At 68.0% G+C, this 42,206-nt stretch carries 29 protein-coding genes and 6 pseudogenes (1 of these 35 cut by a window edge); 18 read left to right on the forward strand and 17 right to left on the reverse strand.

Translation table 11 applies throughout. From position 1 onward, the window contains the following. Both AB0953_RS29740 and AB0953_RS29745 read left to right on the forward strand, forming a co-directional pair. On the forward strand, positions 1-820 hold the 3' portion of the coding sequence (locus AB0953_RS29740) for a carbohydrate ABC transporter permease (protein WP_366862665.1). Its footprint begins 23 nt before the window's first position; only the last 820 of its 843 coding nucleotides appear in the window; its start codon lies beyond the left edge, outside the window; the stop codon is at positions 818-820. A gap of 64 nt (positions 821-884) precedes the next feature. Beyond that, positions 885-1,871, forward strand: a complete 987-nt coding sequence (locus tag AB0953_RS29745) for a carbohydrate kinase (protein WP_366862666.1) — start codon at positions 885-887, stop codon at positions 1,869-1,871. Positions 1,872-2,348: 477 nt separating this feature from the next. Here the strand turns inward: AB0953_RS29745 and AB0953_RS29750 are convergent, their stop codons facing one another. The 3 genes from AB0953_RS29750 to AB0953_RS29760 form a co-directional block, all read right to left on the reverse strand. Continuing rightward, positions 2,349-2,684: an ATP-binding protein gene (locus tag AB0953_RS29750; RefSeq protein ID WP_366862667.1), complete on the reverse strand. Its 336-nt coding sequence runs from the start codon at positions 2,682-2,684 to the stop codon at positions 2,349-2,351. Between the two features lie 402 nt (positions 2,685-3,086). After that, on the reverse strand, positions 3,087-3,344 hold the full coding sequence (locus AB0953_RS29755) for a hypothetical protein (protein WP_366862668.1): 258 nt from the start codon (positions 3,342-3,344) through the stop codon (positions 3,087-3,089). A gap of 235 nt (positions 3,345-3,579) precedes the next feature. Then, on the reverse strand, positions 3,580-6,645 hold the full coding sequence (locus AB0953_RS29760) for a DNRLRE domain-containing protein (RefSeq protein ID WP_366862669.1): 3,066 nt from the start codon (positions 6,643-6,645) through the stop codon (positions 3,580-3,582). A gap of 844 nt (positions 6,646-7,489) precedes the next feature. Between AB0953_RS29760 and AB0953_RS29765 the strand changes: the two genes are divergently transcribed. The 4 genes from AB0953_RS29765 (at position 7,490) to AB0953_RS29780 (ending at position 16,447) form a co-directional block, all read left to right on the forward strand. Continuing rightward, positions 7,490-14,692: a ricin-type beta-trefoil lectin domain protein gene (locus tag AB0953_RS29765; RefSeq protein WP_366862670.1), complete on the forward strand. Its 7,203-nt coding sequence runs from the start codon at positions 7,490-7,492 to the stop codon at positions 14,690-14,692. Further along, complete coding sequence (locus tag AB0953_RS29770; protein WP_366862671.1) at positions 14,689-14,949, forward strand: hypothetical protein; 261 nt, start codon at positions 14,689-14,691, stop codon at positions 14,947-14,949. The genes AB0953_RS29765 and AB0953_RS29770 overlap by 4 nt, the downstream gene beginning before the upstream one ends. Before the next feature lie 260 nt (positions 14,950-15,209). Further along, positions 15,210-15,959 (forward strand): protein kinase, encoded by a 750-nt coding sequence (locus AB0953_RS29775; RefSeq protein ID WP_366862672.1) that lies wholly within the window; start codon positions 15,210-15,212, stop codon positions 15,957-15,959. Further along, positions 15,953-16,447, forward strand: coding sequence for a GNAT family N-acetyltransferase (locus tag AB0953_RS29780; RefSeq protein WP_366862673.1), 495 nt, complete (start codon positions 15,953-15,955; stop codon positions 16,445-16,447). The genes AB0953_RS29775 and AB0953_RS29780 overlap by 7 nt, the downstream gene beginning before the upstream one ends. An 86-nt stretch (positions 16,448-16,533) precedes the next feature. Here the strand turns inward: AB0953_RS29780 and AB0953_RS29785 are convergent, their stop codons facing one another. Continuing rightward, positions 16,534-16,956 (reverse strand): hypothetical protein, encoded by a 423-nt coding sequence (locus AB0953_RS29785; protein WP_366862674.1) that lies wholly within the window; start codon positions 16,954-16,956, stop codon positions 16,534-16,536. A gap of 130 nt (positions 16,957-17,086) precedes the next feature. Further along, positions 17,087-17,642: pseudogene (locus tag AB0953_RS29790) on the reverse strand (helicase associated domain-containing protein); the annotation flags it as partial. Positions 17,643-17,926: 284 nt separating this feature from the next. Here AB0953_RS29790 and AB0953_RS29795 point away from each other — a divergent pair. The 3 genes from AB0953_RS29795 to AB0953_RS29805 are packed head-to-tail and all read left to right on the forward strand — an operon-like array spanning position 17,927 to position 21,437. Beyond that, a complete protein-coding gene (locus AB0953_RS29795) occupies positions 17,927-18,868 on the forward strand; it encodes a serine/threonine protein kinase (protein WP_366862675.1) in 942 nt (313 codons plus the stop codon). After that, entirely contained in the window at positions 18,847-19,452 is a 606-nt protein-coding gene (locus AB0953_RS29800) for an ABC-three component system middle component 2 (RefSeq protein WP_366862676.1), read from the forward strand. The genes AB0953_RS29795 and AB0953_RS29800 overlap by 22 nt, the downstream gene beginning before the upstream one ends. Next, the gene (locus AB0953_RS29805; protein WP_366862677.1) at positions 19,449-21,437 is read left to right on the forward strand and encodes a DNA recombination protein RecN; all 1,989 of its coding nucleotides are present in this window, start codon (positions 19,449-19,451) and stop codon (positions 21,435-21,437) included. Before AB0953_RS29800 ends, AB0953_RS29805 begins: the two co-directional genes overlap by 4 nt. A 59-nt stretch (positions 21,438-21,496) precedes the next feature. On the opposite strand, the pseudogene AB0953_RS29810 reads toward AB0953_RS29805, so the two are convergent. After that, positions 21,497-24,042 (reverse strand): annotated as a pseudogene (locus AB0953_RS29810) (Helicase associated domain protein). Between the two features lie 456 nt (positions 24,043-24,498). After that, complete coding sequence (locus AB0953_RS29815; RefSeq protein ID WP_366862678.1) at positions 24,499-24,651, reverse strand: hypothetical protein; 153 nt, start codon at positions 24,649-24,651, stop codon at positions 24,499-24,501. 161 nt (positions 24,652-24,812) lie between these two features. Between AB0953_RS29815 and AB0953_RS29820 the strand changes: the two genes are divergently transcribed. Continuing rightward, a complete protein-coding gene (locus AB0953_RS29820) occupies positions 24,813-26,525 on the forward strand; it encodes a hypothetical protein (protein ID WP_366862679.1) in 1,713 nt (570 codons plus the stop codon). 180 nt (positions 26,526-26,705) lie between these two features. Further along, positions 26,706-27,263 (forward strand): hypothetical protein, encoded by a 558-nt coding sequence (locus AB0953_RS29825; RefSeq protein WP_366862680.1) that lies wholly within the window; start codon positions 26,706-26,708, stop codon positions 27,261-27,263. 69 nt (positions 27,264-27,332) lie between these two features. Here AB0953_RS29825 and AB0953_RS29830 read toward each other — a convergent pair whose 3' ends face one another. Both AB0953_RS29830 and AB0953_RS29835 read right to left on the reverse strand, forming a co-directional pair. After that, entirely contained in the window at positions 27,333-27,557 is a 225-nt protein-coding gene (locus tag AB0953_RS29830) for a hypothetical protein (RefSeq protein ID WP_366862681.1), read from the reverse strand. A gap of 46 nt (positions 27,558-27,603) precedes the next feature. Beyond that, a pseudogene (locus AB0953_RS29835) lies at positions 27,604-28,110 on the reverse strand (DUF6233 domain-containing protein); the annotation flags it as partial. Positions 28,111-28,124: 14 nt separating this feature from the next. Between AB0953_RS29835 and AB0953_RS29840 the strand changes: the two are divergent. The 3 genes from AB0953_RS29840 to AB0953_RS29850 all read left to right on the forward strand — a co-directional run bounded on the left by AB0953_RS29840 (position 28,125) and on the right by AB0953_RS29850 (position 30,532). Continuing rightward, entirely contained in the window at positions 28,125-29,300 is a 1,176-nt protein-coding gene (locus AB0953_RS29840) for a hypothetical protein (protein ID WP_366862682.1), read from the forward strand. Positions 29,301-29,556: 256 nt separating this feature from the next. Next, the gene (locus tag AB0953_RS29845; RefSeq protein ID WP_366862683.1) at positions 29,557-29,799 is read left to right on the forward strand and encodes a hypothetical protein; all 243 of its coding nucleotides are present in this window, start codon (positions 29,557-29,559) and stop codon (positions 29,797-29,799) included. 82 nt (positions 29,800-29,881) lie between these two features. Next, positions 29,882-30,532: a hypothetical protein gene (locus AB0953_RS29850; protein ID WP_366862684.1), complete on the forward strand. Its 651-nt coding sequence runs from the start codon at positions 29,882-29,884 to the stop codon at positions 30,530-30,532. 941 nt (positions 30,533-31,473) lie between these two features. Here the strand turns inward: AB0953_RS29850 and AB0953_RS29855 are convergent. From AB0953_RS29855 to AB0953_RS29870, 4 genes and pseudogenes are all read right to left on the reverse strand, one after another. Then, positions 31,474-31,989, reverse strand: a complete 516-nt coding sequence (locus AB0953_RS29855; RefSeq protein WP_366862685.1) for a hypothetical protein — start codon at positions 31,987-31,989, stop codon at positions 31,474-31,476. 160 nt (positions 31,990-32,149) lie between these two features. Continuing rightward, positions 32,150-32,410 carry a helicase associated domain-containing protein gene (locus AB0953_RS29860; RefSeq protein ID WP_366862694.1) on the reverse strand — a complete coding sequence of 87 codons (261 nt, stop codon included), beginning with the start codon at positions 32,408-32,410 and terminating at the stop codon, positions 32,150-32,152. Between the two features lie 9 nt (positions 32,411-32,419). Further along, positions 32,420-32,581, reverse strand: a pseudogene (locus tag AB0953_RS29865) (helicase associated domain-containing protein); the annotation flags it as partial. 224 nt (positions 32,582-32,805) lie between these two features. Then, complete coding sequence (locus AB0953_RS29870; protein ID WP_366862686.1) at positions 32,806-33,045, reverse strand: helicase associated domain-containing protein; 240 nt, start codon at positions 33,043-33,045, stop codon at positions 32,806-32,808. A gap of 170 nt (positions 33,046-33,215) precedes the next feature. On the opposite strand from AB0953_RS29870, the gene AB0953_RS29875 reads away from it, so the two are divergent. Both AB0953_RS29875 and AB0953_RS29880 read left to right on the forward strand, forming a co-directional pair. Next, the gene (locus tag AB0953_RS29875) at positions 33,216-34,682 is read left to right on the forward strand and encodes a GAF domain-containing SpoIIE family protein phosphatase (RefSeq protein ID WP_366862687.1); all 1,467 of its coding nucleotides are present in this window, start codon (positions 33,216-33,218) and stop codon (positions 34,680-34,682) included. Continuing rightward, positions 34,679-35,047: an STAS domain-containing protein gene (locus AB0953_RS29880; RefSeq protein WP_366862688.1), complete on the forward strand. Its 369-nt coding sequence runs from the start codon at positions 34,679-34,681 to the stop codon at positions 35,045-35,047. Before AB0953_RS29875 ends, AB0953_RS29880 begins: the two co-directional genes overlap by 4 nt. Before the next feature lie 37 nt (positions 35,048-35,084). Here the strand turns inward: AB0953_RS29880 and AB0953_RS29885 are convergent. Together AB0953_RS29885 and AB0953_RS29890 are read right to left on the reverse strand one after the other, a co-directional pair. Next, positions 35,085-35,300: pseudogene (locus AB0953_RS29885) on the reverse strand (IS630 family transposase); the annotation flags it as partial. Positions 35,301-35,578: 278 nt separating this feature from the next. Beyond that, positions 35,579-36,868 (reverse strand): annotated as a pseudogene (locus AB0953_RS29890) (helicase associated domain-containing protein); the annotation flags it as partial. Here AB0953_RS29890 and AB0953_RS29895 point away from each other — a divergent pair. Then, entirely contained in the window at positions 36,864-37,805 is a 942-nt protein-coding gene (locus tag AB0953_RS29895) for a hypothetical protein (protein ID WP_366862689.1), read from the forward strand. The pseudogene AB0953_RS29890 and the gene AB0953_RS29895 sit on opposite strands and share 5 nt — an antisense overlap. A gap of 124 nt (positions 37,806-37,929) precedes the next feature. Here the strand turns inward: AB0953_RS29895 and AB0953_RS29900 are convergent, their stop codons facing one another. Then, a complete protein-coding gene (locus tag AB0953_RS29900; protein ID WP_366862690.1) occupies positions 37,930-38,499 on the reverse strand; it encodes a DUF6233 domain-containing protein in 570 nt (189 codons plus the stop codon). 131 nt (positions 38,500-38,630) lie between these two features. On the opposite strand from AB0953_RS29900, the gene AB0953_RS29905 reads away from it, so the two are divergent. Then, complete coding sequence (locus AB0953_RS29905; RefSeq protein WP_366862691.1) at positions 38,631-39,083, forward strand: hypothetical protein; 453 nt, start codon at positions 38,631-38,633, stop codon at positions 39,081-39,083. A gap of 83 nt (positions 39,084-39,166) precedes the next feature. Here AB0953_RS29905 and AB0953_RS29910 read toward each other — a convergent pair whose 3' ends face one another. After that, entirely contained in the window at positions 39,167-41,596 is a 2,430-nt protein-coding gene (locus tag AB0953_RS29910) for a Helicase associated domain protein (protein WP_366862692.1), read from the reverse strand. Between the last annotated feature and the right edge of the window lie 610 nt (positions 41,597-42,206).

Consider the following 42,206-nt stretch of genomic DNA (forward strand, 5'->3'; position numbering starts at 1 on the left):
GCGCCGCTTCCTCGACTACGCCGTCCTGAGCGTGCTGTCCTTCATCTTCGTCCTGCCCGTCCTCTACCTGATCCTCGGCAGCTTCAAGCCCTCCGACGAAGTCCTCAGCGGCCTCACCGGCTTCCTGCCCACCCACCTCTCCTTCGACAACTACAGCGCCGTCCTGGACAGCTTCGACTCGGACGCCACCGGCTACTTCTGGCGCTTCATGGGCATCTCCCTGCTGCTGTCCACCGTCGTCGTCCTCGGCGGCCTGATCGTCAACTCCATGGCCGCCTATGGGCTGACCCGCCTGCGCTGGAAAGGTCAGGGCGTCGTCTTCGCCCTCATCCTGCTGCTGATGCTGGTCCCGTTCGAAGCGGTGGCCGTGCCGCTGTTCTACCTGTTCAACAACCAGCGCAACACCATCTACATGCAGGCGATCCCCTTCATCGCCAACGCCTTCTCCATCTACCAGTTCGCCACCTTCTTCCGTGCCATCCCGCCCAGCATCGAAGAAGCAGCCCGCATCGACGGCGCCGGCCCCTGGCGCACCTTCTTCGCGATCATCGTCCCGATGTCGAAGCCGGTCTTCGCCTCGGTCGCCATCCTGACCTTCCTCACCCAGTGGGGCTCGTTCCTCTGGCCCGTCCTCATGGTCTCCGATCCCTCGGTTCGCCCCCTGCCGCTGGAAATGAGCGTCTTCCAGGGACAGACGCCCGTCGACTGGGGCCAGGTCCTCGCCTTCGGCGTCCTGCTCGTCCTGCCCGTCCTGATCGTCTTCGCGTTCTTCCAGCGGTGGTTCGTCCAGAGCGTCGCCAGCTCCGCCGTCAAGGGCTGACCCACCGACCGAGCACCCGCACCTGCGTGCGCACCCCACGTCCATCCCCGCAGAGAGACACTTCATGAGCACGGCCCCCTGCGGCATCACCGTCATCGGCGAATGCGTCGCCGACGCCTTCACCGACGCTTCCCACTCGGTCCCCGCTCAACTCGCCTTGAACGTCCTCCCCGGCGGCGGCCCCGCCAACACGGCCGTCGCCCTCGCCCGGCTCGGCACCCCCACCCGCTTCCTTGCCCGCATCTCCCACGACGTCTTCGGCACCCTCTTCCGCAACCACCTCACCGCCTCCGGCGTCGACCTGGCCGACAGCGTGAACGCCCCCGAGCCCAGCACCCTCGCCATCGCCCACCTCGACGAGGCCGGCCAGGCCACCTACTCCTTCTTCGCCGACGGTGCCGCCGACTGGCAGTGGAATCCCGACGAACTGACCACCGCACCGGACGGGCACACCGCCGCCCTGCACACCGGATCCCTGGCACTGATCCGCCAGCCCGGCGGAAGCCACATCGAGGACCACCTCGCCGACGCACGCGAGCACGCCAGCGTTTCCATCGACCCCAATGTCCGCCCCCTGCTCGTGCCGCCCGCCGCCTACCGCAGGAAACTCCACCGCTGGTGCGCCCTCGCCGACATCCTCCGCCTCAGCGAAGACGACCTCGCCCTGCTTCTTCCCGGAGCCACTCCCGAGCAGGCCTGCGACACCTGGCACGAGGCCGGAGCCCGCCTCGTCGTCATCACCCTCGGCAGCCGCGGCGCCCTCGCCTCCCTCGACGGCCACCGCGTCACCGTCCCCGCACCGGCCGTCGAAGTCGTCGACACCGTCGGCGCCGGCGACTCCTTCACCGCCGGGCTGCTCCACCGCCTCACCGCACTCGGTCACCTCGGCGGCCGACTCGACACCCTGACCCTCGATGACACCGCCAACGCCTGCTCCTTCGCCGCCCACGTGGCCGCCCTCACCTGCTCCGTCCCCGGCGCCGACCCGCCCTGGGCAGCACGCTTGACATCCCTCGCCACCGACGACGACCACCTGCATCGGCAAGCATGAGGCGCCTTCGCCCCCTCGCCTCAAAGCGAACACACCACCGGCACGCAAGCGGATACGCCTGATCACCGTGACTGATGCACACAGCGGGCGTCGGGGAATTCCTCGAACGGCTCCGAGCCGCCGGGTGACACCGCAACGTGCCCGACCGCCCGAACCGCGTTCACGCGGATTCCGGACGACGGGCAGCCGGCCGGCTGCTTCCTCCTGGTCCGCGACGCGCGGCGGCGGGCGATGACCTGCCGCGGCGCAAGTCGCAGCTGCTTGTTGTAGATCTACCGCGGCGGGGGCGGGGTCGGCGGTGGTGACCGTGGCGGGGGTTTCGGCGGGCCCAGCGGCGGTGGCGGCTCCCAGCTGCGGAGGGGTCGGCTCAGCCGGCGGCGGTTTCTGACCCCGGAGGCCGGTGCGGACGCGGCTGCCGTGGGGGAGGCAGGCTCGACCGTCAGGCCGGTGGCCGTTGCTGCCGAGGCGGCCCCACCGTCACCCGCCCCCTGGCGGTGGCCGGCTGGTGCGGTGACCTCCTTCGGGGGTAGGCCAGGGGGCGGGAGGGCGTGGGGCGGGGACCGGGAGGGCGGCGGTGATGGTCTTGCCGTGGGGGTGGGTGTGGATGTGGGTGGTGGGGGCGAGGGTGGTGATCACGCGCCAGCCGAACCCGCCGGGAGTGTGCACCGACGGTCTGCGGAGCTGGGGTGGGTGGGGGGAGCGGTCGGACACCTCGACGACGACCTGCCCGGGCCGGACGGTGACGTCGAACCTGGTGAGTCCTTGCCCGTGACGGTGGGCGTTGGAGACGAGCTCGCTGACCACGATCAGCACGTCGGCGATCAGGGTGTCGGGCAGGTCGTGCCCGGCCAGGGTCTGAGCCCCGCCCCGAACAGCTCACCACCGAAGGCACCGGGCTGCTCCCCTTCGCCTACATCGAAGGAACCGGCGCCTACCTCTACTGGCTTACCGACGAACACAGCAAGCCCGAGGACTGGACCGTCCTGGCCAACGCCGGCCGCGGACCGGAATGGGAACACCACCCCATGAACAGCACCCGCTTCATCGTCTCGGTCCTTACCGGCGCGACCCGCTCTGGCATCCTCGCCAACCTTCCCGCCGACGAACACACCTTCGACTCCAACGACGACATCCTCGAAGCCTGAGTAATTCGGCTGGACACCTGAGCGACGCCATCCGGTCGGCCGGTCCGAGGAACCGATTTACGGGACAACCTCAGGAGAGCTCGAGGAGTCCGCCGAGAGTCAGGAAGAGGCCCCCGAAGGCCATTGCTGTGGCCAGGAAGCGGTAGACCCCGGCGGACATGACGAGCGGGGCCGGTCCGAGATCGCCTCGGGCGTGCATGGCCCCTTGGCTGTTGGCGGCGGCTCGGCGTGCCAGCGCCTGGGCGCTGCCGCGGATGTTCAGTGCGATGCTGCCTCCGGCGATGATGCATATCGGTCCGGCTGTCAGCAGTGCTGCGGCGAGGCTCATGAAGTACTCCTTGGTGTGGTGGAGTCGGCGAGCGGTCCGTTCGACAAGTTGGGTCTGCGGGTTTCGACACATGTGCGGGCGGCGGCTGGCTCGAAGACCGTGCCGCCCCCCGCATGCTGTTTGTCGGTGCCTGTACCTGTCGTGGTTGTGCCGTTGCCGGGCTCCGTGGTGCCAGTCGGCGTTGGGTGTGTGAGGGTGCGGCTGGGCGTATGCCCAGCCGCACCGTCGTGTGGGGTCAGCCGATGGTGAGGAAGGTATTCCAGCCGTCTTCGTCCCGGCCGCTTGCGCCGCCGATCGCCGTTCGGGACCCCAGGAAGAGGAACTGGCTCGCGTCGGTGCCGGTGGCCCAGACGTCGGGGATGCCGTCGCCGTTGGTGTCCGGTGTTCCGAGGATCATCGGGCGTTCGGCTCTGCTCCAGCCGGTGGTGGCGTAGGTGTAGTCCTGGCCGCCTTCGGCGTTGACGGCGGCCTGCAGGGAGGTGATGTCGACACCGCCGTTGGCTGCGGCTTTGCCCTTGCGCAGGACGAGTCCGCGGCTGGCGTTGGCGTCGTCGCGGTAGAGGAGGTCGGGGATGTTGTCGCCGGAGATGTCGCGGACGCCGACGATGTCGCGGGGGGCCCAGTTGGCCGCGAGCTTCTTGTAGGAGGTGAAGCTTGCGCCGGTCCAGCCGTTGAAGAACCAGAAGCCGCCTGCGGTGTCGAGGGCGAACATGTCGGCCAAGCCGTCTCCGGTGACGTCCTCGGTGGCCACGATCTGCCGGAAGGTTGCAGGGTCGGGTGCGTTCGCGGGGAGGATGATCTCCAGGCGGCGGCCGACGTCGAACTGTCCGGTGCCGGTGCCGGGGTACACGTAGAGCTTGCCGTCATCGGGCATGCGGGCGATGAGGTCGGTGATGCCGTCGCCCGGGTACCAGTCGGTTGAGTGGGCGATCAGGGCCCGCCTGCCGTTGGCGTCCTTCCAGTAGCCGGGTGCGATGGTCATGCCGTCCTTGACGGCGCCGGGGAGGTAGGCGTCGGTGTCGCCGCGCTCGTCACCCGCGTACGTGCGCAGGTTGCCCTGGCTGTCCACGGCCAGGAGGTCGGGATGCCCGTCGCCGGTGACGTCGCCGGGGGTGTCCTGGACCGCGCCGGGGGTGACGTAGAAGAGGTACTCGGTCTGTGGGGAGATGTTGCCCGACTTGGTGACGGTGCGGGCGTAGAGGACGTTGGGGCCCGCCGTGTTGACCTGGAGCTTGAGCTCGGCGGTGCCGTCGGCTGCCGGTAGGGCCTTCTGGTCCCACGCGGGGCGGTTGAGGCTCCACTGGTACTCGCGGATGTCTGCGGCCGCGGCGCCGTTGCCCAGGAGCTTGATCACCTGGTCCTTGGTGCCGGCCGGCTTGATGCTCCACTGCGGCGCGGGATCGTTGTCGCGGTTGGCGCCGGGGAAGTCGGTCGAGCTCACGCCCGGGGCCGGCGGGATGACGTGGTCGACGGTGAAGGTGCACCAGCCGCCGCCACCGGAGTCCAGTGGGCCGCTGCCGGGCGAACCGACGCCGTCCCAGTCGACTGCGCGCGAGAGCCAGTAGTACTTTCTGCCGGACGTGAACTTGGTCAGCGGGACTTCGCTGGTGACGACGCCGTCGCTGTTGACGGCGATCCACGCGCTGTGGATCGACTGCCCACTCTCGGCGTCCCACACCTCGATCTGCAGCTGGTTGAGGTTGGAGAGGCCGTCGCGGTCGTTGCCCTTGACCTGGAAGGTGATGTTCGTCTTGCCGATGCTGGTGCCCGCGCCGGTGGTCACGCAGGGACCACCCGGGTAGGTGCTCATGTTCGCCGCGATCGGGACGTCCGGCGGCGTGGTGTAGGTGATGTCGAGGTAGGGGGCGTACTCACCGTTGGCGAGGAGCTTCTTCCAGTAGTACGAGTCCGACTCGTTCGGGGCGGCGAAGCCGAGGGAGAGTGCGGCCCACCGGTTGTTGGCTGCGTCGGCGACGAGTCCGGTGATGTCGGGGGCGACCCAGTTGTCGGGGCAGGAGCTGTTGTAGCCGTAGCCGGCGGTCTCGGTGGCGACTTTCCGGGTCCAGTAGGAGGTGGTGTTGTTCCAGGTGCTCGACGAGGTGATGTAGGGCGTCGAGTAGATGTCCATCGCCTTGCGGTCACACGACCAGGAGTAGGTCTGCAGCGCGTACACGGCGGCGCGCTTGATCGCAGTGCCGTGGAGTTCGGTACCGAAGTCGAAGTTGAAGATGGACCGGGACGTTCCGCCGGTGGTGGACTCGTACCCCACGCGCGCTTCGTTCGTGCCGCTGGCGTTGTAGTTCTGCCCGTTGTAGAAACTGGAGTTCCCCTCCGTCTTGTAGAGGAGGGTCCAGGCCTGCTTGTGCCCCTTGAACGAGGGGTCGACGAAGACCGGGTACACCGTCTCAGGCGCGTTCAGCAGCGAGCTGTCCGGCGTGAGCGACAGAGTGTTGTCGGTGAGGGCGGCCTTGGCGACCTTCAGGTGGGCGCCCTCCGCACCCCCCAGCCCGGGAAGTCCCAGCGTCGGGTGTTGCCGCGCGGCCTCCGACGGCTTCCAGGCAGGGGCGTTGTCAGTGGTGGCGATCTTGCCGGACGAGTCCCACATCAGCGGCGACGGCGCCCCCGCGACCTCCTCGCCGGCCTCGTTGCGGGCGCTGACCGCCCCGGACTCGCCGTCGAGGCGGAACGCCAGGTCAGGAGAAGAGAGTCGGTACTTGAGTTCACCCAGCAGAGGGTCTGCCGCGGCCTGCTTGTCCTTGATCACCAGGACGTGCGAGTAGCCGCCGTCCTGCGCGGTCAGCACCAGGTCGATGCCGGGCCGGACGTTCTCGTACAGCGCCCGCGACTCGTCGATGACCGGCTCGGGCAGCACTCCGGGCCAGGCGACGACCAGCTCGTGCCCGTCGGTGTTCAACCGCACCAGCTCGGTCCAGGTCTCGGCGGGTGCGTCCTCGGCCAGGGTCAGAGATGCCCGGGACACCGCGCGCGAGGCCCGCTTCGTGCCGGCACTGAACACGACACGCCCGTTGACGGCCTTCGGTGCGAAACCGCCCTCCACCCGCTCCAGCCGGGTGTCGATCGGCTTCCACTGCCCGTCGACCTTTGCCCGGATCGCCGAGGCGTAGACCTTCTTCCGGTACTGGCCGTCAGGCTGTGCCCACGTCGTGCTGTTCGCCGTGCGGGCGGCAGTGACCTCGACGTCCTTGCCGGTGCGTTCGGCCAGGTGACGTGCCTCGGGCGCGGCAACGGGTGTGTCCTGGTCCGGGCGCTTGTGCGGCTTGTCCTCTCCGAGCACATGCACGCCGACAGGCAGCGCGACAGCCAGTGCCAGGCCGGCGGCGAGGCCTGCCCACGTACGGCGGCTCCTGAATCGGCGCCCTGGCAGCACCTCAAGTCCCTTTTTTTCAGCCGCTGTTTGCAGGCTTTCGTCCACGGACGAATCACTGACGGACACGAGCGTAGTTCTCCCCCCTCGGGCGCGCCCATAGAAAGCGGCCTTCGGTGCTCACTGATGCTTTCGGCGTTCTGCCGGGAAAATTTGGGAGGCGCACTCCCCGTCCTTCGCCCCTTGCGTGAAGGAGCGTCAGCAGAGCATGAACCATCCCGCGGACATCTTCACCTGCGCCGCAGTCCGACTGGCATGCCATTTGCGCCCGATTAGCGCTCTTTGTGTGAATGTATTCCGCGCCTAAAGTGACAAAGCCCACACGGAATGCCGGAACCGTAGCTTTTCTGTCATCGCAGCCGCAGAATCAGCTGGCTCATTGTCAGTTTTTCTGCCGACCGTGTGACATCACCACGGCGGCAGCTCGTGGGGGGTCACTATGTCGCCGTTCTCGGCGAACAATTTCTGCCTGCCCGGAAGCAGGAAGGCCCGCGCGAGACGCGCGCGCCTGGCCAGACGCACCGGCGTCGCGTTGGCCGTCCTGTTGGTCACGACTCTGCTTCCGACAGAGGCTTGGGCGGCGCCGCCAGGCAGCCGCATCGCAGTACAGCTGCCCGACCTGCAACCGGACCTCAAGGCCAAGCTGGACCAGGTTGCGGCGGCCAAGCTCCAGGGATGGGACGGCCAGGCAGCACCGCCGCCGGCAGGGTACGAGCCGTCGATGGTGGCACCGCCACCGGCAGGCAGCGCCAGCGTCGCGTTGACGCCGACTTCCGGCGACCTCGTCCAGGCGGGCTCCCTCCCGGTGAGCATCGGCAAGGTCCAGGCTCCGGAGAACAGCCCTGCCCCGCCCGCTCCGTCGGGCACGTGGTCGGTGTCGGTCGAATCCCGTGCCGCGACCGAGGCCGCGAATGTCGACGGCGCTCTGATCAAGGTGACGCCGCCCGCAGAAGGATCGGCTCCCGCCGACGTCCTGCTCGACTACACGAAGTTCAGGGACCTCTACGGCACCGAGTGGGCTACCCGCCTGCAGCTCAAGCAGTACCCGGAGTGCTTCCTCACCACGCCGACACTTCCCGAGTGCTCCGCCTCCAAAGACGTCCCCACCACCAACGACCCGACCACCAATACCGTCCGCGCCACCGTCGACCCGGCCACTGCGCCTACCCAGGGTCTGACCACCATGGCCCTGAGCGCCGCCTCGGGCGGCGGATCCATGGTTCTGGCTGCCTCCGACGGTGCCGTCGGCGCAGTCGGCAGCTACAAAGCCACCCCCCTGACCCCCTCGGGCTCCTGGTCGGCGGGCGGCAGCGGCGGCGGATTCTCCTGGACGTATCCCCTCAGTGTCCCCCCGGCACCAGCCGGTCCCACGCCCGCCATCGCCTTCACCTACGCCTCCCAGGCAGTGGACGGCAAGACATCCGTCTCCAACGGCCAGGCGTCGTGGGTCGGTGACGGCTGGGACTACAACCCCGGGTTCATCGAGCGCCGGTACCGCTCCTGCGCCGACGACCGCGCAGCCAAGCCGAGCGCACCGAACAACGACAACACCACCGACAAGAAGAAGGCGGACCTCTGCTGGGCCGGCGACAGCATGGTCATGTCGCTCGGCGGAGGCACGACCGAACTGGTCCACGACACCGCTTCCGGACAGTGGGTCCCGGCCTCCGACGACGGCTCCAAGGTGGAGCGCCTCACGGGAAGCACCAACGGCGCCCAGGATGGCGAGTACTGGGTCGTTACCACCCGTGACGGCATGCGGTACCACTTCGGCCGCCACAACGTGGGTACCCACGGCGACGGCACCACGCCGGCAGTCGTCACCAACTCCGTCTTCACCGTGCCGGTCTTCGGCAACCACCCCGGCGAGCCCTGCCACAAGACGGCCTTCGCCGACTCCTCCTGCACCCAGGCATGGCGCTGGAACCTCGACTACGTCGAGGACATCCACGGCAACTCCATGATCATCGACTGGGCGCAGGAGAAGAACCGCTACGCCAGGAACCAGAAGTTCCAGGAGAAGGACCCCGCCAAGGTCGAGTACGTCCGCGGCGGCTACCCGACCCGGATCCTCTACGGTCTGCGCGCCGACAACCTCGCGGGCGCTCCCGTCGGACGCGTCGAGTTCGGCGTGAAGGAACGCTGCGTCGAGGAGGGCAGTATCAAATGCGGTGACACCCAGTTCGAGTCCAAGAACTACGGCGACAAGCAGGCCTGGTGGGACACACCGTCCACCCTGCACTGCAAGGCGGACGCCGAGAACTGCTACATCTCCTCGCCCACCTTCTGGACCCGCAAGCGCCTCACCACTGTCACCACCTACGGCCAGCGCACCGAGGGCTCCACAGCTCTGTCCAAGGTGGACCAGTGGACGCTGACCCAGTCCTTCCCCAAGCAGCGCACCTCGACCCACCCGCCCCTGTGGCTTGAGTCGATCACACGCACCGGCTACGGCCCGAAGAACAGCGAGCAGGGCACGTCCCTGCCCGCGGTGTCCTTCATCGCCAACGCCGTCGACATGCCCAACCGCGTGCGCACCCAGACCCAGGACCCCCGACCCGGCTTCGACCGCCTGCGCGTGGAGACGATCCGCACCGAGACGGGTGGCGAGATCCAGGTCGACTACTCCGACCCCTGCCCCATCGGCACCTCGCACCCGGATCCCGACAAGAACACCACCCGCTGCTTCCCCGTCCACTGGTCGCCGGACAGCGATCTGGAGAAGCCCCCGCTGGAGTGGTTCAACAAGTACGTCGTCGACAAGGTCGTCGAGAAGGACCGCGTCGGGCGCCGACCGGATGTCACCACCTCCTACACCTACGAGGGCGACGCCGCCTGGGCCAAGGACGACGACGAGTTCGTCAAGCCGGAACTGCGCACCTACAGCCAGTGGCGCGGCTACGCCAGCGTCGTGACCAAGCACGGCGTCACCGCCAACACGGGCGCTCCCGACGCCACCGAGCAGTCCCAGACCCGCACCCGCTACTTCCGCGGCATGTCAGGCGATGCCGGACGCGCCGAGATCACCGTCAAGGACTCCAGCGGAGCAGAGGTACTCGGGGTCGACTACCCGCAGTTCCAGGGGCAGGCCGCCGAGACCCTCAGCTACGACAAGGCCGGGGGCAGCGTCGTCTCACGCGTCCTGACCTGGCCGTGGCGAAGCGCCAAGACCGCCAGCCGCCCCAGGGACGGCACCACGGCACTCGAGGCATACCGCCGCAGTGTCGAGCGCAGCGAGGAGATCCAGTCCCTCAGCGGCGGAAAGTCCCGGAAGGTGCAGACCCGCACCGCGTACGAGGGCACGTACGGCTTGCCGCAGACCGTGCAGGTCACCGCCATGACCTACGACGGCACCAGCTGGACGACGGCCGAGCAGACCTGCACGGCGACCAGCTACGTCCACAATCCCGACAAGAACCTGATCGGCCTGCCGCAGCGCGTCACCAAGACAGCGGGCGACTGCACGCAGACCCAGACCGGAACCGTCCTCGCCGACGCACGCACCGCCTACGACGCCAAGGACGCCTTCGGCACAGCCCCGGTCAAGGGCCTTGTCGCCCAGGTCGACAGCCGCGACGCGGCCGGCACCGGATGGGTGACGACGGCGCGCGTCGAGTACGACGCGCTCGGCCGGGAGGTCAAGAAGTACGACGCCGCGGGCAACGCCTCGTCCTCCTCCTTCAACCCGCCGACGGGGGCGGTGTTCTCCGTCACCGGAACCAACGCCCTGGGCCACATCACCACGACCAAGGTCGACCCAGCCCGCGGAACCGTGCTCGAGGCAATCGACGCGAACGGCCGCAAGGTCACCACCGCGTACGACGACCTCGGCCGCTCGGTCAAGGTGTGGGCCCCCTCCCAGAACCCGGTCACTGACCAGGCCGCCTACACGTTCGAGTACCAGGTCTCCGAACACAACACACCGACCGTCATCACGAGGGCGCGCAAGGACGACGGCTCCTACAGCACCTCGCTCACGATCTACGACGGTCTGCTGCGCCCCCGCCAGACCCAGTCCGAGGCTCTCGGCGGAGGCCGTATCGTCTCGGACACCCTCTACGGCGCGAACGGCACCGTCAGCCAGACGAACAACGGCTACCACGCCGAGGGCGCTCCGGACACGAAGATCTTCGTGCCGGAGTCTATGACGGCCGTCCGGAGCTCTACCCAGACCGCCTACGACGGCCTCGGCCGGCCCGTGCGCACCACGACCCTCCACGAGGGCGTGCCCCAGCAGTCCAGCACCGTCGAGTACGGCGGTGACTGGACGCGCACCCGCACCGGCATGTCGGCAACGGGCACGGCACCGCTCCCGGGCAGCCGCGCGGTCAAGACCACGACCGACGCCTTCAACCGGACCACCGCGGTCGAGCACTACACCACCACCAACCTCGACCCGGCAGCCAATCCCACCACCAACAAGACGGTCTACACCTACGACGTCCGCGGCAAGCTGGCCAAGGTCACCGACCCAGCAGGCAACAACTGGACGTACACCTACGACGCCCGCGGCCGCATGACGTCCTCCGACGACCCCGACACGGGCAAGTCGACCTTCACCTACGACAACCTCGACCAGCAGGTCTCCGTCACCGATTCACTCGGCCAGGCCCAGTACTCGACGTACGACGCCCTCGGCCGCAAGACCGCAGTGCGCGACAACGCAGCCGACGGCCCCCTCGTCTCGTCCTGGACCTACGACACCCTGCCCGGCGCGAAGGGGCTGCCCGTCGCGTCGACCCAGTACTGGGGTGCGGCCGCGTACAAGAGCGAGGTCACGGCCTACGACGCCGAGTACCGCCCCACGGGATCCAGGATCACCGTCCCGGACACGGCCACGACCAAGGGCCTGGCTGGCACCTACGCGTACAGCACCACCTACACCCCGACGGGCCAGGTGCAGTCCACCACGGTCCCCGCGACACCCGGCGGCCTGGCCGCCGAGAAGCTCATCACCCGCTACGACCGCGACGGCATGCCCCTGACCATGTCGGGCCTTGCCTGGTACACCGCCGACACGGTCTACAGCCCCCTCGGCGAGGTCCTGCGCGCAGCGTCCGGCAGCGCACCCAACCGGGTGTGGTCGACCAACCGCTTCGACCCCCACAACGGACGACTCCTCGAATCCACGAGCGACCGCGAGACGGCCAACCCCAACCGCATCTCGTCCCTCTCCTACACCTACGACGCGGTCGGCAACCCGACCTCCATCACCGACACCCAGGACGGAGGCCGCACCGACCGCCAGTGCTTCCAGTACGACCCCATGGGCCAGCTCACCAAGGCCTGGACCGGCAAGACCAAGGACTGCACGGGCCCCACCCTGAGCGATGTCACCCCCGGTCCCGACGGTGACGGCTACTGGCAGGAATACGAGTTCGACGCGATCGGCAACCGCACCAAACTCGTCAACCGCGACCTGACCAGCACGAGCCTGGACGACACCACCACGTACACCTACGGCGTGAGCGTCACCGGCAACGGCACCCAGCCGCCCACCACCACCCAGCCCCATGCCCTCACCAAGGCGGACACGACCACCAAGAGCGCCGGCTCCACCGTCAACTCCGTCTCCACCTACACCTACGACGCGGTCGGCAACACCAAGACACGGCGCATCGCCGGCGACACCCAGACGCTGAACTGGGACCGGCGAGGCAAGCTCACGTCCGCCACCAGCCCCGGCATCGGAGCGGTGGCCGTCACCGGCCTCTCCGGCAAATGCCTGGACGTCGAAAACGGCCAGACCGCAGACGGCACCCCGGTTCAGCTGCAGTCCTGCAACGAGTCCAGGCCGCAGCAATGGCGCATCAGCGGCAACACCGTCCAGGCCCTCGGCAAGTGCCTCACCGCCGACAGCGGCAAGGCCCGCCTGTCCGCATGCAACACCGCCGATGCCCGCCAGCAGTTCACCTACAAGGCCGCGGACAAGACCCTGGTCAGCCAGACCACGGGCCAGTGCCTCACCGTCCCGAACGCCAACGACGCCGACGGCAACGACCTCGCCATCTCCGACTGCCAGACCGGATCCGCCGCCCAGCAGTGGGCCTTCTCCGACACGACCACCTACCTCTATGACACCTCGGGCAACCGCGTCGTCGAGGCGACCGGCAGCTCCCGTACGCTCCACCTCGGCGAAGCCGAGATCACGGTCGACACGACCGGGCAAGCCATGGACGCCGTCCGCTACTACGCAGGCTCCGGCGGCCTCACCACCGTCCGCCGCACCGGCGGAAAGACCCAGGGCCACAAGCTCTCGGTCCTGCTCTCCGACCACCACAACACCGCCACCACCAGCATCGACCAGACCGCAGGTCAGGCGATCACGCGCCGCAAGTCCGACCCGTACGGCACCCCGCGCGGCAACCAGCCCTCGGACTGGCCCAGCAGCCGCACGTTCCTGGGCACCGGTGTCGACGACAACACCACGGCACTGACTCACATCGGCGCACGTGAGTACGACCCCGCCACGGGCCGCTTCATATCCGTCGACCCGGTCATCGACATCACCGACCCGCTCCAGATGAACGGGTACACCTACGCAGCCGGCAACCCCGTCTCCGGCGCAGACCCGTCGGGCCTGCGCACCGAGGAGTGCGGCACGCTCTACGACTGCCACGGCAACACGGTCATCACCGCATCCAACTCACACGACATCACCTACGTCTCGACGAACCGGCAGATCCGCTACTACGAGACCCACGCCCCGTCACCGGATTACCACGGCGGCCGCGGGGCCCGGGACGAGTCCTGGACCTTCACTCGGTACATCAAGCAGGTCTTCATCAACCAGGGCATGAAGTACCCCACAGGGTTCGACTTCAAGCCGGGCCACTTCCTTGCCGGCATGGTGCAGGGAACGTTCGACCTGGCGGACAAGGCGAATCCCGTCACAGCCCTCAGCGGTGCCTTCGGCGGCCCCACCAACGGCGGCCTCTACCGCTCGGTCATGCAGAAGCTGGGCGTCGACACCAACCGTTACGACTACCAGGTCGGCGAACTCCTGTCGCCGGTCCCGGGTGGCGGTGCTGCCAAGTTCCTAGAGAAGGCAGCAGTCCGCGCCGAAAAGACCGAAGCCCGAATCGCAACGGCCGAAGCACGTATTGCGTCGGACGGATGCAACAGCTTCGCGCCCGGGGCGCTCGTCCTCATGGCCGACGGCTCGTCCAGGCCGATCGAGGATCTCGAACCAGGCGACAAGGTCGTCGCCACCGATCCCGCAACCGGTGAAACCGTCGCCAAGGACGTGACTGCCACGATCCAGGGTGAAGGAACGAAGCACCTGGTCGAGCTCACGATCAATGCCAACGAAGACACCGGCTCCTCCAACACCATCACCGCCACCGACAATCACCCGTTCTGGGTGGCGGACCTCGCCAAGTGGGTCGATGCCACCGACCTCCAGCCTGGGCAGTGGCTCCGAACCAGCGTCGGCACGCTGGTCCAGATCACAGCGGTCAAGCGCCACACCTCTCAGCATGCAACGGTCCACAACCTCACCGTTGCCGACCTCCACACGTACTATGTGCTGGCGGGGGCTACTCCGGTCCTGGTTCATAACTGCGGAGTTACGCGTGGCGGTAACGAAAGCACTTACTCTATCTCGCATGATGCGAGTGGAAGTGGCGTGATTGCCGACCTCGATAGTGACGGCATTCTGACCATGATGATGCACAACAATCCCGGCAAGGGTTCGCCGTTGCGGGGTAAGGCGATGTTCGACGAAGTTATGGGCCACTTCGGGGACCGAGTTCAGGGCGTTCAGGGGATCTGGGTCTATGGAGATAACCTTGGAGGCTTCAATGAAGCTGTCCGTGGAGGTGCGAGCCTCGTGTCGGCAGCCAAGGGAACCTGGACTGGAAGACAGGCAGCCAGATATGGCTTCACTCGCGCGAGGATCGATGAAGCAGTTCCGAGGCTCGACGGGGACTTCCAGCAAGTCCTGGCCACATTCCGAAGATGAGGGAACTGATGGACGAGGAAAATGAACGATTGGCACGCTTGGCCGTCGAGTACCACGAAATTGGGTGCAGCATCGCGGAGATCGCCGATCTCCTAATCGACAAGCATCCGAACTTGAGGTTGGCGCCGTTCCGGCTGGCCCAGGTACTTCGATCGGCCTTCGGTCTTTCGGTTCGTGACCTGCAATACGTCACCGCGTGGGTGCAAGGTGAGATTTCACTGGAAACCCTGGAGGAGCGCCTTCGGGTGACTCGGTAAGTCAGCTTCAGTCCATAACACTGCTGTGGACATTTCGAGAGGCCCCACCGAATGGATATGGTGGGGCCTCTCGGGCGTTTGATGGCACCGCTGACGGCAACGTCAGCGGACGCCTGCCGCGGCGGGTGGGTCGTCTGGGTTGTCGTTGACAGGGCCGAGGGCGCCGTTCAGGGTGTCGATGGCTTGGCGACCTCACCGCCAGTCTCCTGAGCGACTGGCGCGGCTCTCGGGCCTGGAAGATCGAAGGGACTCGGGGAGCGGTGGCCTTGAAGGCGAACAGCCCCGACGAGGCGACCGCCCGGGACAAGGCCGCCGAGATGGCCCAGGAGGACGGACACCTCCTCCGCCTCACCGCAGCTGGGGCCCTTCGCCCCGACTACCGCATCGACGCCGGCCCTTGGGACGGGGGCCGGTGGCTCGCGGTCGGCTGGGTCGACGGCGTTCCGCTGTGGCGGGCGCTCGCCCTGGCCCGCGGCCCCGAAGGCGACCGTCCGTCGGTCCGGCCCTGGCTCCAGCAGATCGCCCGCAGCTGGGCCGAGCACCTGGCCGGCATGCACGCGGCCGGCTGGGCTCACGCCGACGTCCAGCCCACCAACACCCTCATCGCCGCAGGCGGCCGCGCCGAGGTCATCGACTACGCCCTCGCCTGCGGCCCCGAACCGGATGGGCGCTTGCCGTACCGCGGCGCTCTGACCCACACCACCGCCCCGGAGATCGCCGCCGCCGTCCTTGCGACCCCAGACGACGCACACGTTCAGGCGCGGCCTGCCGCCGACGTGTGGAGTCTGGGCGCCTCCATGTTCTGGTGCTGGACCGGCCACCGCCCCGTCCCCTACGACGACAGCCTCGACCGCCCGGACAAGCTGGCCGTCATCGCCCAAGGCCGCACCACCCCGCTGGCCGACGTACGGCCCTGGCCGTTCGCCGACTTCGAGGCCACCATCACCGCCTGCCTGGCCCCCGACCCCGCCGACCGCCCCACGGCCAAGGAACTGACCGCAGCATGGTGACCCTGCGCGCCCTGACCCTCGACGACGCCCCCGCCCTCACCCGCATCTACAGCGGCGCATCCGTCCGCTACACCACCGGCCGCGCGCTCCCCCTCGACCAAGCCCAGGAGAAGATCCGCAGCGCCCTTGCCCGGGCGGCCGAGACGCCGAGGGCACAGTGGAGCTGGGGCATCTTCGCCGCCGACGAGATGATCGGCCTCATCGCTCTGCGCCGCCGCTCGCCCGTCATAGGCACCATCAGCTACATCCTGCGCGAGGACACCTGGGGCCGCGGCCACGCCACCGACGCAGCCCGGCAGGTCGTCGCCTTTGCCTTCACCACCGCCGGCCTGGACCGAGTGGAAGCCATGCACCATCCCGCCAATCCGGCCTCCGGCCGCGTCCTGGCCAAGGCCGGCTTCATCCACACCGGCACCGCCGATCACCCCTCCGCCGACGGCACGGCCGTGCCGTACGAGACGTACGCAATCCGACACCAGAGGAGCTAAGGCACAGGAGAGGGTCGCACCGGGAGGGGCCTGTGAGTGTCCGGGGCTGGCCGCGCCGTCAGGACAGCTTGCCCCGGCTCGGCGGGTCAGCGGCGGCCGACGGTGCCGCGGACGAGGGCGTAGGGCATCACGCAGAAGGCCCCGACGGTGACGGCGACGATCAGGGTGAGGAACAGCCAGTAGGCGAAGCCGTGGCCGTTGGAGGAGGCGAGGAACCACCCGTACGTGAGGCTGGTGAGGATGCCGGTGAGGGCGATACCGGCGGCCCATCCCACCAGGGTGAGTCCGAAGCCGAGACCGATGTACGCCCAGAACAGGGCGGGGCCGGCCACGGCCGCGATGGCCAGGAACACCGGGTAGTCGATGTCCCGGCCGCCGATGTAGTCCGTGAGCTGAGGGACGGAGATGAAGGCCCATAAGCCCATGTAGGCAACGGCGATGGCGACGGCGACGGTCGTGATCACGCGGGCGGGGCGGGTGGTGGGAGGGGTGTTCGCGGCGTCGGTCATGAGGCGGTGGACTCCTTCTCCTACGGCGAGCAGGGCAGTCGGCTCCGCTCCGGTATAGCCGCTCCGGGCCACAGGGGTGCGTGCTTCCCGGTAAGGCCACCCCGGCCGCGAAGAACGCGCCACTCGAAGCGGTGACGATCGCCGCGCTTTCCGCGGCCCGTTCCGGGTCCTTGCCCAAGCCGTTCTTCGCTCCCTTCCTGCGGAGGTTGGCCATGTGCTGTCCGACGGGAACCATCTCGTCGTCCTCGCCCCACGCCGCGTCCTGCCGGGGCGCAAGGGGTCCGGTGGCTCCGCCGGTACGACCGCAGGGCGGCGAGCTTGGCCTCCCACGCCTCCTCGCCCGGTTCCCACACCATCCCGGCCTCCGGCGCGCCCAGCAGGGTCTTGCGCCGGTCCTCAAGCTCCCCGGCCCGCAGAGCCTTGCGCTGCTGGTGCACCCACCGCCCCAGCGGGAACGCCTTCGTGACCCCGACCTCGGTCTTGGTGTCGTACGGGACCGCGTGCAGGCCGGTGATCCCGTTCTCCGCGCGCCACCGCAGCAGTGCCTGGTAGCCCTCCAACCACACCAGTGACTCCGGCTGGTAGACCCTGGTGCGCAGGAACGCGGCGATTGTGGCCGCGTCCCGGGGCGAAGAGAAGTGCAGCAGCGCCGACTCGGCCGCCGCGTCGGAGCCGTCCTCCTGCTCCCCGCGTGGAACGAGGCCGTTTCCGGGGCGGCTGCTGCATCACGTCGCTGGCAGAAGTCCGCACTCATCATCCTCTTGATCGGGAGAGCCGATCGGCGTTAACGTCGCCCTTTACTTTGTGTTACGAGAAGAGCACCACCTGCACGTGTGATGGGGTCTGGTGCTTCCCGGGGGGTGTCGTGCCAGAACGCACTGCGATGGCGGCTGGTCTACCGCCGATCAGTTTCGTGGCTCATCAGATGCGTACGGGTGGGATGGGCGGCGCCCGGGACGACTTTGAGAAAATGATCACCGAGCTCGCGGACGCCACGATGCCCGGTGTCCGCACCATCACCGCCAACCCGGGTGACTGGGGCATCGACGCGTTCGCCGGCGACCTCGGTGGCTCCATCACGGTCTGGCAGTCCAAGTACTTCCATCCCGTCACCGCGGCTACACACCAGCGGACGATCAGGGAGTCCTTGCAGTCGGTGATCAAGCAGGCGGCCGAGCACGGGCACACGGTGAAGATGTGGATCCTGTGCATCCCGTCCAGCATGGATGGACCGACCGCGAAATGGTGGGACAAGTGGAAGAAGACCCAGGAACGTGACCACAACCTGGTCATCGACCTGTGGGACGAGACGCAGCTTACGGTCAGACTGCGGACTCCAGAAGCCGATCATGTGCGCCGCGCTTACTACGAACCATTCACGGCAGCGCCTCCCGATCACGAGGAAGCTCGGACCGTCCTGGAAGTAGACGAGGACAAGGCGGTTGCCTTCGACTCTGCGCTCTTCGTCAGACAGATGAGGGAGGCCGGCCATCTTGAGCTCGATGGCGCCAAGCGCCAGTTCTTCAACGCGGACTTGGTCGCACGCGAGATCGCCCATAAGGGCGTGCCGTCGGAGGTCAACGCCCTGGTGTCCACGGACGCGACCCTCCATGGCGTATGGGAATCCCGCTTCAACGAGTGCTGTGCTGACGACAGCCTGCGCAAGTTGCACAGCCTGGTCTGGGCCGACGTCCGGACAGAGCACCCACAGCTGCCCAAACAACTGAGGCTGGAGGTAGCGCACGCCTGGGGACTGGTTCACCGGCTCGTGGACAACCGAAAGGCCGGCTGGGTCAAGCACTGGCGCACCGTTGCCGCCGCTCACAGCGAAACCGATCAACACAGTCAGCAGCCCCCGCATGAGCCTCCGACCGACGATGAGGAGTCGCCGTGGACATCGACCGCCCGGTAGTCATGCCGGAGGACGAGGTCCAGTTCCGGCTGGCTCAGCTCCTTCTCCTCATGAATGCCATGGCCAACCAGAAGCCGTATGGCGCGAATCTGGAACGCATTGCTTACTACGACTTCCTCTCAGCGAACCCATTCCTGGTGGTGGAACCGGACAGCCGGGAGGCGTCCCTGCTGCGTCTTGCGGGCTTCGACCCGAGGGTGCTCTCATACGCGTCCTCGGGACAGCGATTCACCAGCCGCCGAGAACGCATTCAGCATGACCTGAGCCTGCTGGTGGCCTACGGATGCTGCAGCGTCGTGAATGAGCAGGGCGGACTCGTCTACCGCATCACCTCTGCCGGACGTGATCTGAGCACTCACCTCACCACGATCTACGCCAGATCCTTCACCCCCGCAGCCGAAATGGTTGTTGGAAAGCTCCGTCGCCTTAGCGACGCCCGCCTGCGTAAGGAGACCGCAGGCTGGCTGCGTGTCGACGGCAACAACCGGACCGCCGCAGCTCTCGCCAGCGTTCTTGGAACCGTAGACAACGGCAGGACAGTACTTCAGCCGCTTGACCAGCCCTTCGCGGAGGACGACCGATGACCGAAGCACATGGCATCCGCGTACGACGTCTGCGCCTGGTGGGTATCGCTCGCAACTACGACATCGACTTCACAACAGAGGGCCGCGTCCGAGATCTCTCTGTCATCTCGGGAGCCTTCAGCTCCGGCAAGACAGCCGTCCTCGAGTTCGTCGCCTACTGCCTTGGCGCCAAGAACCACCCCAGACACCCCGAAGTCCTCCGCAAGGTCCGCTCGGCCCTGTTGGAAGTCGAGCTCTCCGGCGACAGCCACATCATCGAACGCGCCGTAGGCGAGCCCTCCACCGTGGCCTTCGTCCGCCAAGGACGACTGGACCAGCCCTCCTTCTCCACCATCGAGAAGAAGATCATCGCGCCGGCTGGCGACCCCCAAAGCCTGTCCTCTCTCCTGCTGAGCCACTGCAAGCTGGAAGGCGTGGAACTGCGGGAAGCGCCAACCAACGCAGAATCACGCACCGACCCGCTCAGCATCCGCGACCTGATGTGGCTGACCTTCCTGCCCAACGAACGAGTCGCTGACAAGAACTTCCTCTTCGAAAACAGCCCCCCGCGCAAGCACAAGCTGCGCCAGGTCGTCGACGTCGTCTTCGGCGTCCACGACGACCGCGCCGTAGAACTCGGATCACGCATCAAACAGCTCGAGGGACGCCTCAACCGTTCGCAGGCCGAGCTAGCCGCAGCCACCGCCTTCGTCGCCGAACAAGACGGTGAAACTGCCACCGACCCGCAGACCCGCCTGACCGCCGAGGCCCAGCTAACGGCGATCACCGCACAGCTCGAAGAACTCGATCAGCAGGCCCATGCAGCCACCAGCTTCGCCGAAGAGCTGCGCCAGACTCACCGGCGCTCCGCAGAGGAGGCCCGCACAGGCTCCGCCGTTCTGCGTGACCGGGAAACACAGCTTGCACGCATGCTTCCCCTGCGCGCTCAATACGCCGACGACCTCCTCAAACTCGGCATGCTGGCTCAAGCGCGGCAGCTGTTCGACCCTCTCCGTGTCCGCACGTGTCCCGCCTGCCTGAACCGGTTGTCTGTCCCGCCCCACGTCCTCGACGGGCACTGCAGCATGTGTGACCACGACCTGCCGGAGATGCCTGGCCTGACCCTCGGGGCTGCGGCCGACAACAGCATCAGCGCACAAGCTGAGCAGCTGGACGTCGCGGCCGAGATCCGTTCGACGAAGGCCCGGCTCAAAGAGATCACTACGTACATCGAGGAACTCGATGCCTCACTCTCCTCTGCCAGACAGCGGGCTCAGACCGCCAGCTTGGAGGAACAACGTGCGGCGAAAGCCCTCGACGAAGCCACCTCACCCACCGTCTCAACCTTCCTCGTGGCCCGAGACGAGCTGCATCGCCGCAGAGAGGCGGTCACCCGCCAGATCGATCAGTTGAACACCGCGTTCAAACTCCAAGAAGGTTTGGCCAAGCGGGCCGGAGTCGTGAACCGCCAAGAGGCGAACCTGAGCCAGCTTCGTGAGGAACTTGCGCAACTGGGTGATGCCACCCAGGACCGAAATGAAGTACTCCGACAGATCAGCACGCGGTTTGGCCGTCTCCTTGCTGAGTGGCACTACCCCAAACTCAGCCAGGCCCACATGGCGAACGACCTGACACCCTTTGTACGTGGCGAGCCCTACCAGGTGGCGTCTTCAGGAGCCAGAACGCTCATCACCCTCGCCTGGCAACTGGCCGTCTTCGAAACCGCCTACGAGAGCGGGGCAGCGCACCCCGGATTCCTCATGATCGACAGCCCTCAGAAGAATCTCGGACACGGCACCGGCCGCGACACCCTCATCGCGGACGCTGTCAGCACCGACGACTTCTACCGACACCTCACACAATGGCTGGCACATCATGGCAACGGGGCGCAGGTCATCGTCGCCGACAACAGCCCCCCCGAGCTGATCGAGGACCGCGTCATCGTCCGCTTCAGCCGCGACGAGACAGAGCCGCCCTACGGCTTGATCGATGACGAGACGGGCTGAAAACAAGACCATCCGAATCAGGTCCTGCCCGGAGACCGGACAGGACCTGAAGTCCAGGGTCACGCCCACCGCATGCCCAGCTCGCGCAGTGCGGCGAGCTGGTCGGCCGTGAGCTTGTCTCGCCTGCTCTTGGTGTTCGAGACCCATACGCCGAGCTTCACGTTCACCGGCTCCGTCTCGCCCTGGATCGCGATCTCCTCCCCGTGGGCCCTCGGGACGGGCCGGTGGGCGCCTTCCCGTTCCACCCACTGGGTGAGGGCTGTCAGGCCGCGCTGGAACGCCTGCTGCGTCTTGCTCGGTCCCTTCGCTCCGCGGCTGGTCGCGGGGGCGGGAGAAGGCGCTTGGTCGGGCCGTACGCCGATCGCGGTCAGCCGTGCCTGTTGCTCGGGCAGCAGCCGGGCCCAGATGGCTGGCTGTTTCTGCTGCTGGAGCCACCGTCCGATGTCGTCGCCGTCGAAGACGACGCCCGGGGCGATGTGGGGCAGGACGCCGTCGGCGTCGACCAGGTCCGCCAGGACGCGGTAGTGGCGTTGCCAGTCGAGTGGCCACGGGCAGTCCCAGTCGGGGTCGATTGCGGTCAGCTGGGCCGCGCGTTCCGCGGCGCGGTCCGGGGCCTTGCCCAGGCCGTTCTTGGCGCCCTTCCTGCGGAGGTTGGCGATGTGCTGTCCGACGGGGACCATCTTGTCGTCCTCGCCCCAGAGGGCGTCTTATCGGGGTGCGAGGTGTCCGGTGGCCTTCCGGTAGGAGCGGAGTACGGCCAGCTTGTTCTCCCACGCCTCCTCGCCGGGCTCCCAGACCATCCCGGCCTCTGGGGCGTCCAGCAGGTTCTTGCGACGGTCTTCGAGCTCCCCGGCGCGCAGGGCTTTGCGCTGTTGGTGGACCCACCGGCCGAGGGGGAACGCCTTGGTGACGCCGACCTCGGTTTCGGTGTCGTATGGGACCGCGTACAGGCCGGTGATGCCGTTCTCGGCGCGCCATCGGATCAGGGCCTGGTAGCCCTCCAGCCAGACCAGGGATTCGGGTCGGTAGACGCGGGTGCGCAGGAACGCGGCGATGGTGGCGGCGTCGCGCGGGCTGGAGAAGTGCAGCAGTGCCGACTCCGCTGCGGTGTCGGCGCCGTCCTCCTGGTCCTTGCCTTCCCCGCCGGGGCCGACGATCTGTCCGTCCTCGTCGCGGTGCAGGTGGACCTTGCGCTGGCCGTGGGTGAGGGCGCGGGAGGCGAGCTGCTCGACCAGTCGCTCGTCATGACTGCGCAGGCCTTGGAGCACGGCAACCAAGCCGGCATACGACGCGGAGGCGACCATGTCGGTGGGGTCCTCGCCTGGCTCCAGGAACACCGGCACGATGATGCGGGCGACCTTGGTGGAGCCGTCGCGGTCGAGTCGGAGGGCGCGGCCGATGTTGTGGACGATTTCGACTTGGGAGCTGCGGGTGTCGGCGAAGCAGATGGCTTCGACCCCCCTCTTGCCGGTGATGTCGACGCCTTCGCCGAGGACGCGTACGGAGGCGAGGAAGGCTCGGTGGACTCGGTGGCCGGTGGCGTCGATGCCGTTGGCGAACTGCCGCAGGACCTCCCGGCGCTCGGTGACGAGGTGGTCTCCGCACAGCCAGGCCGACCAGACCCGGTCCGGGGGTACGTGGCGGCCGGTCTCCAGCTCGTAGAACTCGGCCTCGATGGACGACTTCGGCAGCTTGGCGTCGGCCGCGAGGTCGGCGCCTGTGGCGTCGGTGAGGTACAGCTCGGCCGCCGTCTCGGGCAGCTTCTCGGCGAACGCGGCAGCTTCCTCGACCTTCTGGTGGAAGGTCATGACCGTACGCAGGTTGTACGCCGCGGCGTGCTCCAAGAGGGCTGCCTGCAGCAGCGCCAGGCGCCGGCCCCGCTGCGCTTTCTCGGACTCGCCGAGTACAGGGGAGGGTCGCGGATCTCCAGCACGTCGATCTCGAACCCGGCGAGGATCTCCCGTTCGATCGCCTCCGAGAGGCCCAGCTCGGCGAGCCACCTGCCGTAGGTTCCGTCCGGGTCGTCGGCCATGCTCGCGATCTCGGCCTCTTGGCCGCCGGCCTTCTGCGGGCGGGCCGCAGCCAGGATCCGCGGGGTCGCGGTCAGGTAGAGCCGGAAGTCGCCGGGATCCGGGCGTGGTCGTGGATCGCAGCCCAGGGCCGTCCGAGGTCGCCGACGGTGCCGTGGGCCTCGTCGACGCTGGCGAGGTCGAAGCCCGCCATCTGCTGCCCGTACAGCCGCTCCCCGCCTGCCAGCGCGGCCTCCAGCGGCCCGCGGACCTTCCGCTTGCCCTCGGGTGCGTCGATGTCCTCGCGGTCCATCAGGGAGGCGTACGTGGCGAACACGACGACCGGACTGTACGCGGCCCACAGGGCGAGCTGGATCGGGTTCGTGGTGGTGCGTACCTCGAGCTCGCCCAGGACGGGGGTCGTTCTCCAGGGAGCAGACTGCGATCGTCGGGGATCGGTGGCCCACCGGGCGCCCCGCCTGGGCGGTCTGGGCGAGCAGGTCCAGGGTAGGGACGGTGACGAGGATCCGGCCGTCCTGCCTGAGCAGGCAAGCCGGCCGCGTCCGGCGGACCCGGGGCCGTATCACCGGGCGCATCGGGGACGCGGTGGAGGACCGTCACCGGCCGCCCGCACAGCCGCGCACCGCGGCCTGCCCCGCCCGTCCGCTCCGCAGTTCCCACCGCCGCGAGACGGGCTCGCGGCGTGCTCCGGGGCTCCGGGATGGCTGTGGGGCGCGGGCCAGTGCCCAAGGAGCGGCGGTCGGTCACTGGCCGCGGAGCGGCCGGTCTGTTCGGGCTCAGCTGGTGAGGGTGTGCCCGAGGCCCAGGCGGCGGCGTCTGCTCGGCGCGGGCGCGGATGCCGGCCGGGCGAGGGATGTGGCGACGGCGGCCACGGCGGCGAGACGGTCCCGGCTCTCTGTTGGGGCCGGTGCCGAGGGAGTGGTGGGGACGGGGCCGGTGCCCAGAGGGCGACGCTCGATCATTCCGCCAGTGTGCCCCGGGCGTCGCCGGCGCTCCCTCCAGGGGTTGTTCGGGCCCGGGGCGGTCCGGGGTCAGGTGGTGGTCTGGTCGGTGTTGTCGTTTCGGTTGCGGTTCTTGGTGCGGATCTTCTTGGCTGTGTATCCGGCTCCGGCGACGAGGAGTGTCGCGAGGACGTTGCCGATCAGGTCGTGGCTAAGGAAGGCGTAGAGCGTGGACAGCGTCACCGCGGTCTCCCCGAGGGTGTCGTCGTTGTGTGTCGGGGAGAGGCTGGCCGCCCACCGGCTTGGCGCGGGACGGCGAGTTGGCGTTTTGCCTGGTGGCAGGCGTTTTTCGCATTGGACAGCGCGTGGTCATGGTTGGACATGGGGCTACGAAAGGAGACGGGATGGCGCGGAAGCGGGAGATCCCGGAGGACACGGCCGCTGGTGAGCTGGCCACGTTTCTCGTGGGGCTGGTTCGGCAGGCGACGCTCCGCGAGCTGGCGGAGGAGTTCGGTAAGAGCAGCTCGACGTGGGGGAACTACCTCAACGGCGCGCAGCTGATCCCGAAGGAGTTACTGAGCCGTCTCCTCGAGGCCTATACAGTTCCCGGCCAGGATCGGCGGGTCAAGGAGCGACTAGCGAGCGCGCTGTGGATTGCCGCAGCGCGAGAACGCCGGAGTAATCCGGGTGGGAGGCTGGTGCGTCAGCATCAGCGCCGTGAGGACGCGTTGCACCAGGTGGTGAAGTACCAGGAATTAGCCGCGAACGCGGAGCGGCACTTGGCGGAGCTGCGCCCGATGCTTGCGTACACCCAGGGCCGGCTGGAGAACGTGCAGCTGCAGTTGAAGCAGGCGGGAGAGCGGGAGAAGGCGCGGATCGAGCTGCAGCTGAGCCAGGCCAGGGAACGGCTGAGCCGGGTGCAGCTCCAGCAGGAACGAGCGCGTAGTCGCAGGCTGATGGCGGAGGAGCAGCAGGAGTTCTGGATGAGGGAGGCCCTGGCCGCCCAGGACGAGATCAATCGCCTGGAGCGGGAGGCCCAGGACTTGGCGGTCCCGGAGGGCACCATGGCCGTCAGCCGGCCGGAGCCCGCCGAGGACACCGACAGCGACACCGAAATCGACATCCGGCTCGAGCACATCGAGGCAGAGGGCCTCGAGGACGAGGCGCGCATCAAACTCGACCTCGATGCGGATGACGTCGAGACGACCTCCGCTCCAGGGCAGCAGCCCTGCGACGACAGCGGCACGCCCATGGACACCCGACCGGCGGCGGAGAACGCGAGCGCCCTGGTGGTCGACCAGCGCCCAGAGCCGTCCGATGGACAGGCCGATGTCCAACTCTTGTCCAAGGGCTCGTTGGACAGCCCTTCTGCCAGCGCTTCCACCCGACCTGCATCGGTGGCGACGAGGTCGTCGGAAGCGCGTGGCCGGTCCGAGGCCAGCCTTGGCGCCGTGGTGTTGGCGCTTGGGTTGGCACAGACTTCCCAGGACGTGGCGGTTATGTTCTCTTTGTTGTGTGAGCGCGAACGAGGCCACGTCCGGTTCTTGGAGATGAGGCTGATCTATCGGGCGTTCGGCATCACCGCGACCCGGGCCCAGCGAGCGGCGGTGACCTCCTTGATGCACGGTTACCTTCCGGCCGCCTGGGGTGACCTGCAGAGACTGCTGGAGGTGTTGAAGGCCACACCAGAAGAGATCATTGCCTTCCACCAGGCATACGAACGCGTGCCCCGGACACCCCCGCATGACCACGCGTCGTCTCCGACGCCACGTGAGCCGCTCGGCGTCGTGCGAATGCCCGAGCCGGTCCAGTACCTGGTGGTGCTCGCTGCGCTCTACACCATTGCCGCAGGGCTTATGGCGGGCATCCGTGCTGACCCAGGCCCGGCCATTTGGAAGCTGGCCGTCTACGCCGTCGGTGGCGGGCTGGTTGCGTTGGTGTTGTGGTTCTTCGCCACGGGGTCTGCTCTATATGTCGCTGGCATCCACGGGCGCGGCATGTTTGCCGCGATCGTGAGACCCCTATATGTGGCTGCCCTCCTTCTGGGCCTGGTGGTGTCCGGTGCCGGCGTTGACATACCGGGGCGCTGGATCGCGGATGCCGTGGGACTTCTGTGACCTCCGCTGGCCGGCAGGTGCGCTGACCCGGCGCCTGATTCCAGCCGCCCGCCGGGCGGCTGGCTCCCAACACGCCGCCGCCGGTGCGCCGGTGGTTTGAGATGTGGCTATGCAGTTGCGCGCTACGGTCACCCGCATGGGCAAGACGACGGCACCGAGCCGGCGTGGTACAGCGGGCCCGTGCCCACACCCGGCCCCGAGCCGGCACCGGAGACGGAGACGGACGATACGGCAGAGTCGCCCGCGCCGCGCCGTCGTCTCTGGCTGTACGCCGCAGCCCTCGCGGCTCTGACCATCGCGGCTGCAGGTGTGTGGCAGACCGGTTCCCAAGAGCACCGCCGCGAGGACAGAAAAGAGCAGGCTGCCGCCTACAAGGGCAGCTCCGGGGCCGCGCTGACTATCGACAGAGTCAGTACCGACGTGGTGGCCCGCTGGAACAGCGATAAGAGCAGCGTCACCATCGAACTGCGCGCGTCTTTCGACCGGAACGCTCGATACCTGCAAATGGACGCTGCCGGGGAGAGCGCCCGCAGCGTGGGCGAGGACGGTTGGTTCCCCAAGGCCCCTGAGATCGTGGTGCCGGTGAAGGACCCTGTCGCCGAGGTGACCGTGCGCGTAGCGGTGGGCGGCAAGGACTGGAAGGAAGGGGCGCAGGCGCCCGCCCGGACCGTACGGCTATCGCCGACCGGTATCGCAGTCGACGCCGAGACCGGCCAGAGACTCCCTTTCGACCTGTGACGCCCCGCCACAGCTGATGGCCCGCAACCCCGAGAGCGCTGGGTGCGGGTTATCAGCGCGCGGCCGCGTTCACGATCCGCCAGCGTCCGGGGCCCACACGGCCGGCCCGCCGCCGCGCCACTCGATCAGCAGCGCATCGTCAAGGCCGACGTCGTCAGGGTCCAGGCCGGCCCGCCGCAGGAACTCCAGCAGATCGCCAGGGCCGAGGGCGCGGCCGAGGATCTCGCCGTCGACACGGACACGCCGCCCGCCCTGGGCGTCCGGCGGATACACGACGACACGCAGGCGGCCCATGCCTCCACCCTGGCGGTACCCGGTCACTCCAGCACCCCAGGGCGGTGTCCGGGCGGCAATGGATGCAGGCGGGCACGCCCTCGGCCAGGAGTCGGCGCACCTGTTCCGCGGCCGCGGGTACGCAGCGCTTGCCGGTGGCCCAGCACTCCCCGGTGTGCAGGCGCACCGGGAGCCGGCCGACCCCGATCCCGCGCTCGACCAGCCAAGCCGGGGGCTCGGGCGCCGGCTGCTGCCGGGCGGTGGCGGCCTCGAGCGCCTCGGCGGCCGCAAGCGCCTGTTCGGTGCGGCCGAGCTCCCCGCGCAGATAGGTGACCAGGGTCCGCAGCCGGGGGACGTCGGGCGGCAGGACAGACACGTTCAGCCCCCGTACTGCGCCTGCCGCGCGACCTTGCAGGACGCGCACAGCGGCGAGGCGCCCACCCCGTAGCGGCAGGTGGGGGCGTGGCAGCGCGAACAGGGCCCGGTTTGGCTGGGAGCCCAGGTGACGGGTTCGGGTCTGGCGGGGGGCTCGGAGGTGGCCATGGCTGGACTCCTGGGCGATCGAATGCGTCACTCCTATTAGATCTCATGTTCGAATTCCTCGGCGAGTGCGACGCGACCGCCTCGCCCGGTCGGTTGTGCGGCTGTGCTGTGACAGCGAGTGTTGATCGTTGCCATCGAAGTTTGATGATCAGTACGTTCGCGCCATCGAAGTTTGAGCGGCAGACAGATCGCTTGACCTGCTCCTACGCCGAGTCGCCAAGGGAAGACCGGATGGATCCGAACATTGAGTTCGCCGCGCAGGCTGGCGATCCGGCCGCAATGAGGATGCTGGGCCAGGCCAAGCTCCGTGAGGGGCCTGACCCTGAGCTGGCCAGAGATTGGTTGCTTGCCGCTGCCGAAGCCGGGGACCCAGACGCGATGTATGACCTGGCCAAAACTCCACATGTACTGCGTGGCGCAGACGGCTCGAAGGGTCGTGCCGAGCTTGCCACCTATTGGTTGAGGCGTGCAGCAGAGGCAGGCAGCGTTGCTGCGATGACGTCTATGGCAGAAGGCGCCACTAGCGCGGACGAGCGCGAGTTCTGGCTTCGGCGAGCCATCGAATGTGGCGCTTGGTGGGCGATGTGCGACCTTGGCGAGCTGCTGGAGGCTGAAGGGCGAGAGGCCGAAGCGGAACACTGGTATCGAGCAGGCAACGCTCACCGCAGCCTCGCCGACCTTCTAATCAGCCAGGGCCGTGAGAAAGAAGCCGAGCGATGCCTGACGTCGGCGGCCGAAGCAGGCTCGTGGGAGGCTGCCGACGTGCTGGCCGAAATCTACGCACGGATGGGCTGGCGGGGCGAAGCCAGCTGGTGGCGCAAGGAGAGCGCGAGGATGCGCACCCGTCCCCAATACTGCATGGTGTCAAGGTTTTCAGAGGTCGCGCTCACTGCGGTGGTCACCACCGCCCTCGTGCCGTTCTTGCAGGCCTTGACATCCAAAGTTGCCGAAGACGCTTACGGGCAGGCTCGGCAGATGGTCCTCAGGCTGTTGTGCAGGAACCCGCGGAACGACGAGGTTGCCGAGCCGGGCCTTGCCATCGTCCAGGATCCGGATAAGGGCATCACGCTCTTCCTCTGGTCGAATGCGTCGGATGAGGCACTACGGGCTCTGTCGTCCCTCGACCTGGGTGAGCTGACGCTTCGTAGGCCGTATCAGGGACAGATCCACCTGGTGTGGCACCCGGCATCTGGTACGTGGCGTATCCGCGGCTCTCAATGACGGTTTAGTGACCCATGCCACTCAAGCTTCGATGGCACGGACTCAAGGTTCCTTGTCAGAGGACAGCGGCAGGTCACATCGGCGGGGGTTGCGGGGCTAAGGGGCGGCGGTGTAGCGCATGTGCGAACTCCCCTCGACCGCGCTCTGACCTGCGGATACGTGGGATTTGCGGGGCTAACCCCTCGGCGCTCCACAGTGCGGATCACACCTCCGGCCGGAGGTGTGATCCGAGGTTTCACGTAAGGAGTTGTCTGTCATGAGCACGTCAGAAGTGGGTGGGGAGTCGACGGGCGAGGAATCCGAGCAGGAGCCGGCGCCGCGCCGCCGCCAGCCCCGCGGGCTGGCGGTCCGGGTGGGGGCGGCGCTGGCCGTTGAAGTGGCACAGGCCGCGGTGTCCGCGTGGGCGCCGGAGTGGTCGGATGCGGCACAGGCCCTGACCGCGGCCGCGCGGGTCGCGGTACGGCTCCGCCGGGGTCGGGGCGGGCGGCCGCGCGGCTAGGCGCACCTGCGGGTTCCCGGGCCGCCGGGGCAGCCCGGGAACTGTTCGGAGGTCGCTGTACGGAAAATGTCATTCTCTGTGCTTGAATCCATTTATGGGTCTTGCTGAAAAATTTTACCAATCGGAAGCGCTTTGGCTGGCCGTTGCCGCTCTGGGCGGTCTGATGGTCGGATTTCTCTCAGCCTTCGTAGCCCACAGGGTGGGATTTCCGAAAATGCGATTGCAATATGGCATGCCGCGAATCACGCCGCTCCTGAGTGCACCTTCCGGTGTACGCCCAGATCTTGAATTGCGTCACCGTGTCGAGGACGACAAATGGGAAGCCCTCACACATCCGCAGATTGTCGACGTCTGTCTCGTCAGCCGAGGAGCCAAAGACATCGATACAGAAACGTACGACAATGAGGAGCCGATCACCCTTGATGTAGGTGCCCTCATCGTCCGGCATCTAGACGACCACACGAGCGACGATGCGATCCCGGCGCCGCCTTGGAATCTGAATGGAAAAAAAATCCTGGTCGGCCCAGGGCTGATTAAAAAGCGAGGAACGGTAACTTATACGTTGCTCGTCGATGGCCCCAAGCCCACTCTTAAATGCCAGGCGCGACTGAAGAACGTAGAAACGCGTCGACTTAAACCGCGAAGCGATGCGCTTAGGGGTACGCTTTGGGGCCTAGGCGGAGCGCTAATCACGGCAGCGCTCGGCCTATTCGGCCTTCTAGCCCAACGCTAGCTAAAGATCGCTTTGCGAGGAGCCGGCCGGGCGCGCCGGGAGCCGGCCCCGCGCGGCCGCTGGCCCGGCGGGCGCGGGCTGGCGGTCCCGGTGGCTGTGACGCTCGCCGTTGAGGTGGCGCAGGCTGCGGTGTCCGCGTGGGCACCGGAGTGGTCGGAAGCGGCGCAGGCCCTGACCACGGCCGCGCGAGTCGCGTTACGGCTCCGCCGGGGCCTGGGTGGGCGGCCGCGCGGCTAGCCGTACCCGCGGGTTCCCGGGCTGTCCACACTGGCCTGGGAACCGAGGGTCCCCGGCCGGACCTGATGCTCCGCACATGCTGCCGGCCGCACCTCAACAGCTAGGGGTGCGGGCCAGCAGCGCGCGGCCGCCGTGCCCGCTGTCAACGGCCGCCCGCCGCCGCGCCACTCGATCAGCAGGGCATCGTCCAGGCGGACGTCGTCGGGGCCGAGACCGGCCCACCGCAAGAATCGGTGTCCTGGCTGGCTGCCGAACGTTGCACCGCCTTTACAGCGGAGCCCTTCCAGCGCTCAGCGGGAGGCCTCTCACTGGCCATGTAGACGCGATCTATTTGGCTCCTCGCTTCACTGCGACTCGCTTGCCGGCGACAAATGTGCCAACCATTCCGAGTGCACCAGTGCAGATAATGGCGGCACCTTCTACATGATACCCTTGGTCAAAGGCGTACCATGACAGAATGATCAATAGAACGACGGTTACTAGCGCACAACCATTCCCGACGAGCTGCAGAATGATCCCCAACCGCTGAATGCTTTGCTGCCCAAGGTTCAGCTGGTGTTGACGCTCCATCTGGCGCTCGTCACGTTCTAGAAGAGCTTGAAATACATCGGGAGAGTGGGAAGCAAGAAGAGCGGAGTCATCCGAGAGGGTAGGCGTCCTGACAGTAGCAGTCTTTGCCTCTTTGCTCTGCTTAGCCTTAGCGTTCACACCTGCCCCCCACCCGGACCGCACTTATCCGTTGCGCTGGGTTCCTTCAAGCCCAATGCAACACAAGCGTGGCTCACGTCCTCATAGAACATGCTGCGGATTGTTGCTGCAGGTGTCACTTGACCCCTCTGAGCACTCTCCGAGATAGCGAATACTCCACCGAAGCCGATCAGGAAGTCAGCCCAACCTGCCCCTGCCGGTCCACTTCTTTCGTGAGCGAGTGCATCAGATCTCAGCAAATCGACAAGGGCTGATTCCACAACTGGGTCGACACCGACGAACAGTTCCCTGGAAGGTCGCACGATCTCTTCGTCACCTTGATTGGCGATTTTAACAAGCGACTTAGCTCGGCGTAGGCGCTGCTCTAGGCGCCTATCTAGGTCCTCCTGAATTTCGTCTAGACGGCGATTAAGCCAGCGTCGAAACCATTCCAAGAGCACCGCGAATGCCTTTTTTTCTCGACGGACGCCGCCTTGGACTTTCTCCTGTAATGCATCATGGGTATACGCCATGAAGGCAGTCTCTACTCAGTGAAGAGAAGTGCGCCAGTGACCGGAGCCATACGAGTGACCCTTTAAGGGCCTGCGGTGTAGTGCATGCGCGAGAAGCACCTATTTGCCCTCTGACCTGCGTTGACGCTGGACTTGCGAGGCAAACCCGCGCGTCAGATGCTCAGATCACTCCGAGCTCGTCCAGTACCGCGACGCGGTCCGCTGGCAGACTCGCGCGCCGGCTGCGCGCGTTGGACAGCCACACGCCGAGCTTCACGGCGTGTTCTTGGCCCTCGTGCACGACGTGCTCGACGTGCACGCGGGGGACCCCGCTCAGGGTGCCCTCTCGGGCGAGGTAGCCGCGCGCGGCGGCAACGCTCCGTTCCCATGCCGCGGCCCGGCCGCCGCTCTTGGGTGTGGCGGCCGGCTCGGGCGCGCTCACCCCGAGCTCGGTCAGCCGTGCGCGCTGCTCCGGCGACAGCTCGGTCCAGGTCTCGCGCTGCCGGTGCAGCCACCGGCCGACGTCGGCGCCGTGCGCGGTCACCCCAGGGACGATCTCGTTCACCGCCGCGCCCCCGTCGAACACGAGGGCGCGTACGTCGGCGTAGTGGCGCTGCCAGTGGGTCGGTCAATCCGTGGGGTTCCAGTCGGGGTCGATCTCGGCGAGCTGTGCGGCCCGCTCCGGCGTGAGCGCGCCCCGGGCGGCGGCAAGTATGGACAGCTCCTGTCCGATCGGCCGCTCTAGGGGCCTTGCGGGGCCGTTCAGGGCCCGTTCGGGCTGCCCGCCGCCCTCGGCGATGACCGCGCTGCGCGGGGCCGCCAGCGTCCCCTACCGGCCTATGTACAGCCGGGCGGCCGGGAGATTGTCCTGCCAGTCCGCCTCGGCGGGGTCCCACACCATCCCCAGACGCTCCAGCCGCGCCGCCCGGCGCCCTCCAGCAGCCCGAACGCGTACGCGGGTCCCTGCCGGCGGATCCACCGCCCCAGCGGGTACCCCCACGCCATCTCCGCGCCCAGCGGCACCCGCAGGTGACCATGCAGCGCCGACCCCCTCCGCGCCGCCCAGTAGCCGCGCATCCAGTCCTGCCGTTCGGTGGCCGCGAGCGCGTACGTCCGTGGGTCACGGGCTCTTTGTGGACCGGCAGCTCGGCGGTGCCCCTTGAGCGGTGATGCTGGGGGCGTTCGGTAGGGTTCCGGGGTGCTGGCTGTCTGGTCGGTGCCCCTGGGGGGATGACGAGACGAGGAACATGCCGGAGCAAGCGAGCCCGCCTGTAATAGCCCCGAGCCCGCCAGTGGCCGGGTCGGTCGAGGCGGCGCGGATGGCGGCGGTGCGTCGTTACGACATTCTCGACACTCCACCGGACGGCGCGTACGACAGAGTCGCGGCGCTGGCGGCACGGTTGTTCGAGGTGTCGGTGGCGACGGTGACGATCGTGGACGAGGACCGGATCTGGTTCAAGGCTGCGCACGGCCTGGAAGGTGTCAGCGAGATCGGTCGCGATCCGGGCCTGTGTGCCTCGGCGGTGCTCACCGATGACACCACCGTCATATCCGACACTCTGCTGGACCCGGTCGCCTGCTCCAACCCGCTGGTCGCCGGCCCGATGGGGGTACGGTTCTACGCCGCCGCTCCGATCATCACCGCCGACGGGTACCGGCTGGGCACGGTCAACATCCTCGACACCCGCCCCCGCGAGATCAGCGAGGCCGATGCCTCCACCCTCGGGGACCTGGCCGCGATCGTGCGTGACCAGCTTGAGCTGCGGCTGTCGGCACTGAACGCGGTACGCGCCGAGCAAGAGCGCCGCAGGGTCGAGCAGGAGAGGCGCCAGGCGGAGGAAGAGGGCCGCCGGCGTGCGGAGCGGGACAAGGCGGCCATCGCCGCGTTCGCCTCTACCCTGCAGCGCACCCTGGTGCCCCCGGCACTGCCCGCGGTACCGGGCCTGGAGCTGGCCTGCCATTACAAGACCGCCTCTCCGCAGGACGTGGGCGGTGACTTCTACGACGTCTTCCCCGTGGGCGGCGGCCGGTGGGCGTTCTTCCTGGGCGATGTGTGCGGCAAGGGCGCCGAAGCCGCCTCGATCACCTCACTGACCCGTTACACGCTGCGGGCCGCAGCTCTCGTCGACGCGGACCCCACGGCTGCGCTCAAGGCTTTGAACACCGCGCTGCTGCTGGACGCGGCGGTCGGTACCCGCTTTTGCACCGCAGTCTTCGGCCTGCTCGATCCGGCCCGGGAGGGCGGTTTCACCGTCACGCTGGCCACCGGCGGTCACCCGCCCGCCTACCACCTGAGCCCCGTCGAGGGCAGCGGCGTGCGAGTGGAGGCGGTCCGTGCCAAGGGGGGCATGTTGGTCGGCGCGTTCGCCGAAGCCGCCTTCGCCTCGCGCACCCTGCACCTGGCACCCGGCGAGGGACTGCTGCTGTACACCGACGGGCTGACCGAGGCCCGCACTGCCGATGGCCGCATGCTCGCCGAGACGGGCCTGACCGACTTCCTGGCCCGGCGGCCGGCGCCGGTCAGTGCCGGCGCTCTGATCGATGACACCGTCGCGCTCCTGGACACCCTCCCCGGCGCCGAACGCGACGACGTGGCCCTGCTGGCCCTGTCCGTCCCCACCCCCGATGGTGCTCCCGTCGGCATCACCACCACGGCCCACAGTGTCGCCCCGACCGCAGACGTCTGCGTCGGGCAGGAGAACCCACGCCCATGACCGACGCATTCCACATCGACGTCCCGCACACCGACGGAGCCTGGGCCGTGATCGCCCTGTCCGGCGAGTTCGACCTCGCCACCGCACCCGCCGTACGGGCCCGCGCCCTGGAACTCATCGCGAACGGCCACCCTGACCTGGTTGTCGACCTCTCGGGCGTCACCTTCTGCGACTCCTCCGGACTGGGCGCCCTCATCGGCATCTGGCGATGCGCCGAGAACGCCGACGGCTCCCTGACGCTGGCGGCCATCCCCGGCCGGCTGAGCCGCCTGCTCAGCGTCACCGGGATGGACACCTTCCTGCCCGCCTACTCCAGCGCCGACGCCGCGCTCGCCGCAGGCCAAGGCAACTGCACCACTGCCTGAAGCCTGGCTCGCCAGCCGATAGCCGGCTAGTACCGCATCAGGCAACCTTGGCCCTGTCGGCGACCGCGCGTAGGCGCCGGTCATCGGCATGGCGGTTCCGCCAGATGATGTAGCGGCGGATCATGCTGCCCTGCTCTTTGTGGGAGGCGTGGTCGGTGCCGTCGAGGGTGAAGTACGGCAGGGCGGTGAACTGGGCCTCGATCCGGTTCAGCCAGGAGGGGTTCGTCGGCGTGTGGGTGTTCTCGACGTGGTGCAACCGGCCGACTGGGGCCTGTGCGTTCCCGTGCACCGGCACCCGGTGAGCGGCGTCGTCTTGGCGGAGGCCCAGGTGACCTTCATGCGCCGCCGGTGGCCGGGCCTGGGGCTGTTGCTGCAACACGCGATCCCGCGTTGCAGCCGACCTGCGGTGACAGTAACTGAAGTCCGTCCGGGACCGCTGTTGCACCACCGTGTTGCAGCGTCCAGAGGCACGAGACCCCGAGACCATCGCGGCCCAGGGGTCTCTGCACTCCGGCTCAGCGCCGAACTGGGTCAGGCCCAGTCGACGCCGAGCTTGGCGAGGGCGGTGAGTTGGTCGGTGGTGAGCTTGTCGCGTCGGCTCTTGGTGTTGGAGACCCACACGCCCAGCTTCACGATCACCGGCTCCGCCTCGCCCTCGACCGTGATCTCCTCCCCATGGGCCCTCGGGACCGGCCGGTGGGCGCCTTCCCTCTCTACCCACTGGGTGAGGGCTGCCAGGCCCCGCTGGAACGCCTGCTGCGCCTTGCTCGGCCCCTTCTCCCCACGACTGGCCGCGGGGGCGGGAGACGGCTTCTGGTCGGGCTGCACGCCCAGCGCGGTGAGCCGTGCCTGCTGCTCGGGCAGCAGCCGCGCCCAGGTGGCCGGCTGCTTCTGCTGCTGGAGCCACCGTCCGATGTCGTCGCCGTCCCACAGGACGCCGGGGGCGATGTCGGGCAGCTGTCCGTCGGCGTCGACCAGGTCGGCCAGGACGCGGTGGTGGCGCTGCCAGTCCAGTGGCCAGGGGCAGTTCCAGTCCTTGTCGATCTCGGCGAGCTGCGCGGCCCGGGTCGTGGCGGTGTCCTCGTTCTTCCCCAGCCCGTTCTTCGTTCCCTTCCTGCGGAGGTTGGCCATGTATTGCCCGATGGGCACCATCTCGTCGTCCTCGCCCCACATGGCGTCCTGCCGGGGCGCGAGGTGCCCGGTGGCCCGGCGGTAGGAGCGGAGTACGGCGAGCTTGGCCTCCCACGCCTGCTCGCCCGGCTCCCAGACCATCCCGGCCTCCGGGGCGTCCAGCAGCGTCTTGCGCCGTTCCTCGAGTTCGCCGGTGCGCAGGGCTTTGCGCTGTTGGTGCACCCACCGCCCGAGGGGGAACGCCTTGGTGACGCCGACCTCGACCTCCACGTCATACGGGACGGCGTGGACGCCGGTGATCGAGTTCTCCGCCCGCCAGCGCAGCAGTGCCTGGTAGCCCTCCAGCCACACCAGGGACTCCGGCCGGTAGACCCGCGTGCGCAGGAACGCGGCGATCGTGGCGGCGTCGCGCGGGCTGGAGAAGTGGAGCAGCGCCGACTCGGCGTCGGCGTCGGCGCCGTCCTCCTGGTCCTCGCCCTCGCCGCCAGTGCCGACGATTTGGCCGTCCTCGTCGCGCCGGACGTGGATCTTGCGCTTGCCGCTGGTGAGGGCGCGGGAGGCGAGCTGCTCGACCAGGCGCTCATCGTGCGAGCGCAGGCCCTGGAGGACAACTACGAGCGGCTTGAAGCTGGCGGAGGCGACCATGTCGGTCGGGTCCTCGCAGGGCTCCAGGAAGACCGGCACGATGATCCAGGCCGACGACGACGTCGACCAGGCCGACGACGCCGACGCCGCCGACGACTGGGCGGGGGAGACGTTGCCGGATGTCATCGACGCCCGGCACCACGATGTTCTGCAGGCTGCCCGAGAGGGCCGGTACAGCGAGGCGGCCCACCTTGCCGCTGTCTGTGAGCGCGAGGACATCCGTGCCCATGGCATCGCCTCGGACCAGGCCGTTTCGTGGCTCGTTACCCGGGCGCGGGTGGCTGAGATGTGCGGGGAGACGGACAAGGCTGTGCAGTTGCGCGCTACGGTCACCCGCATGGGCAAGGATCCTGCGTGGTTTGAGAGGACAGACGACGGCACAGAGCCGGCGTGGTACAGCGGGCCCGTGCCCATACCCGAGCCGGAACCGGAACCGGAACCGGAACCGGAACCGGAGACGGGGACGGACGGTATGGCAGAGCCGCCCGCGCCGCGCCGTCGTCTCTGGCTGTACGTCGCGGCCCTTGCGGCACTGTCCATCGCGGCCGCGGGCGTGTGGCAGACCGGTTCCCAAGAGCACCGCCGCGAGGACCGCAAAGAGCAGGCTGCCGCATACAAGGGCAGGTCCGGGGCCGCGCTGACTATCGACGGAGTCAGCACCGACGTGGTGGCCCACTGGAGCAGCGACAGGACCCGCGTCACCCTCGAACTGCGCGCGTCTTTCGACCGGAACGCCCGATACCTGCAAATCGATGCTGCCGGTGAGAGCGCCCGCAGCTTGAGCGAGGACGGTTGGTTCCCCAAGGCCCCCGAGATCGTGGTGCCGGTGAAGGATCCCCTTGCCGAGGTGACCGTGCGCGTAGCGGTGGGCGGCAAGGATTGGAAGGAAGGGGCGCAGGCGCCCGCCCGGATCGTGCGGCTGTCCCCGGCCGGTACCGCAGCTGACGCCGAGACCGGCCAGAGACTCCCGTCCGACCTGTGACGCCCCGCTACAGCTGATGGCCCGCACCCCAAGCGCAGGGTGCGGGCCATCAGCGCGCGCGGCCGCGTTCTCGATCCGCCAGTGTCCGGGGCCCACACGGTGGGCCCGCCGCCGCGCCACTCGATCAGCAGCGCATCGTCAAGGCGGACGTCGTCAGGGTCCAGGCCGGCCCTTCGCAGGAAGTCCAGGAGATCGCCGGGGCCGAGGGCGCGGCCGAGGATCTCGCCGTCGACACGGATGCGCCGAGCCCTGGGGGTCCGGCGGGTACACGACGACACGCAGGCGGCTCATCCCTCCACCCTGGGGGTACCCGGTCACTCCAGCACCCCAGGGCGGTGTCGGGGCGGCAGTGGATGCAGGCGGGCACGCCCTCGGCCAGGAGTCGGCGCACCTGTTCCGCGGCCGCGGGTACGCAGCGCTTGCCGGTGGCCCAGCACTCCCCGGTGTGCAGGCGCACCGGGAGCCGGCCGACGCCGATCCCGCGCTCGACCAGCCAAGCCGGGGGCTCGGGCGCCGGCTGCTGCCGGGCGGTGGCGGCCTCGTGCGCCTCGGCGGCGGCAAGGGCCTGTTCCGTGTGGCCGAGCTCCCCGCGCAGGTAGGTGACCAGGGTTCGCAGCCGAGGGACGTCGGGCGGCAGGACAGACACGCTCAGACCCCGTACTGCGCCTGCCGCGCGACCTTGCAGGACGCACATAGCGGCGAGGCGCCTGACTTTGTCACTCAACCGAAGCCGAGAGCGGCGACTCGCGCGCCTGCACCACTCATGGCCGGCAGTGGAGGAAGATCCGTCTGACCTTCATCCACGCGATGTGATGGGAACCTACGATGTCTCGCTCGTACTGGGACTTCGTCCTGGCCTGCGCTTTCGCGATCAATGCGATTGGTCCGGCGTATGACGTCTGGGAGAACACTCGTGGGAGCACGTCGGACAGGCTGCTAGCGGCGCATACCTCCCTGGCTCAGCAAGCGGGAGCGACGGGCGGAGCGACGCTGGTTGGTGTGGGTGTCGCAGCAATGATCTGGATCTGGGTTCCGATCCACGAGCCGGTTCTCTCATGGATCGGAGCTGGTGCGACCTTGGGACTTCTGGCTGGTCTGCATATCTGGACCGCCCGCAGCCTGGTGCCGGAGGCATGGAGTCCATCCTTCACGGAAGGATGGAGCAAAGTCATCATTTGGCCCTTACAGGCGGGCCTCTTGGTCGTGTCGGCCGGACTCATCCTTGTGGTGAGCTGGATCCTGATGCAGTTCACTCAGTTCCTATACTCGTTTTTGTGAGCCATGCGCTTGCTCTCTGTGTCAGCGGAGATATGAAGATGGCCCCTCAGCTGAGGGGCCATCTTCATATCCGGTGGGGTGGGTCAGATCACTCCGAGCTCGGCCAGTACCGCGACGCGGTCCGCCGGCAGACTCGCGCGCCGAGTACGGCAGTTGGAAAGCCACACCCCCAGTTTCACGGCGTGCTCCTGGTCGTCGTGCACGACGTGCTCGACATGCCCGCGGGAGACCACGCTCAGGGTGCCCTCCCGGGCGAGGTAGGCACGCGCGGCGGCAACGCTCCGCTCCCACGCTGCGGCCCGGCCGCCGCTCTTGGGTGTGGCGGCCGGCTCGGGCGCGCTCACCCCGAGCTCGGTCAGCCGTGCGCGCTGCTCCGGCGACAGCTCGGTCCAGGCCTCGCGCTGCCGGTGCAGCCACCGGCCGATGTCGGCGCCGTGCACGGTCACCCCAGGGACGATCTCATCCACCGCCGCGCCTCCATCGAACACAAGGGCCCGTACTCCGGCGTAGTGGCGCTGCCAGTCGATCGGCCAACCCGTGGGGTTCCAGTCAGGGTCGATCTCGGCGAGCTGTGCGGCCCTCTCGGGCGTGAGCGCGCCGGGCCTGCGGCAGTTGGACAGCCACTGTCCGATCGGGCGCCCTATGGCCCCTGCGGGGCCGTCCAGGGCTCGTTCCGCCTGCCCGCCGGGCTCGGCGACGACCGCACTGCGAGGGGCCGCCAGCGTCCCGTACCGGCCCATGTACAGCCGGGCGGCCGCCAAGTTGTCCTGCCAGTCCGCCTCGGCGGGGTCCCACACCATCCCCAGACGCTCCAACCGCGCCGCCCGCCGGCCGTCCAACTGCCCGGACGCGTACGCGGCCCGCTGCCGGCGGATCCACCGCCCCAGCGGGTACCCCCATGCCATCTCGGCACCCAGCGGGACCCGCAGATGCCCATGCAGCGCCGACCACCGCCGCGCCGCCCAGTAGCCGCGCGTCCAGTCCTGTCGCTCGGTGTCGATCACGCGCAGCGACACCAGTTCAGCGACAGCGGCAGGGTCCCGGGGAGTAGAAAAACGGAGCAACATGCGAGATTCTTCCTCCCCTTCCTCTGGCTCCGGGCCAATCCATTCACCCGGCAGACGCGGTGTGTTCTCCTGCGGAATGGCGAGCATTTCAACGGCGCGTTCATCATGCGCCCGCAGGCCAGCCAATACCTTCACCAAAGGCTTATACGAGGCAGACGTAACCATGGTGGAACTACTGGCTTTTTCATCCGGTTTCAGGAAAACCGGCACGATCAACGACGCGAGCTTTCCCGCGTTGGGCTTCTGGCGCAGTGCCCGACCGATCGCCTGCACGATATCGACCGACGAACCCTTTGGATCCAAAAGCGCCACGGCATCCACTGCCGGACAGTCCACTCCCTCACCCATAACGCGGCAATTGGAGAGCACCGCACGGCGCGCCGTCCCGCCGAACTCACCTAGCACCATTGCGCGGTGGTCCGCTTCATGCTCGCCCCGCAGCCACCCCGTCCAAACCGACTCCGGGTATGCCTCAGGGTTGAACGCGTGCAATTCCTCAGCCTTCTTTTCCAGGCCCTTACAGAAAGCCTCCGCCTCCACCGTGCGGTGATGAAAGGTGATGATTTTCTGCAACCCATGCTCAGCTGCCGTCCGCAGCAAAGCCGCTTGCAGCGCCCCGAGGCGCAAGCCGCGTACCTCCTCCTCGCGTGCCTCGGGCCCCGACAGCCGCGCCGCCACCGGGTCCCGCACTTCCACCACGAGGATCTGGTAACGGGCCAGTAGGCCCAGACTGATGGCGTCCGCCAGGTCCAGCTCATACACGATCGGGCCGAACACCGACTCGTCATCCATGGAGCACGCCAGCTCGGCCGGCAGCCGGTCCCGCGCTCCCTCCCGGACATCCCGGCTCGGTGGACGCTCCTGCCAAATCCGAGGCGTGGCGGTGAAATAGAGTCGCCTCGCTGCCGGAATTTCAGACTGCCAATGAATCGCCGCCCACGCTTTCCCCAGACTCCCCGAGGTCCGGTGCGCCTCATCAACCACCACGAGATCAAAGGGTTGCATCGGCGCACCGCATTCACCGCTGAAAGCCTTTGTGAGGACCGGCAAAGAGGCATAGGTGGCGTACATCGTCACAGGGCCTTTTCCGTACCGCTCGTCGAGCAGCACCGGGTTTGTGGTCGTCCGCACCCCTGCGGCATACAGGCCAGCGTCATCGTCCAGAGAACACACCGCCACCGACTTACCGTCATGCCCTTCCGTACGCCATTCCCTTACCGTCTGCGTCAGTAGGTCCAGGGTGGGCAGCATCACGAGAATCCGCCCACCCTTGGCGAGGCGCAGTGCGGAGTGCGCGGCGATCAGGGTTTTCCCGGTACCACATGCCGCTACTACGGATGCGCGCAACCCGTTGGCAGGAATTCCCTTCGGCGGAGTATCGAGGGCGCTCACGGCCGCCTCGACCGCCTCGACCTGATGCGGCCTGATTTCACGCGGTGCGCTCATTGGATCCCCATTCCATCCCCCTGTCTGGGGGTCCGCTCGTTCCGATCGCTCTACACAGTGCCAAGTAGTGATGCACAGGAGCTTTTCCGGATGGTCAGCGTCAGACGCTAGCAGAGTGGGGGCGGGCGCGTGGGGGTTTTGGTGGAGGGTCATCAGTTCGACTGTAGGCGTGCCCGGTTGGGTTCGGCGAGTTTGGTGGTTGGGGGTGTGGGGCCCGTCTCTCTGTGGGTATGCTGGTCGTGCTGGGCGGGGGTTGGGGCCGTAGGGCCGTGCTGGTCTCTGCTGGTGGGGGAGGCCTGCCGGGTGGATGGCCCATCGGGCCGCCGACCTGGGGGTTGTGGTGTTCCGTCACGTCTACACAGTCAGCCGGAGTGATGCACGGACCCCCTCCGGCTGCTGCCGGCCACCGCGCGGAGCGCGGTTGGGGATTGGAGCGCAGCGGAAATCCACGCCCCGTTTTGGAGCGGAGCGGAGAAACGGGGAGAATTGCGCGGAGCGCAATTCCAATTCCCGCGCGCAGCGCGGGAATTGACGGGAATTCACGCGAAGCGTGAATTTTTTAGTGGCGGGAAGCGCCACGTTTCTTTGCTAGGCGCGCAGCGCCTAGGGA

Origin of the sequence: Streptomyces sp. NPDC046866, assembly GCF_040704625.1 — a bacterium.
Lineage (GTDB): Bacteria > Actinomycetota > Actinomycetes > Streptomycetales > Streptomycetaceae > Streptomyces.

Excerpts from the sequence above, each read along its gene's own strand:
- AB0953_RS29770 (WP_366862671.1), top strand. The coding sequence starts at position 14,689 with ATGAGGGAACTGATGGACGAGGAAAATGAACGATTGGCACGCTTGGCC.
- AB0953_RS29820 (WP_366862679.1), top strand. The coding sequence starts at position 24,813 with ATGGCGCGGAAGCGGGAGATCCCGGAGGACACGGCCGCTGGTGAGCTG.
- AB0953_RS29900 (WP_366862690.1), bottom strand. The coding sequence starts at position 38,499 with ATGTGCGTCCTGCAAGGTCGCGCGGCAGGCGCAGTACGGGGTCTGAGC.
- AB0953_RS29870 (WP_366862686.1), bottom strand. The coding sequence starts at position 33,045 with ATGCGCGGCTACTGGGCGGCGCGGAGGGGGTCGGCGCTGCATGGTCAC.
- AB0953_RS29780 (WP_366862673.1), top strand. The coding sequence starts at position 15,953 with ATGGTGACCCTGCGCGCCCTGACCCTCGACGACGCCCCCGCCCTCACC.
- AB0953_RS29905 (WP_366862691.1), top strand. The coding sequence starts at position 38,631 with ATGTCTCGCTCGTACTGGGACTTCGTCCTGGCCTGCGCTTTCGCGATC.
- AB0953_RS29840 (WP_366862682.1), top strand. The coding sequence starts at position 28,125 with ATGTTCGAATTCCTCGGCGAGTGCGACGCGACCGCCTCGCCCGGTCGG.
- AB0953_RS29895 (WP_366862689.1), top strand. The coding sequence starts at position 36,864 with ATGATCCAGGCCGACGACGACGTCGACCAGGCCGACGACGCCGACGCC.
- AB0953_RS29795 (WP_366862675.1), top strand. The coding sequence starts at position 17,927 with ATGATCACCGAGCTCGCGGACGCCACGATGCCCGGTGTCCGCACCATC.
- AB0953_RS29855 (WP_366862685.1), bottom strand. The coding sequence starts at position 31,989 with ATGGCGTATACCCATGATGCATTACAGGAGAAAGTCCAAGGCGGCGTC.
- AB0953_RS29880 (WP_366862688.1), top strand. The coding sequence starts at position 34,679 with ATGACCGACGCATTCCACATCGACGTCCCGCACACCGACGGAGCCTGG.
- AB0953_RS29785 (WP_366862674.1), bottom strand. The coding sequence starts at position 16,956 with ATGACCGACGCCGCGAACACCCCTCCCACCACCCGCCCCGCCCGCGTG.
- AB0953_RS29745 (WP_366862666.1), top strand. The coding sequence starts at position 885 with ATGAGCACGGCCCCCTGCGGCATCACCGTCATCGGCGAATGCGTCGCC.
- AB0953_RS29755 (WP_366862668.1), bottom strand. The coding sequence starts at position 3,344 with ATGAGCCTCGCCGCAGCACTGCTGACAGCCGGACCGATATGCATCATC.
- AB0953_RS29845 (WP_366862683.1), top strand. The coding sequence starts at position 29,557 with ATGAGCACGTCAGAAGTGGGTGGGGAGTCGACGGGCGAGGAATCCGAG.
- AB0953_RS29875 (WP_366862687.1), top strand. The coding sequence starts at position 33,216 with ATGCCGGAGCAAGCGAGCCCGCCTGTAATAGCCCCGAGCCCGCCAGTG.
- AB0953_RS29805 (WP_366862677.1), top strand. The coding sequence starts at position 19,449 with ATGACCGAAGCACATGGCATCCGCGTACGACGTCTGCGCCTGGTGGGT.
- AB0953_RS29910 (WP_366862692.1), bottom strand. The coding sequence starts at position 41,596 with ATGAGCGCACCGCGTGAAATCAGGCCGCATCAGGTCGAGGCGGTCGAG.
- AB0953_RS29830 (WP_366862681.1), bottom strand. The coding sequence starts at position 27,557 with ATGGGCCGCCTGCGTGTCGTCGTGTATCCGCCGGACGCCCAGGGCGGG.